Origin of the sequence: Burkholderia sp. NFPP32, from assembly GCF_900119325.1 — a bacterium.
GTDB lineage: Bacteria > Pseudomonadota > Gammaproteobacteria > Burkholderiales > Burkholderiaceae > Burkholderia > Burkholderia pyrrocinia_C.
The window spans coordinates 171434-226977 of sequence record NZ_FPJP01000005.1 but is presented as its reverse complement, the minus strand read 5'-3'; the positions used below and the strand labels follow the sequence as shown (position 1 = coordinate 226977).

The 55544-nt window shown below is 66.9% G+C and carries 58 protein-coding genes and 1 pseudogene (2 of these 59 running past the window's edge); 35 read left to right on the top strand and 24 right to left on the bottom strand.

What is annotated here, in order from left to right:
• From bamA to BT264_RS12725, 8 genes are all read left to right on the top strand, one after another.
• On the top strand, positions 1-480 hold the final stretch of the coding sequence (bamA, locus tag BT264_RS12760; protein WP_083533996.1) for an outer membrane protein assembly factor BamA. 1830 nt of this gene lie to the left of the window's left edge; only the last 480 of its 2310 coding nucleotides appear in the window; its start codon lies beyond the left edge, outside the window; it ends in the stop codon at positions 478-480.
• A 64-nt stretch (positions 481-544) separates the two neighbouring features.
• Positions 545-1042 carry an OmpH/Skp family outer membrane protein gene (locus tag BT264_RS12755; protein ID WP_034184747.1) on the top strand — a complete coding sequence of 166 codons (498 nt, stop codon included), beginning with the start codon at positions 545-547 and terminating at the stop codon, positions 1040-1042.
• A gap of 16 nt (positions 1043-1058) precedes the next feature.
• Entirely contained in the window at positions 1059-2138 is a 1080-nt protein-coding gene (lpxD, locus tag BT264_RS12750; RefSeq protein WP_072437094.1) for a UDP-3-O-(3-hydroxymyristoyl)glucosamine N-acyltransferase, read from the top strand.
• A gap of 129 nt (positions 2139-2267) precedes the next feature.
• Positions 2268-2735, top strand: a complete 468-nt coding sequence (gene fabZ / locus BT264_RS12745) for a 3-hydroxyacyl-ACP dehydratase FabZ (protein WP_006495559.1) — start codon at positions 2268-2270, stop codon at positions 2733-2735.
• Between the two features lie 58 nt (positions 2736-2793).
• The gene (lpxA, locus tag BT264_RS12740) at positions 2794-3582 is read left to right on the top strand and encodes an acyl-ACP--UDP-N-acetylglucosamine O-acyltransferase (protein ID WP_072437095.1); all 789 of its coding nucleotides are present in this window, start codon (positions 2794-2796) and stop codon (positions 3580-3582) included.
• 3 nt (positions 3583-3585) lie between these two features.
• On the top strand, positions 3586-4755 hold the full coding sequence (gene lpxB, locus BT264_RS12735; protein ID WP_072437096.1) for a lipid-A-disaccharide synthase: 1170 nt from the start codon (positions 3586-3588) through the stop codon (positions 4753-4755).
• Positions 4752-5396 carry a ribonuclease HII gene (rnhB, locus tag BT264_RS12730; RefSeq protein WP_072437097.1) on the top strand — a complete coding sequence of 215 codons (645 nt, stop codon included), beginning with the start codon at positions 4752-4754 and terminating at the stop codon, positions 5394-5396. The genes lpxB and rnhB overlap by 4 nt, the downstream gene beginning before the upstream one ends.
• Positions 5393-6175 carry a TrmH family RNA methyltransferase gene (locus tag BT264_RS12725; RefSeq protein WP_072437098.1) on the top strand — a complete coding sequence of 261 codons (783 nt, stop codon included), beginning with the start codon at positions 5393-5395 and terminating at the stop codon, positions 6173-6175. The genes rnhB and BT264_RS12725 overlap by 4 nt, the downstream gene beginning before the upstream one ends.
• Positions 6176-6278: 103 nt before the next feature.
• On the opposite strand, the gene BT264_RS12720 is transcribed toward BT264_RS12725, so the two are convergent.
• Positions 6279-7094 (bottom strand): posphoenolpyruvate synthetase regulatory kinase/phosphorylase PpsR, encoded by an 816-nt coding sequence (locus tag BT264_RS12720; protein ID WP_034181125.1) that lies wholly within the window; start codon positions 7092-7094, stop codon positions 6279-6281.
• 376 nt (positions 7095-7470) lie between these two features.
• Here BT264_RS12720 and ppsA point away from each other — a divergent pair, with 376 nt between their 5' ends.
• The 3 genes from ppsA (at position 7471) to BT264_RS12700 (ending at position 11526) form a co-directional block, all read left to right on the top strand.
• Entirely contained in the window at positions 7471-9870 is a 2400-nt protein-coding gene (ppsA, locus tag BT264_RS12710) for a phosphoenolpyruvate synthase (protein ID WP_072437100.1), read from the top strand.
• Between the two features lie 252 nt (positions 9871-10122).
• Positions 10123-10557, top strand: coding sequence for an NfeD family protein (locus tag BT264_RS12705; protein ID WP_072437101.1), 435 nt, complete (start codon positions 10123-10125; stop codon positions 10555-10557).
• Between the two features lie 33 nt (positions 10558-10590).
• Entirely contained in the window at positions 10591-11526 is a 936-nt protein-coding gene (locus BT264_RS12700) for an SPFH domain-containing protein (protein WP_072437102.1), read from the top strand.
• A gap of 242 nt (positions 11527-11768) precedes the next feature.
• Here BT264_RS12700 and smpB read toward each other — a convergent pair whose 3' ends face one another.
• Positions 11769-12215: an SsrA-binding protein SmpB gene (gene smpB / locus BT264_RS12695; protein WP_006478511.1), complete on the bottom strand. Its 447-nt coding sequence runs from the start codon at positions 12213-12215 to the stop codon at positions 11769-11771.
• Between the two features lie 98 nt (positions 12216-12313).
• Here smpB and BT264_RS12685 point away from each other — a divergent pair, with 98 nt between their 5' ends.
• On the top strand, positions 12314-12751 hold the full coding sequence (locus BT264_RS12685; protein WP_034181130.1) for a type II toxin-antitoxin system RatA family toxin: 438 nt from the start codon (positions 12314-12316) through the stop codon (positions 12749-12751).
• A 4-nt stretch (positions 12752-12755) separates the two neighbouring features.
• Positions 12756-13079, top strand: coding sequence for an RnfH family protein (locus BT264_RS12680; protein WP_034181131.1), 324 nt, complete (start codon positions 12756-12758; stop codon positions 13077-13079).
• A gap of 61 nt (positions 13080-13140) precedes the next feature.
• Here BT264_RS12680 and BT264_RS12675 read toward each other — a convergent pair whose 3' ends face one another.
• The 3 genes from BT264_RS12675 to BT264_RS12665 all read right to left on the bottom strand — a co-directional run bounded on the left by BT264_RS12675 (position 13141) and on the right by BT264_RS12665 (position 16241).
• Entirely contained in the window at positions 13141-14124 is a 984-nt protein-coding gene (locus BT264_RS12675) for a DMT family transporter (protein WP_072437103.1), read from the bottom strand.
• Between the two features lie 178 nt (positions 14125-14302).
• Positions 14303-14989, bottom strand: coding sequence for a Vgb family protein (locus BT264_RS12670; RefSeq protein ID WP_072437258.1), 687 nt, complete (start codon positions 14987-14989; stop codon positions 14303-14305).
• Positions 14990-15020: 31 nt separating this feature from the next.
• Positions 15021-16241, bottom strand: a complete 1221-nt coding sequence (locus BT264_RS12665; protein ID WP_072437104.1) for a helix-turn-helix domain-containing protein — start codon at positions 16239-16241, stop codon at positions 15021-15023.
• Between the two features lie 114 nt (positions 16242-16355).
• Here BT264_RS12665 and BT264_RS12660 point away from each other — a divergent pair, with 114 nt between their 5' ends.
• From BT264_RS12660 to guaA, 5 genes are all read left to right on the top strand, one after another.
• Positions 16356-17120 carry a DUF899 domain-containing protein gene (locus BT264_RS12660; RefSeq protein ID WP_072437105.1) on the top strand — a complete coding sequence of 255 codons (765 nt, stop codon included), beginning with the start codon at positions 16356-16358 and terminating at the stop codon, positions 17118-17120.
• Between the two features lie 31 nt (positions 17121-17151).
• On the top strand, positions 17152-17958 hold the full coding sequence (locus BT264_RS12655) for a DUF2182 domain-containing protein (RefSeq protein WP_072437106.1): 807 nt from the start codon (positions 17152-17154) through the stop codon (positions 17956-17958).
• A 278-nt stretch (positions 17959-18236) separates the two neighbouring features.
• Positions 18237-19697 (top strand): IMP dehydrogenase, encoded by a 1461-nt coding sequence (guaB, locus tag BT264_RS12650; protein ID WP_034181136.1) that lies wholly within the window; start codon positions 18237-18239, stop codon positions 19695-19697.
• A 6-nt stretch (positions 19698-19703) separates the two neighbouring features.
• A complete protein-coding gene (locus BT264_RS12645; protein WP_072437107.1) occupies positions 19704-20300 on the top strand; it encodes a hypothetical protein in 597 nt (198 codons plus the stop codon).
• A gap of 107 nt (positions 20301-20407) precedes the next feature.
• Positions 20408-22027 (top strand): glutamine-hydrolyzing GMP synthase, encoded by a 1620-nt coding sequence (guaA, locus tag BT264_RS12640; RefSeq protein WP_072437108.1) that lies wholly within the window; start codon positions 20408-20410, stop codon positions 22025-22027.
• Between the two features lie 171 nt (positions 22028-22198).
• Here the strand turns inward: guaA and BT264_RS12635 are convergent, their stop codons facing one another.
• Positions 22199-22816: a 3'-5' exonuclease gene (locus tag BT264_RS12635; protein WP_072437109.1), complete on the bottom strand. Its 618-nt coding sequence runs from the start codon at positions 22814-22816 to the stop codon at positions 22199-22201.
• Positions 22817-23158: 342 nt separating this feature from the next.
• Between BT264_RS12635 and BT264_RS12630 the strand changes: the two genes are divergently transcribed.
• A complete protein-coding gene (locus BT264_RS12630) occupies positions 23159-23755 on the top strand; it encodes a 2'-5' RNA ligase family protein (protein WP_072437259.1) in 597 nt (198 codons plus the stop codon).
• Positions 23756-23979: 224 nt separating this feature from the next.
• Here BT264_RS12630 and BT264_RS12625 read toward each other — a convergent pair whose 3' ends face one another.
• The 7 genes and pseudogenes from BT264_RS12625 to BT264_RS12595 all read right to left on the bottom strand — a co-directional run bounded on the left by BT264_RS12625 (position 23980) and on the right by BT264_RS12595 (position 29117).
• Positions 23980-24450, bottom strand: coding sequence for an acetyltransferase (locus tag BT264_RS12625; protein WP_072437110.1), 471 nt, complete (start codon positions 24448-24450; stop codon positions 23980-23982).
• Positions 24451-24515: 65 nt separating this feature from the next.
• Positions 24516-24692: pseudogene (locus BT264_RS39160) on the bottom strand (NAD(P)-binding domain-containing protein); the annotation flags it as partial.
• Between the two features lie 185 nt (positions 24693-24877).
• Complete coding sequence (locus BT264_RS12615; protein WP_072437112.1) at positions 24878-25219, bottom strand: gamma-butyrobetaine hydroxylase-like domain-containing protein; 342 nt, start codon at positions 25217-25219, stop codon at positions 24878-24880.
• Positions 25216-26208, bottom strand: a complete 993-nt coding sequence (locus BT264_RS12610; protein WP_072437113.1) for a HEAT repeat domain-containing protein — start codon at positions 26206-26208, stop codon at positions 25216-25218. The genes BT264_RS12615 and BT264_RS12610 overlap by 4 nt, the downstream gene beginning before the upstream one ends.
• A gap of 145 nt (positions 26209-26353) precedes the next feature.
• Positions 26354-26599, bottom strand: a complete 246-nt coding sequence (locus tag BT264_RS12605; RefSeq protein ID WP_072437114.1) for a 4Fe-4S dicluster domain-containing protein — start codon at positions 26597-26599, stop codon at positions 26354-26356.
• A gap of 11 nt (positions 26600-26610) precedes the next feature.
• A complete protein-coding gene (locus BT264_RS12600; RefSeq protein WP_072437115.1) occupies positions 26611-28350 on the bottom strand; it encodes a fumarate reductase/succinate dehydrogenase flavoprotein subunit in 1740 nt (579 codons plus the stop codon).
• Positions 28347-29117 carry a GntR family transcriptional regulator gene (locus BT264_RS12595; protein WP_072437116.1) on the bottom strand — a complete coding sequence of 257 codons (771 nt, stop codon included), beginning with the start codon at positions 29115-29117 and terminating at the stop codon, positions 28347-28349. Before BT264_RS12595 ends, BT264_RS12600 begins: the two co-directional genes overlap by 4 nt.
• Positions 29118-29471: 354 nt before the next feature.
• Between BT264_RS12595 and BT264_RS12590 the strand changes: the two genes are divergently transcribed.
• From BT264_RS12590 to BT264_RS12540, 11 genes are all read left to right on the top strand, one after another.
• Positions 29472-30683: an MFS transporter gene (locus BT264_RS12590; protein ID WP_072437117.1), complete on the top strand. Its 1212-nt coding sequence runs from the start codon at positions 29472-29474 to the stop codon at positions 30681-30683.
• A 279-nt stretch (positions 30684-30962) separates the two neighbouring features.
• Positions 30963-31364 carry a DnaJ family domain-containing protein gene (locus BT264_RS12585; RefSeq protein ID WP_072437118.1) on the top strand — a complete coding sequence of 134 codons (402 nt, stop codon included), beginning with the start codon at positions 30963-30965 and terminating at the stop codon, positions 31362-31364.
• The gene (tadA, locus tag BT264_RS12580; RefSeq protein ID WP_072437119.1) at positions 31361-31957 is read left to right on the top strand and encodes a tRNA adenosine(34) deaminase TadA; all 597 of its coding nucleotides are present in this window, start codon (positions 31361-31363) and stop codon (positions 31955-31957) included. Before BT264_RS12585 ends, tadA begins: the two co-directional genes overlap by 4 nt.
• A gap of 100 nt (positions 31958-32057) precedes the next feature.
• The gene (ldcA, locus tag BT264_RS12575) at positions 32058-32996 is read left to right on the top strand and encodes a muramoyltetrapeptide carboxypeptidase (protein ID WP_072437120.1); all 939 of its coding nucleotides are present in this window, start codon (positions 32058-32060) and stop codon (positions 32994-32996) included.
• Between the two features lie 306 nt (positions 32997-33302).
• Positions 33303-34007 (top strand): GntR family transcriptional regulator, encoded by a 705-nt coding sequence (locus BT264_RS12570; protein WP_072437121.1) that lies wholly within the window; start codon positions 33303-33305, stop codon positions 34005-34007.
• A gap of 149 nt (positions 34008-34156) precedes the next feature.
• Positions 34157-35641, top strand: coding sequence for an NCS1 family nucleobase:cation symporter-1 (locus BT264_RS12565; protein ID WP_072437122.1), 1485 nt, complete (start codon positions 34157-34159; stop codon positions 35639-35641).
• Positions 35642-35651: 10 nt separating this feature from the next.
• The gene (locus tag BT264_RS12560) at positions 35652-36443 is read left to right on the top strand and encodes an aspartate/glutamate racemase family protein (RefSeq protein ID WP_072437123.1); all 792 of its coding nucleotides are present in this window, start codon (positions 35652-35654) and stop codon (positions 36441-36443) included.
• A gap of 148 nt (positions 36444-36591) precedes the next feature.
• The gene (gene puuE, locus BT264_RS12555; protein ID WP_072437124.1) at positions 36592-37545 is read left to right on the top strand and encodes an allantoinase PuuE; all 954 of its coding nucleotides are present in this window, start codon (positions 36592-36594) and stop codon (positions 37543-37545) included.
• Positions 37542-38063, top strand: coding sequence for a 2-oxo-4-hydroxy-4-carboxy-5-ureidoimidazoline decarboxylase (gene uraD / locus BT264_RS12550; protein ID WP_072437125.1), 522 nt, complete (start codon positions 37542-37544; stop codon positions 38061-38063). Before puuE ends, uraD begins: the two co-directional genes overlap by 4 nt.
• 62 nt (positions 38064-38125) lie before the next feature.
• Positions 38126-39139, top strand: coding sequence for an allantoicase (alc, locus tag BT264_RS12545; RefSeq protein WP_072437126.1), 1014 nt, complete (start codon positions 38126-38128; stop codon positions 39137-39139).
• Positions 39136-39648, top strand: a complete 513-nt coding sequence (locus tag BT264_RS12540) for an ureidoglycolate lyase (RefSeq protein ID WP_072437127.1) — start codon at positions 39136-39138, stop codon at positions 39646-39648. Before alc ends, BT264_RS12540 begins: the two co-directional genes overlap by 4 nt.
• An 81-nt stretch (positions 39649-39729) precedes the next feature.
• On the opposite strand, the gene BT264_RS12535 is transcribed toward BT264_RS12540, so the two are convergent.
• Complete coding sequence (locus BT264_RS12535; RefSeq protein WP_072437128.1) at positions 39730-40695, bottom strand: LysR family transcriptional regulator; 966 nt, start codon at positions 40693-40695, stop codon at positions 39730-39732.
• Between the two features lie 152 nt (positions 40696-40847).
• Here BT264_RS12535 and BT264_RS12530 point away from each other — a divergent pair, with 152 nt between their 5' ends.
• Both BT264_RS12530 and BT264_RS12525 read left to right on the top strand, forming a co-directional pair.
• Positions 40848-41252, top strand: coding sequence for a RidA family protein (locus BT264_RS12530; protein ID WP_072437129.1), 405 nt, complete (start codon positions 40848-40850; stop codon positions 41250-41252).
• 138 nt (positions 41253-41390) lie between these two features.
• Positions 41391-41801 carry an ACT domain-containing protein gene (locus BT264_RS12525; protein ID WP_072437130.1) on the top strand — a complete coding sequence of 137 codons (411 nt, stop codon included), beginning with the start codon at positions 41391-41393 and terminating at the stop codon, positions 41799-41801.
• 90 nt (positions 41802-41891) lie between these two features.
• Here the strand turns inward: BT264_RS12525 and BT264_RS12520 are convergent, their stop codons facing one another.
• Both BT264_RS12520 and uraH read right to left on the bottom strand, forming a co-directional pair.
• Positions 41892-43085 (bottom strand): urate hydroxylase PuuD, encoded by a 1194-nt coding sequence (locus BT264_RS12520; RefSeq protein ID WP_072437131.1) that lies wholly within the window; start codon positions 43083-43085, stop codon positions 41892-41894.
• A gap of 53 nt (positions 43086-43138) precedes the next feature.
• On the bottom strand, positions 43139-43492 hold the full coding sequence (uraH, locus tag BT264_RS12515; RefSeq protein ID WP_011352401.1) for a hydroxyisourate hydrolase: 354 nt from the start codon (positions 43490-43492) through the stop codon (positions 43139-43141).
• A gap of 520 nt (positions 43493-44012) precedes the next feature.
• Between uraH and BT264_RS12505 the strand changes: the two genes are divergently transcribed.
• Complete coding sequence (locus BT264_RS12505) at positions 44013-45425, top strand: 8-oxoguanine deaminase (protein ID WP_072437132.1); 1413 nt, start codon at positions 44013-44015, stop codon at positions 45423-45425.
• A 92-nt stretch (positions 45426-45517) separates the two neighbouring features.
• Here BT264_RS12505 and BT264_RS12500 read toward each other — a convergent pair whose 3' ends face one another.
• Positions 45518-46447 (bottom strand): LysR substrate-binding domain-containing protein, encoded by a 930-nt coding sequence (locus BT264_RS12500; RefSeq protein ID WP_006478550.1) that lies wholly within the window; start codon positions 46445-46447, stop codon positions 45518-45520.
• Positions 46448-46664: 217 nt separating this feature from the next.
• Positions 46665-46874: a dodecin gene (locus BT264_RS12495; RefSeq protein WP_011549586.1), complete on the bottom strand. Its 210-nt coding sequence runs from the start codon at positions 46872-46874 to the stop codon at positions 46665-46667.
• Positions 46875-47009: 135 nt separating this feature from the next.
• On the opposite strand from BT264_RS12495, the gene BT264_RS12490 reads away from it, so the two are divergent.
• A complete protein-coding gene (locus tag BT264_RS12490; RefSeq protein ID WP_072437133.1) occupies positions 47010-47903 on the top strand; it encodes an NAD(P)-dependent oxidoreductase in 894 nt (297 codons plus the stop codon).
• A gap of 66 nt (positions 47904-47969) precedes the next feature.
• On the opposite strand, the gene BT264_RS12485 is transcribed toward BT264_RS12490, so the two are convergent.
• The 4 genes from BT264_RS12485 to BT264_RS12470 form a co-directional block, all read right to left on the bottom strand.
• Positions 47970-48416, bottom strand: a complete 447-nt coding sequence (locus BT264_RS12485) for a hypothetical protein (protein WP_027784713.1) — start codon at positions 48414-48416, stop codon at positions 47970-47972.
• Between the two features lie 333 nt (positions 48417-48749).
• Positions 48750-49181: a large conductance mechanosensitive channel protein MscL gene (gene mscL / locus BT264_RS12480; protein ID WP_034181166.1), complete on the bottom strand. Its 432-nt coding sequence runs from the start codon at positions 49179-49181 to the stop codon at positions 48750-48752.
• Positions 49182-49414: 233 nt separating this feature from the next.
• The gene (locus tag BT264_RS12475) at positions 49415-50575 is read right to left on the bottom strand and encodes a tetratricopeptide repeat protein (RefSeq protein WP_072437134.1); all 1161 of its coding nucleotides are present in this window, start codon (positions 50573-50575) and stop codon (positions 49415-49417) included.
• An 89-nt stretch (positions 50576-50664) separates the two neighbouring features.
• Positions 50665-51345 carry a PspA/IM30 family protein gene (locus BT264_RS12470; RefSeq protein WP_059233905.1) on the bottom strand — a complete coding sequence of 227 codons (681 nt, stop codon included), beginning with the start codon at positions 51343-51345 and terminating at the stop codon, positions 50665-50667.
• A 442-nt stretch (positions 51346-51787) separates the two neighbouring features.
• Here BT264_RS12470 and BT264_RS12465 point away from each other — a divergent pair, with 442 nt between their 5' ends.
• Entirely contained in the window at positions 51788-54310 is a 2523-nt protein-coding gene (locus BT264_RS12465) for a penicillin-binding protein 1A (protein WP_072437135.1), read from the top strand.
• 87 nt (positions 54311-54397) lie between these two features.
• On the opposite strand, the gene BT264_RS12460 is transcribed toward BT264_RS12465, so the two are convergent.
• Positions 54398-54862 carry a DUF3574 domain-containing protein gene (locus BT264_RS12460; protein WP_256260620.1) on the bottom strand — a complete coding sequence of 155 codons (465 nt, stop codon included), beginning with the start codon at positions 54860-54862 and terminating at the stop codon, positions 54398-54400.
• Positions 54863-55007: 145 nt separating this feature from the next.
• Positions 55008-55544: the 3' portion of a threonine/serine dehydratase family protein gene (locus BT264_RS12455; RefSeq protein WP_072437137.1), read on the bottom strand. Its footprint extends 483 nt past the window's final position; 537 of the gene's 1020 nt are visible here — the last part of the coding sequence; its start codon lies beyond the right edge, outside the window; its stop codon occupies positions 55008-55010.

Here is a 55544-nt window from a genome sequence, read left to right as displayed (position 1 = left end):
CTGCAGGCACAGTACTACTATTCGTTCTCGCGCGGCTTCATCCTGGGCCTGAACCTGCAGGGCGGCTACGGTAACGGTATCGGCAACCCGTACCCGATCTTCAAGAACTACTACGCGGGCGGTATCGGCTCCGTGCGTGGCTATGAGCCGAGCTCGCTGGGCCCGCGCGACACGAAGACGAACGACCCGATCGGCGGTTCGAAGATGCTGGTCGGCAACATCGAGCTGACGTTCCCGCTGCCGGGCACCGGCTACGACCGTACGCTGCGCGTGTTCACGTTCCTCGACGGCGGTAACGTGTGGGGCAACGCGCCGGGCGGCACGAGTACGGGCGCCAACGGCCTGCGTTACGGCTATGGTGTGGGTCTCGCGTGGATCTCGCCGATCGGCCCGCTGAAGCTGAGCCTCGGCTTCCCGCTGCAGAAGCACGAAGGCGACCAGTACCAGAAATTCCAGTTCCAGATCGGGACGGCGTTCTGACCGAACGCATGACAACAGCAACGAGAGGGTAATTTTGCTAACCGGTAAGTTTTCGAAACGAGTGATGTGCGCGCTGACCGTTGCGCTGGCCCTGGGCGCGGCGACGGTTCACGCACAGGACGTCGCCCGCATCGCGGCGGTCAATTCGGATCGGATCCTGCGCGAGTCGGCGCCCGCGAAGGCGGCGCAGACGAAGCTCGAAGCCGAGTTCGCGAAGCGCGACAAGGATCTGCAGGATCTGGCGGCGCGCCTGAAGTCGATGTCCGATTCGCTGGACAAGGGCGGCACGTCGCTGTCGGCGGCCGATCGCGCGCAGAAGCAGCGCGATCTCGCCCAGCTCGACACCGATTTCCAGCGCAAGCAGCGCGAGTTCCGCGAAGACCTGAACCAGCGTCGCAACGAGGAACTGGCGGCCGTGCTGGAGCGGGCGAACAAGGTCATCAAGCAGATCGCCGAGCAGCAGAACTACGACCTGATCGTGCAGGAAGCCGTGTACGTCAGCCCGCGCATCGACATCACCGACAAGGTGCTCAAGGCGCTCGCGTCCGGCTCGGCGAACTGAACGGAGCAGACGACGAATGGCATTGACGCTTGAGGAACTCGTAAAGCGGTTCGGCGGCGAGATCGCCGGCGACGCACAGTGCAAGGTGAGCGGGCTCGCGCCGCTCGACCAGGCAGGCCCTCAGCAACTCGCGTTCCTCGCGAATCCGAAGTACCTGTCGCAGGTCGAGTCGACCCGCGCAGGCGCGGTGCTGATCGCACCGAAGGATCTGGAAAAGCTGGGCGCGGCCGCTAACGGTCGCAATTTCATCGTGACGCCGAATCCGTACGCGTACTTCGCGCGCGTCGCGCAGATGTTCATCGACCTGGCCGCGCCGCCGCACGCCGCCGGCGTGCATCCGAGCGCGACGATCGATCCGGCCGCGAAGGTCGCCGCGAGCGCGGTGATCGGCCCGCACGTGACGGTCGAGGCCGGCGCAGTGATCGAGGACGGCGTGCAGCTCGACGCGAACGTATTCGTCGGCCGCGGCACGACGATCGGCGCAGGCTCGCACCTTTATCCCAACGCATCGGTGTACCACGGCTGCAAGGTCGGACCGCGCGCGATCGTCCATGCGGGCGCGGTGATCGGCTCCGACGGCTTCGGCTTCGCGCCGGATTTCGTCGGCGACGGCGACGTCCGCACCGGCAGCTGGGTCAAGATCCCGCAGGTCGGCGGCGTATCGATCGGCCCGGACGTCGAGATCGGCGCGAACACGACGATCGATCGCGGCGCGATGGCGGACACCGTCATCGAGGAATGCGTGAAGATCGACAACCAGGTGCAGATCGGTCACAACTGCCGGATCGGCGCCTATACCGTGATCGCCGGCAGCGCCGGCATCGCGGGCAGCACGACGATCGGCCGCCACTGCATGATCGGCGGCGCGGCCGGGATTGCCGGCCATGTGACGCTCGGCGACTACGTCATCATCACCGCGAAGTCGGGCGTATCGAAGTCGCTGCCGAAAGCCGGCATCTATACCAGCGCGTTCCCGGCCGTCGACCACGGCGAATGGAACAAGAGCGCCGCGCTCGTGCGCAACCTCGACAAGCTGCGCGACCGCATCAAGGCGCTCGAAGCCGCGCTCGCCGCCCAGGGCGGCACGGAAGCCTGAGCGCGCCATGCGAGACCACCAACCGGGCACGGCCAGCGCAACCGGCCCGGTTTGTCAGACTGGGCCGCATGGCGGCCCGCTTCAGCCTTTGCATCACCACCGCGCAGCCTCTGCGTGAGACGAACCATCATGAGCACTGAAAAAATCAATCTCGACATCCACAAGATCCTCACGCTGCTGCCGCATCGCTACCCGATTCTGCTCGTCGATCGCGTGCTCGAACTCGAGCCGCACAAAGGGATCAAAGCGCTGAAGAACGTGTCGATCAACGAGCCGTTCTTCCAGGGGCACTTCCCGAAGCGGCCGGTGATGCCGGGCGTGCTGATCCTCGAGGCGCTCGCGCAGGCCGCGGCGCTGCTGACCTTCGCGGAAGAGCAGCCGAAGGATCCGGAGAACACGCTGTACTACTTCGTCGGGATCGACGGTGCGCGCTTCAAGCGCGTGGTCGAACCGGGCGACCAACTGATTCTGAACGTGACGTTCGAACGCTACATCCGCGGCATCTGGAAGTTCAAGGCGGTGGCGGAAGTGGACGGCAAGGTGGCGGCGGAAGCCGAACTGATGTGCACGGTCAAGACGGCCGACGCGGCGCCCTGAGCGACGCGGCACGCATGGGCAACGCAACGCGACACATCACATCGAGAGGCAACGGCGCATGACCAGGATTCATCCCACCGCGATCGTCGAACCGGGCGCGCAGATCGACGAATCGGTCGAGATCGGCCCGTACGCGATCGTCGGCCCGAACGTCACGATCGGCGCGCGCACGACGATCGGCTCGCACAGTGTGATCGAAGGTCACACGGTGCTCGGCGAGGACAATCGCATCGGCCATTACGCATCGGTCGGCGGCCGTCCGCAGGACATGAAGTACAAGGACGAGCCGACGAAGCTCGTGATCGGCAACCGCAACACGATCCGCGAATTCACGACGATCCACACGGGCACGGTGCAGGACGTCGGCGTAACGACGCTCGGCGACGACAACTGGATCATGGCCTATGTGCACATCGGCCATGACTGCAGCGTCGGCAGCCACGTGATCCTGTCGAGCAACGCGCAGATGGCCGGCCACGTCGAGATCGGCGACTGGGCGATCGTCGGCGGGATGTCGGGCGTTCACCAGTTCGTGCGCATCGGTGCGCACTCGATGCTGGGCGGCGCGTCGGCGCTCGTGCAGGACATTCCGCCGTTCGTGATCGCGGCAGGCAACAAGGCCGAGCCGCACGGGATCAACATCGAAGGGCTGCGCCGGCGCGGTTTCTCGCCCGAAGCGATTTCGGCGCTGCGCAGCGCGTACCGCCTGCTGTACAAGAACGGCCTGTCGCTCGAGGAAGCGAAGGTGCAGCTGCGCGAGCTGGCGGAGGCGGGCGGCGACGGCGATGCGCCGGTGAAGGCGCTCGTCGAGTTCATCGACGCGTCGCAACGCGGCATCATCCGCTAAGCGATGCCGTTTCCGACCAATCAGCTCCGGCTCGCGATGGTGGCAGGCGAGCCATCGGGCGACCTGCTCGCGGCGTCGCTGCTCGGCGGGCTGCGCGAGCGGCTGCCCGAATCGGCCCAGTACTACGGGATCGGCGGGCCGCGGATGATCGCGCAGGGCTTCGATTCGCACTGGCAGATGGACAAGCTGACCGTGCGCGGTTATGTCGAGGCGCTGGGCCAGATTCCCGAGATCCTGCGGATTCGCGGCGAGCTGAAGCGCCAGGTGCTCGCGGAGCGGCCGGCCGCGTTCATCGGCATCGACGCGCCGGATTTCAACTTCAGCGTCGAGCAGGCCGTGCGCGACGCGGGCATCCCGTCGATCCACTTCGTGTGCCCGTCGATCTGGGCATGGCGCGGCGGCCGGATCAAGAAGATCGCGAAGTCCGTCGATCACATGCTGTGCCTGTTCCCGTTCGAGCCGGCGATTCTCGACAAGGCAGGCGTCGCGTCGACCTACGTCGGCCATCCGCTGGCCGACGAGATCCCGCTAGAGCCCGACACGCATGGCGCGCGCATCGCGCTCGGCCTGCCCGCGGACGGTCCCGTGATCGCGGTGCTGCCGGGCAGCCGGCGCTCGGAGATTGCGCTGATCGGCCCGACGTTCTTCGCGGCGATGGCACTGATGCAGCAGCGCGAGCCCGGCGTGCGGTTCGTGATGCCGGCGGCGACGCCCGCGCTGCGCGAGCTGCTGCAGCCGCTCGTCGACGCGCATCCGCAGCTCGCGCTGACGATCACCGATGGCCGCTCGCAGGTCGCGATGACGGCCGCCGACGCGATCCTCGTGAAGAGCGGCACCGTCACGCTGGAAGCCGCGCTGCTGAAGAAGCCGATGGTGATCTCGTACAAGGTGCCCTGGCTGACCGGGCAGATCATGCGCCGGCAGGGCTACCTGCCGTATGTCGGCTTGCCGAACATCCTGGCGGGGCGCTTCGTCGTGCCCGAGCTGCTGCAGCATTTCGCGACGCCCGAGGCGCTCGCCGATGCGACGCTCACGCAGCTGCGCGACGACGCGAACCGCCGCACGCTGACCGACGTGTTTACCGAAATGCATCTTTCGCTGCGGCAGAACACGGCCGCGAAGGCGGCCGAAGCGGTCGTGCGCGTGCTCGAACAACGCAAGGGGCGCGCATGACGGCAGTACGTGCACCGCGCCGCCGCGCGTCGAGCGACGTGCAGGGCGGCTTCGACTTCAGCCGGCCCGACGAGATCGTCTGCGGCGTCGACGAAGCCGGCCGCGGCCCGCTCGCGGGGCCGGTGGTGGCCGCGGCGGTGATTCTCGATCCGGCGCAGCCGATCGACGGGCTCGACGATTCGAAGGCGCTGTCCGCGAAGAAGCGCGACGTGCTGTACGACCTGATCGTCGCGCGTTCGCGCGCGTATTGCGTTGCGTCGGCAAGCGTCGACGAAATCGATACGTTGAACATCCTGCACGCAACGATGCTCGCGATGAAGCGGGCCGTCGAGGGCCTGTCGGTCCTGCCGACGCTCGCGCAGATCGACGGCAACCGCTGCCCGACGCTGACGGTGCGTGCCGAGGCGATCGTCAGCGGCGATGCGCTCGTACCGAGCATCTCGGCCGCGTCGATCCTCGCGAAGGTCACGCGTGACCGCATGCTCGTCGACCTGCACGAACGCTTCCCGGTGTACGGTTTCGACGTGCATGCGGGTTACGGCACCGCGAAACACCTTGCCGCGCTGCGCGAGCACGGCCCGTGCGAAGCGCACCGGCGCTCGTTCGCGCCGGTCCGGGCGGCACTCGACCTGATTCGATGAAAAGCATTACTTCCCGTGACAACCCGCTGTACAAGCGCCTGAAGGCGCTCGCGGGTTCGACGCACCATCAGCGCCGCGGCGGCCAGGCGATGCTCGAAGGATTCCATCTCGCGAGCGCGTACCTCGATACGGGGGCGACGCCCGAGCTGTGCGTGGCGACCGAAGGCGCGCTCGGCCACGCCGAGGCGCAGGCGATCGTCGCGCGCATCGACGCGCAGCGTGTCGTCACGCTGCCCGATGCGCTGTTCGGGCAGTTGTCGAACGTCGTCAACGGCGTCGGGTTCCTGCTGCTCGTCGACCGGCCGGCGCAACCGCTGCCTGAGCGCGTGACGCACACGTCGGTCGTGCTCGACGGCGTGCAGGACGCCGGCAACGTCGGCTCGATCCTGCGCAGCGCCGCGGCGGCCGGTGTGCGCCACGTGTTCTGTGCGCCGGGCACGGCCTATGCGTGGTCGTCGAAGGTGCTGCGCTCGGGCATGGGCGCGCATTTCCTGCTGTCGATCCACGAAGACGTTGACGCCGCGGCGCTCGCCGAACGCCTCGACCTACCGGTCGCGCTGACCGATTCGCATGGCGCGCAGGCGCTCTACGACTGCGACCTGTCGGGGCCCGTCGCATGGGTGTTCGGCAACGAGGGCGCCGGCGTATCGGCGTTCTGGCGCGATGCGGCCACGCATCGCGTGACGATTCCGCAGCCGGGCGGGATGGAGTCGCTGAATGTCGCGGCAGCAGCGGCGATCTGCCTGTTCGAGCAGGTGCGACAGCAGCGGCCTGCGTGACGCCCCACGCAAGCATTCCCCGCACCACGAAAAAGGCCGCCTGCATGTGCAGGCGGCCTTTTTGTTTCCGGCTGCGGCCGAGCGGCCGCAAGCGCGCCGGCGCTCAGTACGACTGCCGGTCGAGGCGGATTTCCTGCAGGATCGTCGTCGCGATTTCCTCGATCGACTTGTGCGTCGACGACAGCCACTTGATCCCTTCGCGACGCATCATCGCTTCGGCCTCGTTGATCTCGAAGCGGCAGTTCTCGGGCGCCGCGTACTTGCTGCCCGGCCGTCGCTCGTTGCGGATCTCGGACAGGCGCTGCGGGTCGATCGACAGCCCGAACAGCTTTTCGCGGTGCGCGGAGAGCGCCGACGGCAGCTTGCCGCGTTCGAAGTCTTCCGGAATCAGCGGATAGTTCGCGGCCTTCACGCCGTACTGCATCGCGAGATACAGGCTCGTCGGCGTCTTGCCGCTGCGCGACACGCCGACGAGGATCACGTCGGCCTCCGACAGGTTGCGGTTCGACTGGCCGTCGTCGTGCGCGAGCGAGAAGTTGATCGCCTCGATCCGCGTCTTGTATTCCTCGGTATCCGCGTTCTGGTGACCGCGGCCCATCGCGTGGCTCGACTTGAGCTCCAGCTCCTGCTCGAGCGGCTCGACGAAGCGCTGGAACATGTCGAGCACGAGCGCGTTGGAGCGCTTGACGATGTCGTTCGACTCGCTGTCGACGAGCGTCGTGAATACGATCGCGCGGCGGCCGTCGTGCACGGCGGCCTCGTTGATCTTCTCGACGGTCGCATAGGCCTTGTCGAGCGAGTCGACGAACGGCACGCGCACGAGACGGAATTTCTGGTCGAACTGGGAGAGGATCGAGTGCGCGAAGGTTTCGGCAGTAATCCCGGTGCCGTCGGAGACGATGAAAACGGTAGGCAGCATGAATCTGGGCGTCGAACGTGAAGGGCGGTTGCACGGGGCGGCTGGAGGTTCGCCTCCAGACACAGTGACAAGGTCGCGCCACATCCGGCAGCCGGCACGGTAGAATAGCGGCAACCTGTTGGATAAGCAATTGCGGGGGCAGGGCGCGAACGGCGCCCGTGGCTTCGCCGCTCGATTCCAAAATTCCCGGCAAGTTTGGCGATTTGTCTGCAAATATCGCCCTTCTGCCGGGATTTTTGCAAATCGGGTCGGAAGATTTTCCGCCCTGCGAGTGTTTATCTAACAGGTTGCGCAAGACGCGCCGCGCCTTTTTGCAAGCGCCCGCGTCCAAGCCCACTTGCGCGATCGAGCATTTTTTTCACACTTAGGGGCTTGTATGACTAACGCAGCAAACGTCGCAAAGGACCAGGCGTATGTAATTCCGTTCGAGCAGTTGCGGATGACCGATGTGGAGATCGTCGGCGGCAAGAATGCGTCGCTCGGCGAGATGATCAGCCAGCTTTCCGAAGCTGGCGTTCGCGTGCCCACCGGTTTCGCCACGACCGCGCTCGCCTTCCGCGATTTCCTCACGCACAACGACCTTACCGACCGCATCGCCAAGCGTCTCGAGTCGCTCGACATCGACGACGTGAAGGCGCTCGCCGAAGCCGGTGCCGAAATCCGCAAGTGGATCGTCGACGCGCCGATGCAGGCGCGCCTCGAGCAGGAAATCCGCGCGCAGTTCGAAGTCCTGAAGAACGGCTCGCCGGGCGAGCTGTCGTTCGCCGTGCGCTCGTCCGCGACCGCGGAAGACCTGCCCGACGCATCGTTCGCCGGCCAGCAGGAGTCGTACCTGAACGTCGTCGGCATCGAAGACGTGCTCGACCGCATGAAGCACGTGTTCGCGTCGCTGTATAACGACCGCGCGATCTCGTACCGCGTGCACAAGGGCTTCACGCACGCCGAGGTCGCTCTGTCGGCCGGCGTGCAGCGCATGGTCCGCTCGGACGTCGGCGCCGCCGGCGTGATGTTCACGATCGACACCGAATCGGGCTTCAAGGACGCCGTGTTCATCACGTCGAGCTACGGCCTGGGCGAAACCGTCGTGCAGGGCGCGGTGAACCCGGACGAGTTCTATGTGTTCAAGACGACGCTCGCACAGGACAAATACCCGATCATCCGCCGCTCGATCGGCTCGAAGCTGATCAAGATGGAATTCACGCAGCCGGGCGAGCCGGGCCGCGTGAAGACGGTCGACGTGTCGCACGAGCAGCGCAACCGCTACTCGATCACCGACGAGGACGTGATCGAGCTGGCGAAGTACGCGGTCATCATCGAGAAGCACTACCAGCGTCCGATGGACATCGAGTGGGGCAAGGACGGCCGCGACGGCAAGATCTTCATCCTGCAGGCGCGTCCGGAAACGGTGAAGAGCCAGGCGAGCGGCAAGGCCGAGCAGCGCTTCAAGCTGAAGAGCCAGTCGCAGGTTCTCGCGACGGGCCGTGCGATCGGCCAGAAGATCGGCGCGGGCCGCGTGCGCGTGATCCAGGATCCGTCGGAAATGGAACGCGTGCAGCCGGGCGACGTGCTGGTTGCCGACATGACCGACCCGAACTGGGAGCCGGTGATGAAGCGTGCAGCCGCGATCGTCACGAACCGTGGCGGCCGGACCTGCCACGCGGCGATCATCGCGCGTGAGCTCGGCGTGCCGGCGGTCGTCGGCTGCGGCGACGCAACCGACGTGCTGAAGGACGGCGCGCTCGTCACCGTGTCGTGCGCGGAAGGCGACGAAGGCAAGATCTACGACGGCCTGCTCGAGACGGAAGTCACGGAAGTGCAGCGCGGCGAACTGCCGGAAATCCCGGTCAAGATCATGATGAACGTCGGCAACCCGCAGCTCGCGTTCGACTTCTCGCAGCTGCCGAACGGCGGCGTGGGCCTCGCGCGTCTCGAGTTCATCATCAACAACAACATCGGCGTTCACCCGAAGGCGATTCTCGAGTACCCGAACATCGACCAGGACTTGAAGAAGGCCGTCGAGAGCGTCGCGCGCGGCCACGCGTCGCCGCGTCAGTTCTATGTCGACAAGCTGACGGAAGGTGTCGCGACGATCGCCGCGGCGTTCTATCCGAAGCCCGTGATCGTGCGCCTGTCCGACTTCAAGTCGAACGAGTACAAGAAGCTGATCGGCGGTTCGCGTTACGAGCCGGACGAGGAAAACCCGATGCTGGGCTTCCGCGGCGCGTCGCGCTACATCGCGGAAGACTTCGCGCCGGCGTTCGAGATGGAGTGCCGTGCACTGAAGCGCGTGCGCGACGAGATGGGCCTGACCAACGTCGAGATCATGGTGCCGTTCGTGCGTACCGTGAAGCAGGCGGAGCGTGTCGTCGGCCTGCTCGAGAAGTTCGGCCTGAAGCGCGGCGAAAACGGCCTGCGCCTCGTGATGATGTGCGAAGTCCCGACCAACGCGATCCTCGCCGAAGACTTCCTGCAGCACTTCGACGGTTTCTCGATCGGCTCGAACGACCTCACGCAGCTCACGCTCGGCCTCGACCGCGACTCGGGCATGGAACTGCTGGCAGTCGACTTCGACGAACGCGATCCGGCCGTCAAGTTCCTGCTGAAGCGTGCGATCGATACCTGCCGCAAGATGGGCAAGTACGTCGGCATCTGCGGCCAGGGCCCGTCCGATCACCCGGACTTCGCCCAATGGCTGGCCGACGAAGGCATCGTGTCGATCTCGCTGAACCCGGACACGATCATCGATACGTGGCAGGCGCTCGCCAACCGGAAGTAACGGCCGGTAACGCACCTTCGGCGAAAGCGCGGGTCCGCCGCGCTTTCGTTGAAGGCAAAATGCAAGGTTCATGCTATAAACACCCCGGTAGACGCCGGGGTGTTTTTGTTTGTCGGGACGCGCCGGGCCGCCCCAAGCGTGCCGACCGCCCCCTCGAGGGGAGGTGAACGTGTCGATCCGGAGTAGCGCTTCAGCGCGTACTCCGGTCCCATGCAACGCAAGTGAGCGTTGGGGCGTTTTCTGGAGACCACAATGATGTCGGGGCATCTGTTCTGGTGGGTTGCGGTGGGTGTGCTGGTCGTGGCCGAGTTGCTGACGGGCACGTTCTATCTGCTGATGATCGCGCTCGGCTTTCTCGCGGGCGGGTTGCTGCAACTGGCGGGTTTCGCGCCGCACGTGCAGTTCGGCGCGGCGGCCGTGGTGGCGATCGTCGCGATGATCGTGCTGCGCCGTTCGGGGCTCGGCCGCAAGCAGAAGCGCGACACGTCGACGAATCCCGACATCAATCTCGATATCGGTGCGACCGTTACGGTCGACGCGTGGCGTGACGGTCGTGCGCGCGTGCAGTATCGCGGCGCCGACTGGGACGTCGAGCTCGCGAACGGCGAGCGCGACGATGCGCACGTGTATCAGGTAAGCGCCGTGCGCGGCAACTGTCTCGTGGTCGTGGCGAAACCCGCGGGCTGATTGTCCGCCGATACAACAAGGAGGGAATAGTTCATGGATTCGCTGATCATCTGGGTTGTCCTGCTCGTCATCGCGATCGTGATCGTGTCGAAGACGGTGAAGATCGTGCCGCAGCAGCATGCGTGGGTGCTCGAGCGCTTCGGTCGCTATCACGCGACGCTGTCGCCGGGGCTGAACATCGTGCTGCCGTTCGTCGATCGCATCGCGTACCGGCACGTGCTGAAGGAAATTCCGCTCGACGTGCCGAGCCAGATCTGCATCACGCGCGACAACACGCAGCTTCAGGTCGACGGCGTGCTGTATTTCCAGGTGATGGACCCGATGAAGGCGTCGTACGGGTCGAGCAACTTCGTGCTCGCGATCACGCAGTTGTCGCAAACGATGCTGCGCTCGGTAATCGGCAAGCTGGAGCTCGACAAGACCTTCGAGGAGCGCGACTTCATCAACCACAGCATCGTGTCGGCGCTCGACGAGGCCGCGGCGAACTGGGGCGTGAAAGTGCTGCGCTACGAGATCAAGGACCTGACGCCGCCGAAGGAGATTCTGCACGCGATGCAGGCACAGATCACCGCCGAGCGCGAGAAGCGCGCGCTGATCGCCGCGTCCGAAGGCCGCAAGCAGGAGCAGATCAACCTCGCGTCGGGCGCGCGCGAGGCGGCGATCCAGAAGTCCGAAGGCGAGCGGCAGGCCGCGATCAACCAGGCGCAGGGCGAGGCGGCCGCGATTCTCGCGGTGGCCGAGGCGAACGCGCAGGCGATCCAGAAGATCGCGAGCGCGATCCAGTCGCAGGGCGGGATGGACGCGGTGAACCTGAAGGTCGCCGAGCAGTATGTCGGCGCGTTCTCGAATCTCGCGAAGCAGGGCAATACGCTGATCGTGCCGTCGAACCTGTCGGATCTCGGCAGTGCGATCGCATCGGCGATGTCGATCGTCAAGAACGCGTCGCCGGTCGCGGGCGGGAAGGGCTGAGCCGGACGCACTATGTGCCGACGGCTGCCGTATGCGATAGGCGTGCGGCGAATCGTCGCGCAGCCGGGCGGGCTCGGATGAGGTCCGTCGGTTGCCGGCTGGCCCGTATCGTCAACCGAACCGGCGCGGCATCCGGAATCCCGCCGCCCGCGTCCGGTCGCCGATATGTGCGAATCACGCTTTACAAAGCAACACGGCCCGCTTCGAGCGGGCCGTATCGTTTGTGATGCGTATCGCGCGCGTCAGGTGCCGGCGCGCATGATGCGCGCTTTCTCGCGTTCCCAGTCGCGCTTCTTCTCGGTTTCGCGCTTGTCGTGCAGTTTCTTGCCTTTCGCGAGCGCGATGTCGCACTTCACGCGGCCGCCCTTGTAGTGGAAGTTCAGCGGCACGAGCGTGTAGCCGCGCTGCTCGACCTTGCCGATCAGTTTCTTGATTTCCTCACGGTGCAGCAGCAGCTTGCGCGTGCGGACCGGGTCGGGCTTGATGTGCGTCGAGGCTTCGGGCAGCGGGCTGATATGGGTGCCGATCAGGAAGATCTCGGCGTTCTTCACCACGACGTAGCCTTCCTTGATCTGGCCTCGCCCGGCACGCAGCGCCTTGACTTCCCAGCCCTCAAGCACGAGCCCCGCTTCGTAGCGTTCCTCGATGTGATAATCGAAGTGCGCTTTCCTGTTGTCGATGATGCTCATGAAAGGATCGGGCCAACTCGTTTAAAATCACGATTTTAGCAAAGCGGGGCGTGAATCGCCCGGCTTGCGTTCCCACCTTGAGCGATGCCGCGCGATTTATGGCAGATGTCCAGAAAACCGTATTGATCCGTCATTCGGCGGAACAGATGTTCGACCTCGTCACCGACGTGGCCGATTACCCCAATTTCCTGCCCTGGTGCGGCGGCGTCGAGATTCGCCGTCAGGACGACAGCGGGATGGAAGCGCGCATCGATATCAACTTCAAGGGCATCAAGCAGCATTTCGCGACGCGCAACACGCAGCAGCGTCCGACGCGGATCGACATGGAGTTCACGGACGGCCCGTTCAAGAAGTTCACGGGCTCGTGGCGCTTCACCGCGCTGCGCGCCGATGCGTGCAAGATCGAATTCGCGCTGCACTACGAGTTTTCGAGCATCCTGCTCGAGAAAATCATCGGGCCGGTGTTCAGCCACATCGCGAACACGTTCGTCGATTCGTTCGTGAAGCGTGCGGACCAGCGCTACGGGAAGGGGTGACGCGATGCTGTCGATCGAAGTCTGCTATGCGCTGCCGGACCGCCAGACGCTGATTCGGGTGTCGCTGCCCGAAGGCGCGACCGTTCGCTCGGCGATCGACGCGAGCGGCGTGCTCGCGCTGCACCCGGAGATCGACCTCGCGCAAGCGAAGACGGGCGTGTACGGCAAGCTCGCGCCGCTCGACGCGCCGCTCGCCGACCACGATCGCGTCGAGATCTACCGCCCGCTGATCGTCGATCCGAAGCTGGCGCGCCAGCGGCGCGTCGACAAGTCCCGCCGCGCCGGCTCGATCGAGGGCCGCAAGTGGATGCACAAGGACGCGCGCTGACGCGCGATTCCGCTTCTTTCGCTCCTTCCGCTCCGATTCGTCTGATCAAGCGCCGCGGCGCTCAGTGGGCCGCGGCGTTCGCGTTGACCGACGCGCTGCCCGGCGTGTCTCCGCCGGCGGGCGTGTCGTCGTGCTGTCGCACCGAGCCGTACACGCCTGCGAGCAGCAGCACGAGCGCGGCGATCTCGAGCGCGTGCGGCATCCGCTGGTCGTAGGCGAACGCGTAAAGCATCGCGAACACGGTTTCGAACACGATCAACTGACCCGACAGCGTGAGCGGCAACCGCTTCGACGCCGCATTCCACAGCCCGTTGCCGAGCCATGACGCGCCGATCGCGAGTACGAGATTCAGCAGCCAGAACAGTTGCCAGCGCGACGCCGGGACGGCCGCCTGCACCGTGCCGGCCGGCAGCGCGAGGATCGCGATCCAGCAGAGCGCGCCGATCAGGCCTGTCACGACACCCCACAGCACCGACCATTCGTTGCCGCCGAAATGATGATGGCGCTGCAGGTAGCGCGTGTTCGCGACCGCGTACCAGGTCCAGCTCGCGAGCGCGCCGGCCGCGCAGGCGATGCCCGCGAGCTTCTGGCCGAGCGTCGTCGCGTGCGCGGCCTCGGACGTGAACAGGTCGACGTTGATGCAAGCGATGCCCGCGATCACCAGTGCGAGCGGGACGGCAAGCCGCCGCAGCGGCACGGCGCCGTGGTCGCCGATGCCCGCGAGCGTGACGGTGACGGGCAATACGCCGACGATCAGCGAGCTGGGCGCGATGCCGATCAGATGCACGGCGCCGGACAGCAGCATGTAGTAAGCGACGTTGCCGACGACCGCGAGCTTCACGAGCGCGACGAGATCTTCGCGGGTCAGCCGCGCGAGCAGCGAGCGGGCGGCCGGCAGCGCGGCCGCGAGCGACACGACGCCATACATCGCGTAGCGGCCGGCGCTCAGCAGCAGCGGCGAGAAGTCGGTCAGCAGCCGCGGAACGAGAAACACCATGCCCCACAGGGCACCTGCCAGAACACCATAGACCACACCGCGCCGCATCGACCGCTCCGAACACATGACTGACGAGCGCGCATCTTAGCGACGCCGGTTCGGCGGCGTCTTGTTCATTCCTGCACTCGGGGCGTGGCGGGGTTTCGATGTGCCGTGCGACGGAGCGGTCGCGATCCGTTCCTGGTTATCGAGGGCTCGAGGGTTCGCGGCCGCGGTACGGTGCGAATCAGCCGTCGGCCGGGTCGGGCGTCGCACCGGCGCCGTCGCCCGACGCCCGCACGCGCGCCGGGCGACGCACGGTGCGCAGCTTGCCGCTGTTGCCGCCGCCGCAGTAGAAAAGATCGCGGCCGTCGGATTCGAGCCCCGACACGCCGACGCCGGGCGGCATGTCGACCTGCTCGAGCACCTGGCCCGTACGCGGATCGACGTGCCGCAAATCGCTCTGGTCGGCTTCCCAGGTGCCGTGCCACAGCTCGCCGTCGACCCACGTCACGCCGGTGACGAAGCGGTTCGATTCGATCGTGCGCAGCACGGCGCCCGATTCCGGATCGATCTGATGAATCTTGCGTTCGCGGTACTGGCCGACCCACAGCGTGCCTTCGGCCCACGCGAGCCCAGAGTCGGCGCCGCCGCCGGGTGCCGGGATCGTCGCCAGCACGCGGCCCGATTCCGGATCGATCTTCTCGATGCGGTCCTCGACGATCTGGAACAGGTGGCGGCCGTCGAACGCCGTGCCCGCATGCGCGGCGACGTCGAGCGAGCGGACGGTCGTGCCGCGCTCCGGATCGAGCGCATTCAGCTTGTCGCCGGACGCGTACCACACGTGCCGCCCGTCGAACGTGACGCCGTGCACGCCGTCGACGCCCGGAAACGGGCCGTATTCGCGAATGATGTCTGCATTGGAGCGTTTCATGTTCGTCACCTCGTCGTTCGGTGAGGCCATCCTAATCTCCCGGCAGCGCGGCAGGGAGTAACAAGGTCGTCGCGAATCCGGGCAGCGGCGGCGTCATCCAGCGGCGCGCGCGGCCGCGGCCGAGCGCCTGCACCTTGGCCGCTTCGGCGAGCGCGTCGAGCGCGCGCTGCACGGTGCGCTGGCTCGCGCCGAGCGCGAGCGCCAGCGCGGAGCTCGACCACGCCTCGCCGTCGGCGAGGAGCGCGAGCACGGCCGCGTGGCGATCGTCGACCGGGCGCGCGAGTACGACGGTCTCGCGCACGCCGAGCGGTTCGAGCGCGAAGCCGCGCGGCGTCGCGGTGACGTTCGCGAGCGGCCGCAGCACCGCTCGGAGCCGGCCGATCTCGACGCGCAGGCGCGCGCGATGCGATTCATCCGCATGTTTCGCGCGGAACGCGGCGGCCACGAGCGCGTTTCTCGACACGTCGGCCGGCCATGCCTCGCCGAGCGCGCGGGCGAGCACGAACAGCACGGGGCGGCGCGCAAGCGACACGGTCGTGCGCGCGTCGCGCACCGTGTGGCGGCACGCGTCGACGACGAGCGTATTCGACGCGAACAGCGTCTCGACTTCGTCGAGCTGAACGAGCCGCGACGTGCCGCGCGCGATGAGTCGCGCGGCCGGCGTATCGAGCACGCGCGCGGCGGTGTCGACTTCGGCCGTCAGCGCGGCGATGCCGGCGTCGCGGGCGGCTGCGCGTGCACGGGCGAGCGCCGCGCGAGCCGCATGCGTGCGGATGCGGCGCATCGCGATGCCGGCCGCGATCAGTTCATGGGCGGCGCGCGACGCGGCCGGCAGCGGCGCGGGATCGAGATGCGCGAGCATCCGTTCGGCATCGTCGATGCGACCGATCAGCAGCAGCCGGCGCACGCCGAGATAACGCGCATGCGCGGCGTTCGCGCGGTCGCCGTGCGCGTCGAGCGTCGCGCACGCGGCATCGAGCGCGCGCGTCGGCCAGCGGAGGTCGCGCGACGCGAGCGCGATCTCGGCTTCCGCGACGACGCAGCGCGCACGCGCCACGGCTTCCTTTGCGCCGAACGCGCGCGCGGCGCCGCGCACGAGTGCCCGCGCACGCTCGAAATCGCCGAGCTGCGCCATCGCGATCCCGCGCAGCGCGAGCGCCGGCGCATCGTCGCGCAGCGCGACTCGGTTCAGTGCGCCGAGCGCATCACCGGCCGCGAGCGCGCGCGCGGCCGCGGTGATCAGCGAATCCATCCGAATCCCGACACACTTGTCACTCCCTCCGGCCCGATGCCGAGCACTAATCTAGCACCACGCACACGGCGCCGTACGCCGTGCCCGGATACCCATCGGAAGGAGGAACCCGCAATGACGACCCATCTCACCGGAACGCGCGACGAATGGCTGGCCGAGCGCAGGGCGCTGCTCGAAGCAGAAAAGGCGCTGACGCGGCAAAGCGACGAACTCGCGCGGCGGCGCCAGGCACTGCCTTGGGTGCGCGTCGACAAGACCTACCGGTTCGACACCGAAGAAGGGCAGGCGACGCTCGACGACCTGTTTCGCGGCCGTTCGCAACTGCTCGTTTATCACTTCATGTTCGGCCCCGACTACAAGGCCGGCTGCCCGTCGTGCTCGGCGCTCGCGGACGGTTTCGACGGTTTTGCCGTGCACCTGGCGAACCACGACGTGACGCTCGCGGCCGTGTCGCGCGCGCCGCTCGCGAAGCTGCTCGCGTACCGGCAGCGGATGGGGTGGACTTTCCCGTGGGCGTCGTCGGTCGGCAGCGATTTCAACTTCGACTTCAATGTGTCGTTCACCGAAACGCAGCGGCGCACGGGCGACGTCGAATACAACTACGCGAGGGCGGGACATGCGATGGACATGGATCCGCCGCCGGCGCCCGTCGTGCAGTTCGCGGCGACGTGCGGCACCGACGCGGCCACGTATTCGCTCGACCGGCCGGGGATGAGCGCGTTCGTGCGCGAGGACGGCGCCGTCTATCACACGTATTCGACTTATGCGCGCGGCCTCGACGGGCTGTGGGGGATGTACCAGTGGCTCGATCGCGCGCCGCGCGGGCGCAACGAGGCGGGCCCGTGGTGGCGCCGGCACGACGAATACGCGCGCGGCTGAGCGCGGGCCGGCGACGGGGCGGGAGCGTGCGATGACACGGCCGGCAACCGGCGACACGGGCCGCGATCGGCGCGCATTCGGCGCGGCGCTCGTCGCCGTGTTCGCCGCCGCGGCGATGGCGACACTGGCGCAGCACGCGTCGATGGACGCGATGGGCGGCGAACCGATGCCCGGCGGCTGGATGCTCTCGTCCGCATGGCTGCGGCCGTGCGGATGGGGCGCCGGACGCGCGTTCGCGGCGTTCGCCGGCATGTGGGGCGCGATGACGGTGACGATGATGCTTCCCGTGCTGGCGCCGACGCTCTGGCGATACCGGCAGCGCGTCGGCCAGCTGGGCGCGGCGCGCTCGACCTGGCTGGTCGTCGTCGCGGGCGCCGGGTATTTCGCGGTATGGATGGCGCTCGGCGCGGTGACGTTTGCGCTCGGCGGCGCGCTGACCGCCGCCGCGGCACGGCTGCCGGCGCTCGCCCGTGCGATGCCGTTCGCGGCCGGCGCGGTCGTGCTCGGCGCGGGCGTGTTGCAGTTCTCGGTGTGGAAGGCGCGCCGGCTGGCGTGCTGCCGGCACGCTGCGGCGGGCCCGCGCCGGTCGCGCCCGGATGCCGGCGCGGCCTGGCGGCACGGTGTGCGAACCGCGACGCGTTGCGGCGCCTGTTGCGGGAACCTGATGGCGATCGCGCTGGCGGCCGGCATGATGGATCTGCGCGTGATGGCCGCCATGACGGTCGCGATTGCCGCCGAGCGGCTGGCGCCGGCCGGCGAGCGCGTTGCGCGGCTGGTCGGCGGTATCGCGATCGGGGGCGGTCTCGCGATGATCGCGCGCGCGGCCGGGCTGGTATGAGACCGGGGAGGCGAGCCGATCCGGCGCGTTGCCGGGCCGCGGGCGACCGGTGCCGCGGCTGCCGTGTGGCCCGGCCGCGACAGGCGCGGTTGCCGCGGCGCAGCCCGTTGCGCGAATGGCTCGATGCGGCGGTGAAACGAAAGGCGATCGAAAACGAACCGAACGGCGATCCGAACGATTCGGCCCCCGGACGCATGAAAACGGCTAAGCCGTTGTTCGTGTTGTGAAAATTCGCAGCGCTTCGCGTATAATTCGCTTTTGCGCCCATAGGATTTGCCATGCGTCTGATCCAAAAAGCACTCACTTTCGATGACGTGCTCCTCGTACCCGCCTTTTCCGACGTTCTCCCGCGCGACACCAGCCTCAAGACCAAGCTGACCCGCAACATCTCCCTGAACATGCCGCTCGTGTCCGCCGCCATGGACACGGTCACCGAAGGTCGTCTCGCGATCGCGATGGCGCAGCAGGGTGGTGTCGGTATCGTCCACAAGAACCTCACGCCGGCCGAACAGGCCCGCGAGGTCGCGAAGGTCAAGCGTTTCGAGTCGGGTGTCGTCCGTGACCCGATCACGGTGCCGCCGCAAATGAAGGTGCGCGATGTAATCGCGCTGTCGCGCCAGCATGGCATCTCGGGGTTCCCGGTCGTCGAAGGCCCGCAGCTCGTCGGCATCGTCACGAACCGCGACCTGCGTTTCGAAACGCGCCTCGACGAGCCGGTCAAGTCGATCATGACGCCGCGCGAGCGCCTCGTCACGGTCAAGGAAGGCACGCCGCTCGCCGAAGCGAAGGCGCTGATGCACAGCCACCGCCTCGAGCGCGTGCTGGTCGTCAACGACGCGTTCGAACTGCGCGGCCTGATGACCGTCAAGGACATCACGAAGCAGACCGAGCACCCGGACGCGTGCAAGGACGAACACGGCAAGCTGCGCGCAGGCGCGGCGGTCGGCGTCGGTCCCGACAACGAAGAACGCGTCGAGCTGCTGGTGCAGGCCGGCGTCGACGTGATCGTCGTCGATACCGCGCACGGTCACAGCAAGGGCGTGCTCGAGCGCGTCCGCTGGGTCAAGCAGAATTTCCCGCACGTCGAGGTGATCGGCGGCAACATCGCGACGGCCGCTGCCGCGAAGGCGCTCGTCGAATACGGCGCGGACGCGGTCAAGGTCGGTATCGGCCCCGGCTCGATCTGCACGACGCGGATCGTCGCGGGCGTCGGCGTGCCGCAGATCAGCGCGATCGCGAACGTCGCGGAAGCGCTGAAGGGCACCGGTGTGCCGTGCATCGCCGACGGCGGCGTGCGTTTCTCGGGCGACGTGTCGAAGGCCCTCGCGGCCGGCGCGAACGCGGTGATGATGGGCAGCATGCTGGCGGGCACCGAAGAGTCGCCGGGCGACGTGTTCCTGTACCAGGGCCGCCAGTACAAGGCGTACCGCGGCATGGGTTCGGTCGGTGCGATGAAGGACGGCGCGGCAGACCGCTACTTCCAGGACAACTCGGCGAACATCGACAAGCTCGTGCCGGAAGGCATCGAAGGCCGCGTCGCGTACAAGGGTTCGGTCAACGCGATCCTGTTCCAGCTGGTCGGCGGCGTGCGAGCCAGCATGGGCTACTGCGGCTGCCGGACGATCGACGAGCTGCACGACAAGGCCGAATTCGTCCAGATCACCGCTGCGGGCATGCGCGAGTCGCACGTGCACGACGTGCAGATCACGAAGGAAGCGCCGAACTACCACGTGGACTGACCGCCGATGAAACCGCTGCTGCGAGCCGTGCTGATCATCGATGCCGTGCTGCTGCTGGCGTTCGGCGTGCTGTTCGTGCTGACGCCCTGGCAGTCGCTCTTCAACGCGCTGCAGCTTGCGAACATCCAGCCGGCGATGCTCGGCCAGGCGTTCGGCATCGCATTGCTCGGGCTCGCGTGGCTCGCGTTTCATGCGGCGTTCAACGGCGATCTCACGGCGCCCGTCGCGCGGTCGGTCGGCCACGTGTACTGGCTGACCGGCGTGCTGACGATCGTCTGGTCGATCGGCACCGGCAGCGGTCCCGCGCTCGCGGCCGCCGGCCGGGTGCTGTCGGCCGTGGCCGGGGTCGCGCTGATCATGCTCGGCCTCGGCGGCGTGCGGCTCGCATCGGCCGTGCGCCGGCGCGAGAAGGCGCAGGCGCTCGACGCGCGTGCACCGGCGCAGCGTCCGGCCGAGCCGGCGATGGCGCCGGCGTCGCCGCCCGCACCGCAGCGCGTCGAACCCGTCGTCAGCCGTCCCGCGGCGCCCGCCGCGCCGTCGTCGGCCGCGTCCAGCCAATCAGGCGGCGTCGCACTCGACGAGCGCCCGCCGATGCAGGATTGAACGGCCATGCGTCGCGCGTGCCGCCTGCCGCCCGACGCCGCTGTCCATGCTATTGACGCAGCGCTTCGTGCGCTGCTTTTCTTATTCTCTTCATCCCGTCCGCAGCCATGCACGACAAAATCCTGATTCTCGACTTCGGTTCGCAAGTCACCCAACTGATTGCGCGACGCGTGCGTGAAGCGCACGTCTACTGCGAAATCCATCCGAACGATGTGTCCGACGACTTCGTCCGCGAGTTCGCGCCGAAGGCGGTGATCCTGTCGGGCAGCCACGCGAGCACGTACGAAGACCACCAGCTGCGCGCGCCGCAGGCCGTGTGGGATCTCGGCGTGCCGGTGCTCGGCATCTGCTACGGCATGCAGACGATGGCCGTGCAACTCGGCGGCAAGGTCGAGTGGAGCGACCATCGCGAATTCGGCTATGCGGAAATGCGCGCGCACGGCCATACGCGCCTGCTCGACGGCATCGAGGATTTCACGACGGCCGAAGGCCACGGGATGCTGAAGGTCTGGATGAGCCATGGCGACAAGGTCGCCGAGCTGCCGCCGGGCTTCGCGCTGATGGCATCGACGCCGAGCTGCCCGATCGCCGGCATGGCCGACGAGGCGCGCGGCTACTACGCGGTGCAGTTCCACCCGGAAGTCACGCATACGGTGAAGGGCCGCCAGATCATCGAGCGCTTCGTGCTGCAGATCGCCGGCGCGAAGCCCGACTGGATCATGCGCAACCACATCGAGGAAGCCGTCGCGAAGATCCGCGAGCAGGTCGGTGACGAGGAAGTGATTCTCGGCCTGTCGGGTGGCGTCGATTCGAGCGTCGCGGCTGCGCTGATCCACCGCGCGATCGGCGACCAGCTCACCTGCGTGTTCGTCGACCACGGCCTGCTGCGCCTGAACGAAGGCAAGATGGTGCTCGACATGTTCGAGGGCCGCCTGCATGCGAAGGTCGTGCACGTCGACGCCTCCGATCAGTTCCTCGGCCACCTGGCCGGCGTGACCGATCCGGAAGCGAAGCGCAAGATCATCGGCCGCGAGTTCGTCGAGGTGTTCCAGGCCGAGGCGAAGAAGCTGTCGAAGGCGAAGTGGCTCGCGCAGGGCACGATCTATCCGGACGTGGTCGAATCCGGCGGCACGAAGACGAAGAAGGCGACGACGATCAAGAGCCACCACAACGTCGGTGGCCTGCCGGAAACGCTCGGCCTGAAACTGCTCGAGCCGCTGCGCGACCTGTTCAAGGACGAAGTGCGTGAGTTGGGCGTCGCGCTCGGCCTGCCGCCGGAGATGGTGTATCGCCATCCGTTCCCGGGCCCGGGCCTCGGCGTGCGGATCCTCGGCGAAGTGAAGCGCGAATACGCCGACCTGCTGCGCCGCGCGGACGCGATCTTCATCGAGGAACTGCGCAACACGACCGCGACCGCGCAGGATGCGGCTGCCGGCCTGTGCGGCGAGGCCGATGTCGGCAAGAGTTGGTACGACCTGACGAGCCAGGCGTTCGCGGTGTTCCTGCCGGTGAAGTCGGTCGGCGTGATGGGCGACGGCCGCACGTACGACTACGTGACGTCGCTGCGCGCAGTGCAGACGACCGACTTCATGACCGCACACTGGGCGCACCTGCCGTACGCGCTGCTCGGCCGCGCGTCGAACCGGATCATCAACGAGGTGCGCGGGATCAACCGTGTGGTGTACGACATCTCGGGGAAGCCGCCGGCGACAATCGAGTGGGAGTAATTGGACGTCCGGCACGGACCGGTACGACCTGGCAGCAAAACACATCCAAGCCCGCGTCACAGCGGGCTTTTTTTGTTTTTGGCCTGGTCAGACAAGAAAACGGCTTGGCAGGTTGCCAAGCCGTTTTTCTTTAAACGATTGCGCAAGTCAGGGCCATCGTGCCTCGGTTCCTCATGCGGGCGAGCCCGCGAGCGAACGCAGGTACGTCGGCACGTTCGCCTTCGCCGTTGCCTGGACACGTGTCATGAGCGCGTGATCGATACGATCCAGTCCATAAGTCCGCGCAATGTCCTGCTGCAGCCGGCACCACAGATGGCCGGCCATCTCGGCATCGACCATCGCCCGGTGCGCACGTCCCGATTTCGGCAATCGCAGCATGTCTGCGAGGCTCGACAGGCGATGGCTCAGCGCGTCCGGGTAGATGCGTCGCGCCACGAGCATCGTGCAAGCAAAGGCATGCTCGGCCGACATGCCGAGAAGCCCGAGTTCTGCCTGCCAGAACCGCTTGTCGAAACCGGCGTTGTGGGCGACGACCGCATGCTTGCCAACGAACGCCGCCGCTTCCTTCATGACTTTTGACGCCGGGGGAGCCGATGCAATCATGTCGTTCGTGATGCCGGTCAGCGCGACGACATCGGACGGTATGCGTTTGCCCGCATTCATCAAGCTCTGGAAACGGTCGACGACTTGTCCGTCGCGTAGAAGGATCACGGCAATTTCGGTGGCACGGTCGCCCAGATTCGGCGAAAGCCCGGTTGTTTCGAAGTCCAGTACCGCGACGGTTTGCATGGTTGAATCCTGTTGCTTCATGCGGTGGCGTTTAGTTTGGCCAAGAGGTTAGCATCATCGGGCCTGTGAGAGACTCGTTCAGTTCGAGAAACGATCGTTCTTGCCATTTCCCCGCTTGCGATCCGGTGCCATGCGGTTGCTGTCGACGTCCAATTCCAAAACGGGTCCTTGATGTCTTGATACCAAGTCCGGCGCTCGGTGCATCGTTGGCAGCTTGCCGCATCGGATGATGCAGGCGCCCGACAGGGATACCTGCCGGGCGTTGTTGTTTGCGCGACGGAAGGGTTGTCTTCCGATCGACGATAATGGAGACGTTGCCATCGGCGTATCTGCAATATGGCCATGACTCAGCTGACGCTACCCGGATTCGATGTGCCGCCACCGGTTCCCGAGCATCGCTTTTTCTTCGCTGCGATGCCCGATCCAGCGGCGGCTGCATGTATTGCCGGAATGACTGAAGGCTTGCAGTCAGGGAAGCCTGGGGAGCGCGGGGTGCTGCACACCGAGCGTCTGCATGTCACGCTGTACTCCCTGGGCGACTTTGCTTATGTGCCGGGCGCCATCATCGCGCGTGCATGTGCCGCGGCGGATCGCATCGATGTGCCGTCTTTCGGCGTCACCTTCGATCGGCTCGTCAGCTTCAATGGGCGGCCGGGCCATCGGCCTCTGGTACTGACTGGGAGCGCAGGGCTGGAAATATTGATCGATTTTCAGCAGCAACTTCGAGATGCCCTTGGAAAGGCAGGTCTGCGTGTTTCAGGTGCGCGTTTCACGCCCCACGTGACGTTGCTGTACGGCGAACGCAGGCCCGATCAGTTCAGGATCGATCCGATTACGTGGACCGTCCGCGAATTCGTCCTGATTCACAGTTGGCTCCGCAGGACGCACTACGATGTAATAGGGCGCTGGCCGCTGACGAACCGCAGTTCGTCGGCGTGATCGTATGTTGGAAGCCTGCTCCGGTCGTCGACCATCCGGATCGAGCCCATGGTTTGCTGTGCGCGCTGCCTGATGCTGAATCCGATCGGATCGCTGTAAATCTCCCGTTTAGCTGCGATGCATGGATTGCATGGGTATCGCGCAATCGAAGGCGAGCGAGTGCTTCGGGGCGTTCGGTGCGTGGTTGGCAAGCGGCGCGGCAGGCGATGCCGCGCAAGTCCAAGTCACGCGTTTTCCTGCGACCGGCCACACGCGATCGCGCCGCGATAGCGAAGGTGGACCAGCGGATACGGCCGCCCCTGTCCGTCGATCGCCGATCGCCCGCAGCGCTCGAATCCGAGCCTTTCATAGAATCCCGCCGCCGATTCGTTCTGCTCGTTGACGTCGGTCGACAGGTCGGGATGGCGCCTGAGCGCTTCTTCCACGAGCAGGCGCCCGATGCCCGCGCCATGGTGAGCGGGATCGATGAACAGCGCTGCCATGTGACTGCCGTCGAGCAGCATGAAGCCGATCGGCCGATCGGCCTCGTCGACGGCCACATCGAGCGGCGCGCCGGGCAGAAACGGCTCGACTTCGGCATCGATCGCGCGTCGGTCGGCGTCGCTCAGGAAGTGATGCGTCGCGTCGACCGCGCTGCGCCAGATATCCAGCACGCGTGAGCCGTCGGCCTGGGTGGATTTGCGGATTCTGATCATGGCTTGATTTGTCGTGGTTCGGATGTCCGTTCGACGGCTCGTCGCGCGACGTCCTGGACCCCCGTGCTCATCAGCAGATCGTCCCGATCGAGTTCCGCGAGATCGAACCAGCCAGCCTCGAGCGCACCATCGCTGCTGTTCGAACGGCTCTGCACGACGAGCGGCGAGCCGGCCCGCGCAAGGTTGAGCGCCATCGGCGTGCCTGTCACGCCGAGGCCGATGAATCCGACTGCCGTTTGCATGTCCTGGCTCCTGTGGAAAAGGGGCGCGCAGCGCGCAGGCGTCAGTATCGCAGCGTTTCAGGAGGCATGACGGCGGCGCGCGAAGGTTTCGGCGGCAACGTCGAGTGCGCCGGGCAGGCGCGGTGCATATCGAGGCATGCTGCGAGCCGGAACGGCGTACCGATGCGAGGCTGGCCCGCCGGTGGTCAGTTCGCGAGATCGCCGAACATGCGCACGCAATGCGTGCCGATGTCCGGATCCGTTGCGCGTTTTCCGAGTTCCGCCAGATACGGCCACGGATAGATGCCGCGGGCATGGCCGTCGCCGAACAGCAGGCGAATGCCGTAACCGGCCGCTTCCACATCGTCCAGCGTCACGTCCGGTCGCGCGTCGACCACGCCTGCGCCGAACCGGATCTTGCGGCAAGCAGCGCACGGGCAACTGCTGCGCAACAGCACGTAATCGATGCGTTGCATGTCGCCGCCCGGCCAGCGCAGCGTCAACACACGAGCAGCGTGGTCGAGCACGATTTCGGTCGGCGGCGTCATCGCGCCTCTCCGATCTGCCGGATTGCGATCCGCACGGCCTTGCGCACTTCGGGATCGCGATCATCGAGTGCGTCGTGCAGTGCCGGAAGCGTGCCGGGGTCGCGCAGTTCGCCGAGCGCGAGCGCGGCTTCCTTGCGCAGATTGCTGATCGTATGCGGGAGCAGCTCGGCGATGGCCGGCGCCGCAGCCGCATCGCGCAACTGTCCGAGCGCGCGAACGGCGCGCAATCGCACTTGCCAGTAGTCGTCGTCGAGCGCGGCGACGAGTTGGTCACGCGCGACCGCGATACGCAGCTTGCCGAGCGTTGCGGCCGATTCTTCGCGTACCTGCCATGCGGCGTCGCGCAATGCTGCGAGCAGTGCGGTGATGACGGTCGTGTCGTCCGATGTCGTGAATCCGAGCGCGCCGACCGCGACGCGCCGCACGTCCGCATCGGCATCGGTCGTCGCGACGCGCGCGAGCGGCGACAACGCGCGTATATCCCTGAGCCAGCCGAGCACGGCGACGGCTTCGGCACGCACGGTGGTGGCGTCGGCGTCGAGCGCGCGCAACGCAGGCGCGAACGCATCGGGATCGCGCAACTCGCGCAGCCCACGCAACACGGCGCTGCGCACGAACGGCTCGGGCCGGTCGGCCCAGCCGCACAGCACGGCGCCCGATGCCGCGTCCTTCAGTTCGGACAGGCTCTGCGCAGCGGTCGCGCGCACGCCGTCGTCCGGATCGAGCAGCGCGCGGCACAGCGCATCGACGACGTCGGGCTGTTCCCACGCGCCGAGCACGCGGGCCGCCTCGCTGCGCACGTCGGCCGACGGGTCGTCGCGCAGCGCCGCGACGAACGCGGGGATGAACCCGGATTCCTCGAGATCGGCGAGTTCGAGCAGCGCGATGCGGCGCACGGATGCGTCGGGCGCAGCGAGGCGGGCGACGAGCACGGCACGATCCGGATCGTGCATGCCGGGCAGCGAGGAGGTGGAAGAGAAATCGGTCATGGGAAAAAGGTCGGTTCGATGAAAGGGCGGCTGCTCACGGAGCGCGGTGCATGGGCGACGCGAACCTGACGAACGCCGGCCCGGCCGTCACGTCGTCGATGCACGGCCCGCGCGGGCAGCACGACGACGATTGGCACGCGCCCGGTCAGCGCAGCAGATAAGGGATCTCGACCTTGACCGCGCCGGTCGGGCAATCGCGCTCGCACGGCATGCAGTACCAGCATTCGTCGAACTGCATATAGGCGTTGCCCTTGGTCACGTCGATCGCGAGCAGGTCGAGCGGGCACACGTCGACGCAGACGGTGCAGCCCTTGTCGGCGATGCACAGTGCCTCGTCGATCGTGACGGGCGCGCTGCTGCGCTGGAAGATGTCGTGCGGGGTATGGGGCATGGTGTGGCTCCTCAAAGGGCGGCCGCGAGCGCGGCCGGTTCGCGGATGCGCAGATGCGCGTAGGCGCCGCGTTCGTCGTCGGCCAGCGGCACGATGTACGGCTCGACCGGCCGCTTCTCGCTGCGCATCGCGCCGTCGGCATCCTTTCGCAGCCATGTGTGGCAGAACCATTCGGCGTCGTCGCGATGCGGAAAGTCGACGCGATGGTGGTACAGCCCCCAGCGGCTTTCGGTGCGGAACAGCGACGCGCGCGCGGCCATTTCCGCGCAGTCGCGAATCGCGCGCACTTCGGCGGCGCGCATCAGTTCGTGAGGATGGCTTGCCTTGATAAATTCGATATCCTCAGTAATCGCGTCAAAACGTTGCAGCCCGATTTCCATCTTGCGCGTCACCTTCGGCGGTTGCAGATAGTCGTTCACCATGCGGCGCAGCTTGTATTCCACCTGCGCCGGCGCCAGGCCGCGCTCGCGCAGCAGCGGGGCGAACACGCGTGTACGTTCCGCGTCGACCTGTTCGTCGTCCACCGGCGCATGGTCGCGGCCGATCACGTAGTCGGCCGCGTTCTGCCCGGCAAACCAGCCGTACGTGAAAGCGCCGAGCATGTAGTTGTGCGGGACGGCGGCCATGTCGCCGGCGGCGTAGAGCCCGGGCACGGTCGTCTCCGCGCGCGCGTTCACGTAGACGCCGGACGCGCTGTGGCCGCTGCAGAAGCCGATCTCGGAGATGTGCATCTCGACCATCTGGCTGCGGTAGTCGGTCCCGCGCCCCGCATGGAAGCGGCCGCGGCTCGGCCGCTCGTTCGTATGCAGGATTTGCTCGATGGTCCGGATCGTTTCTTCCGCGAGATGTTCGAGCTTCAGGAACACGGGGCCGTTGCCGCTTTGCAGTTCCTGATGGAACTCCCACATCATCTGGCCGCTCCAGTAATCGCATTCGATGAAGCGCTCGCCCCGGCCGTTCGCGGTGAAGCCGCCGAGCGGGCCCGTCACGTATGCGCACGCGGGGCCGTTGTAGTCCTTGATCAGCGGATTGATCTGGAAGCATTCGAGATTCGCGAGTGCGGCGCCCGCGTGATAGGCCATCGCGTAGCCGTCGCCCGCGTTGGTCGGATTCTCGTACGTGCCCATCAGGTAGCCCGACGCCGGCAGCCCGAGCCGGCCGGCCGCGCCGCAGCAGAGAATCACGGCCTTCGCGCGGATCACGTGGAACTCCGCGGTGCGGCAGTCGAAGCCGAGCACGCCGCTCGCATGGCCGTGCGCGTCGGTCAGCACGCGCGTCGCGACGATCCGGTTCGTGATCGCGATGCGTGCACGCTTCAGTTGCCGGTACAGCACCTTCTTGATGTCGTGTCCTTCCGGCATCGGCAGCACGTACGAGCCCATGTGATGGACCTTCTTCACCGCATAGTCGCCGGTGCCGTCCTTCTCGAACTTCACGCCCCAGCGGTCGAGCTGTTCGATCGTCGCGAAGCTGTGCGTCGCATACGCGTACACGGCTTCCTGGTCGACGATGCCATCGTTGGCGATCGTGATCTCGCGCGTGTACTGATCGGGCGTCGCATGCCCGGGGATCACCGCGTTGTTCAGCCCGTCCATCCCCATCGAGATCGCGCCGCTGCGCTTCACGTTGGCCTTTTCGAGCAGCAGCACGCGCAGGGACGGGGCGCGTTCCTTCGCCTTGATCGCCGCCATCGGGCCGGCCGTGCCGCCGCCGACCACGACGACGTCGTATTCGTGCACATGGGTATTCATCGCGGGTTCCTTGCAGGTTTGCGGGCCTTCTGCTTGTCGATGCGCAACCGGTACTGGAAGGCGTCGCCGCGGAAGTAGAGGTATTCGTAGTCGATCGGCGCGCCCGATGCGTCGTGCGTGAGGCGTTCGATGCGCAGCACGGGGCTGCTTTCCTCGACGTGCAGCGCGTCGACGATCTCGTCGTCGGCGAGGATTGCGTCGATCGACACGTCGGCATGACCGAGCGGAATGCCGCAGTCGTTCTCGAGGATCAGGAAGATGTCGCGGGTCGCGAGATCGGCACCCGCGAGGCGCTTGCCGAGCGCTTCGGGCACCCAGGTCTGTTCGAGCGACACGGGCTCGCGGTTCAGCAGCCGCACGCGATGGATCTCGACGACCGGCGCGCCTTCCGGCACGTGCAGCTTCGTCGCGAGATGGCGATCGGCCTTCACGGTGCGAACGCTGCGCAACTGGTTGACGATCTCGTAGCCCATCGACGACATCGCCTCGGCGAACCCCTGCAGCGACGTCACGTTCTGGAACGCCTTCGGCTTCGACACGAACGTGCCCTTGCCATGCAGCTTGAACAACAGGCCTTCCTTCTGCAGGTCGCCGAGCGCCTGGCGCACCGTGATGCGGCTGACGTCGAACATTGCGCAGAGTTCGTGCTCGGACGGCATCCGGCTGTGCGGCGCATAGGTGCCGTCGAGAATGCGCGCGCGCATCGTGTCCTTGATCTGCACATAGAGCGGCGGCGCCGACAGCGGCACGACGTTGGTTGGAGGCATCGGTCAACTTGTTATGACAAGATGGTTCGAGTGTAGCCAGCGCGATCGTGCGTCCAAACCAACCATTTCTGATTTCGACTTTCCGAATCCGGAAAAGCAGGGCGGCAGGCCGGACGGGCGCTCCGGCGGCATTCGGTGTTCGAACGATCCGCCCTCGCCAGCCGCGCGGATCGGCCGACAATCAAAAAAATTCGCCGACGTGTGCGCCGCGCATGTCGATTTCCCGATGCGTCGCCCGTCGTATCGATGTCGACCGGGCTCGCGACAGCGTCGATGCGGCAGCCGGACCGGCCGCAGCGCAGCGCGGCGGGAGCCCGGTTCCGAGGGTTGCGGAAACGAGAAAGGAGACGCCAGATGCCGGATTCCCGATACCGCTGGGTGATCGTCGCCGCGGGCGGCCTGATGGGCTGCATCGCGATCGGCGCGATGTTTTCGCTGCCGGTGTTTCTGCGCGCGATTGCGCGCGATACGGGCTGGTCGATGACCGGTATTTCCGGCGCGATGACGCTCGGCTTCATCGCGATGGCCTTCGCGAGCATGGGGTGGGGCAGCCTGTCGGACCGCATCGGTACGCGCGCGGTCGTCATGACGGGCGCCGTGCTGCTGTCGGCGAGCCTCGCGCTGGCGAGCCGAGCGCCGTCGCTGCTCGCGTTCCAGCTGACCTTCGGTCTTGCCGTCGGCAGTGCGGCGGCCGCGGTGTTCGCGCCGATGATGGCGTGCGTGACGGGCTGGTTCGACACGCACCGCAGCCTGGCGGTGTCGCTTGTGTCGGCCGGCATGGGGATGGCGCCGATGACGATGTCGCCGCTGGCCGCATGGCTCGTATCGACGCACGACTGGCGCACGTCGATGCTGCTCGTCGCCGCGCTGGCGGCCGTCGTGATGATTCCGGCGTCGCTGCTGGTGCGCCGCGCGCCCGCGCTCGACCGCGCACAGGCTGTGCCCGCGCCTGCCGGCGCGCCCGCGGCGATGTCGGTCGCGGACGCGCTGCGCTCGCCGCAGTTCATGGTGCTGCTGCTGACCAACTTCTTCTGCTGTGCGACGCACTCGGGCCCGATTTTCCATACGGTCAGCTACGCGGTGACGTGCGGGATCCCGCTGATCGTCGCGGTGTCGATCTACAGCGTCGAAGGGCTCGCGGGCATGGGCGGCCGGATCGTGTTCGGGCTCCTCGGCGACCGTGTCGGCGCGAAGCGCATGCTGGTGGCCGGGCTGCTCGCGCAGGCGCTGGGCGCGCTCGGCTACTACTTCGTGCGCACGCTCGACGGGTTCTACGCGGTCGCGACGCTGTTCGGCTTCATCTATGCGGGCGTGATGCCGCTGTATTCGGTGCTCGCGCGCGAGAACTTCCCGCTGCGGATGATGGGCACCGTGATCGGCGGCTGCGCGATGGCCGGCAGCCTTGGCATGGCTGCGGGGCCCGTTGCCGGCGGCCTGATCGTCGATACGTTCGGCAGTTACGGCTGGCTGTACCTCGGTTCGTTCGCGATCGGTCTCGGCGCGTTCCTGATCGCAGCGATGTTCTGCCCGTTTGCGAAGGCGCGGCCAGAAACGATGGCCGCGTGACCCGATAACGGAAGACGGGCGCCTTCCGTTTCGCCGGATTGGCGACGCCCGGAACGCATCGACGCAGATAAAAAACAGGGCCGGACACCGCCTGCATTTGCAGGTGTCCGGACGGCGCTTCGCCCGCTGCGGCGCAGCAGACCGGCAACTGGCGCCGATCGGCGCGCATGCGTCACGATTCGGCCCCTAAAAGCACAATATCGAGCATGTATTCGAAGGGCCTGTCATACCCGCGTCACCCTGCTAGAATTCGGCCTGCCGCATTGTTCCCATTGACTGATGAGATTGCTTGACGCCCTGGTCGAACAACGTATTGCCGCCGCCGCCGCGCGGGGCGAGTTCGACGATTTGCCGGGTACCGGCGCGCCGCAGGCGCTGGATGACGACCTGCTCGTGCCCGAGGAGGTGCGGGTGGCCAACCGTATCCTGAAGAACGCGGGCTTCGTGCCGCCGGCCGTCGAGCAATTGCGCGCGCTGCGCAACCTGCATGACGAAGTGCAGGCGGTCAGCGACCGCGCCGCGCGCTGCCGGCTGCAGGCGAAGATCCTGGCGCTCGACATGGCGCTCGAATCGCTGCGCGGCGGCCCGATGGTGATGCCGCGCGACTACTGCCGTCGCATCGCGGAACGCCTGTGCGAGCGCGGGCTCGACGATGCGCCCGCCGAAGCGGGGCCGATGTGACGTCCGACGCGCTGCACGACGCAGCCCGATCGGTGGCCGACACGGCCGCTGAACCTGCCGCCCAGTCTCCTGTTCCCGAAACCGCACCCGTATCGGCGCGCGACCTGCATTTCATGCGGCTCGCACAGGCCGCCGCGGAAGAGGCGCGCGCGGCCGGCGAAGTGCCGGTCGGCGCGGTGCTCGTGCGCGGCGACGAAGTGATTGCACGCGGCTTCAACCATCCGATCGGCGGGCACGACCCGTCGGCCCATGCGGAAATGGCGGCGCTGCGCATGGCCGCGCAAAATCTGCAGAATTACCGGATGCCCGGCTGCGAGCTGTACGTGACGCTCGAGCCATGCCTGATGTGCGCGGGTGCGATCATGCATGCGCGCATCGCGCGGGTCGTCTACGGCGCCGCCGATCCGAAGACGGGTGCATGCGGCAGCGTGATCGACGCGTTCGCGAATCCGCAGCTCAACCACCATACCGAAGTGACCGGCGGCGTGCTCGCCGACGAGTGCGGCGCCGCGCTGAAGTCGTTCTTCGCCGAGCGCCGTCGCGCGTTGCGCGAAGCACGGCTGGCGCGCGACGGCGAATCCGGCGCGTCATAGTCGCGCCGGCCGCGCCTGCCGCCCTGGGCGCGCACGGTTCCGCTGAACCGAAGACGGTTCGGACCCTCTAAGCAGGTTTGACGACCCGACACCTTTCGCCATGTCCTTCCAGCCCGCCGCGTCCTACACCATCCGCCTGCTGGCGCCATCCGGTTATCCACACGATCCCGACGCGATCAATCGCGCGCTCGAACGCCTCAGCATCGCGCAGCAGCGCATCGAGAACATCGAGGCGACGCAGCGGCGCTTCCAGCGTTTCGGCGGCACCGACGGCGAGCGGGCAGGCGACCTGAATCGTCTCGCCGATCCCGAGCGGCCGCTGCCGGACATCGCGCTCGCGGTGCGCGGCGGCTACGGTGCCGCGCGGATCCTGCACGGGCTCGACTATCGCGGGCTCGAGCGCAGGCTGCGCGACCGGCCCGTCGCGCTCGTCGGCCACAGCGATTTCACGGCGATCCAGCTCGCGCTGTACGCGAAGGCGCGCATCAAGACGTTCGGCGGCCCGATGCTGTCCGCCGATTTCGGCGCGGAAACGCCGAGCGACTTCACGATGCAGCACTTCTGGCAGACGCTGACGCAGCCGAGCACGACGATCATCGCCGAAGCACCGCAGGTGCAGACCGTGAACGTGACGGGCACGCTGTGGGGCGGCAACCTCGCGATCCTCACGTCGCTCATCGGCACGCCTTACATGCCCGACATCGAGGGCGGCATCCTGTTCATCGAGGATGTCAACGAGCAACCGTTCCGGATCGAGCGGATGATCTATCAACTGCACCTGTCGGGCCTGCTCGCGCGCCAGCAGGCGCTCGTGCTCGGCCAGTTCACGGGCGCGCGGCCGTTCGAGTACGACAACGGCTACGACATGCAGGCGATGATCGACCAGGTGCGCGAGGTGGTCGGCATCCCGGTCGTCACGGGGTTGCAGTTCGGCCACGTGCCCGACCTGCTGACGCTGCCGTTCGGCGCGCAGGCGCAGCTGGTCGCGAACGCACACGGTTTCCGGCTCACGCTGTCGGACTATCCGCACCTCGGCTGATGCGGGCGCGGTCGATCGAAAGGCGGGTTTCCGCCTTTTTCTTTATGCAAGTGTGCAACTAACGGTCAAAAATTTCGACTGCCGCCGACAGGATCGTCACCGGATTTTGCACCATTTTTGTCAACAAAATGGCCGGGAGGGTATACGACAAGAACGGCCTCTGTCATGGCATTCAGGCTTGATATGCATGGATTTCGCGCATCCTGCACCGATTGGGGTCGCGTCCGTGCACGCCGATTGTGCGAAATTCCGGAAAAGAATTGTTGACAATCTTTATGTCCATTCTAGGATGAGGACCATCACACGATGCAGATCATGAACGAGCCCGATTCCCACGCGTCCGGTGCAGCCAGTCCCGAAGCGATCGCCGAGCGGATCCGCACGGCGATTCTCGAGCATCGGCTCGCGCCCGGCGCGAAGCTGACGGAGGCGCAGCTCTGCGACGTGTTCGGCGTGAAGCGCGGGACGATTCGCCAGGCGCTCGCGCAGCTCGCGACCGACAAGCTGGTCGAGCTCGAGCCGAACCGCGGTGCGTTCGTCGCGAGCCCGACGCTGCAGGACGTGCACGAGGTGTTCGAGATGCGCCGGATCATCGAGCTCGCCGTGGTCGAGCGGCTCGCGACCGGGCCCGGCGCGAAGCGGCTGAAGGGCGTCGCCGCGCTGATCGACAAGGAACGCAAGGCGTTCGAGCGGCACGACTTCGCGGCATGGATCCGGCTGTCGGGCGAATTCCACACGGCGCTCGCCACGCTGATGGGCAATGCGACGCTCAGCGAGTGCCTCGAAGGGCTCGTCGCACGTTCGACGCTGATGTCGGCGCTGTACGAATCGCACGGGCGCAGCCCGTGTTCGTGCGACGACCACGACGAGATCCTCGCCGCGCTGGAGGCGGGCGATCCGAAGCGGGCGGTGACGCTGATGGCGCGCCACCTGCAGCATGTCGAACTGAAGATGCTGGACCGGCCCGCGCAAGGGCAGGTCGATTTGCGCGAAGTGTTCGGCGGCGCCTGAGCGGCGACGCGAACCCGGCCGCGCGCCACAGAACGAGAGCAATGCAGGCCTGCGGTGTCCGCCGCGGGCCGCTGGTCCGACTCCGGGCGACGATCCGGAGCGGTAACGATGACGGTGGAGCGGCCACCCGGCCGCGTCAAGGAGAAGTCATGGCTCAGTTCAGTGTGGCGCACGACAGCGCCTATCCGGCGGAAGAAGGCGGCGAGGGCGGCGATCCGACGCTGCCGGGCGGTTACAGCGAACGTCTGTATAACGAAGATTTGGCACCCCTGAAGAATCAGACATGGGGCGCGTACAACATCTTCGCATTCTGGATGTCGGACGTGCACAGCGTCGGCGGCTACGTGTTCGCGGGCAGCCTGTTCGCGCTCGGGCTGACGAGCTGGCAGGTGCTGATCGCGCTGATCGTCGGGATCGGCATCGTGAACCTGCTGTGCAACCTGATCGCGCGGCCGAGCCAGCAGATCGGCGTGCCGTATCCGGTCGCGTGCCGCGCGACGTTCGGCGTGCTCGGCGCGAACGTGCCGGCCGTGATCCGCGGGCTGATCGCGATCGCGTGGTACGGCATCCAGACCTATCTCGCATCGAGCGCGCTGGTGATCGTCGTGCTGAAGTTCTTCCCGCAATGGCTGCCGTATGCGGACGTCCATCGCTACGGCTTCCTCGGGCTGTCCGCGGTCGGCTGGGCCGGGTTCATGCTGCTGTGGGTGCTGCAGGCGTTCGTGTTCTGGAACGGGATGGAGACGATCAAGAAGTTCATCGACTTCGCGGGCCCGGCCGTCTATGTCGTGATGTTCATCCTCGCCGGCTACATGGTATGGCGCGCGGGCTGGCGCAACATCGGCATCAACCTCGGCGGCGTCAAGTATCACGGCGCGCAAGTGATCCCGGTGATGATCACGGCCGTGTCGCTGGTCGTGTCGTACTTCTCCGGGCCGATGCTGAACTTCGGCGATTTCTCGCGCTACTGCCGTTCGTTCGGCGAAGTGAAGCGCGGCAATTTCTGGGGGCTGCCCGTCAACTTCCTCGCGTTCTCGCTCGTCACGGTGATCACGACGGCCGCGACGCTGCCGGTGTTCGGCGAACTCATCACCGATCCCGTGGAGACGGTCGGCCGCATCGATCATCCGACCGCGGTGATCCTCGGCGCGCTGACGTTCACGATCGCGACGATCGGCATCAACATCGTCGCGAACTTCGTGTCGCCCGCGTTCGACTTCTCGAACGTCGCGCCGCGCCTGATCAGCTGGCGCGCGGGCGGGATGCTCGCGGCCGTCGCGTCGATCTTCATCACGCCGTGGAACCTGTTCAACAACCCGGCCGTGATCCACTACACGCTCGACGTGCTCGGCGCGTTCATCGGCCCGCTGTACGGCGTGCTGATCGCCGACTTCTATCTCGTCAAGCGCGGCCGGCTCGTTCGCGACGACCTGTACACGATGTCGGAAAGCGGCACGTACTGGTACACGGGCGGCGTGAACCGTCGTGCGCTCGCCGCGCTGCTGCCGGCAGCGGTGATCGCGGTCGTCTGCGTGATGGTGTCGGGCTGGCAGGGCGTCGCGAACTTCTCGTGGTTCATCGGCGCGGGGCTCGGCTTCGTGTTCTACCGGTTGCTCGTGAGCACGAAGGCGTGAGGAGCATGCGATGAAGATCCGACTGATCAATCCGAATACGACGCAGCGGATGACCGAAGCGATGGGCCGCTGCGCACGCGACGTCGCGGCCGCCGGCACGGAGATCGTCGCGGTGAGCCCGCCGATGGGGCCGCCGTCGATCGAAGGGTATTACGACGAGGCGCTCGCGACGCCCGGGCTGCTCGCCGAGATCGCGCAGGGCGAGCGCGACGGCTGCGACGCGTACGTGATCGCGTGCTTCGGCGATCCCGGCCTCTACGCGGCGCGCGAGCTTGCGCGCGGGCCGGTGATCGGCATCGCCGAGGCCGCGATGCATGCGGCGAGCGTGCTCGCGCCCGGCTTCTCGGTCGTCACGACGCTCGCGCGCACCTGCGGGATGGCGTGGCACCTGGCCGAACGCTACGGAATGAAGCGATTCTGCCGCAACGTGCGCGCGACCGACGTCGCGGTGCTCGAACTCGACCGGCCGGGCTCGGCCGCGCGCCGGATCATCGTCGACGAATGCCGGCGGGCGCTCGACGAGGACGGCGCCGACGCGATCGTGCTCGGCTGTGCGGGGATGGCGGAATTCGCGCACGAGATCGAGCAGCAGATCGGCGCGCCGGTGGTCGAGGGCGTCACGGCGGCCGTCAAGTGGGCCGAGGCGCTCGTTGCGCTGCGCCTCGCGACCGCGAAGCGCGGCGACTACGCGCGGCCGCTGCCGAAGCGCTACGACGGCGCATTCGCCCGCTTCAGCCCGCCGGACGGGGATGCGGCGGAACCCGTCCCGAATTTGCCGCAACCGCACATACACACCGTCTGACATGCACTATCTGCGCCGCTGTATGGGCGCGTATGGACGTTTTCGCTACACTGGGCCGTCATCGCATCGGCTCGCGCGGCCGCCCTGCGGCACCCGCGCGGTCGATGCGAACCCATTACTCCAGCGAACTTTCGCCGCACTTCGAACCATGTCACTCGATCCCAACTATCCTCGCGACCTGATCGGCTACGGCCGCCATCCCGTGCAGGCGAACTGGCCGGGGCGCGCCCGCGTCGCCGTGCAATTCGTGCTGAACTACGAAGAAGGCGGCGAGAACTGCGTGCTGCACGGCGATCCGGGCTCCGAGCAGTTCCTGTCCGAAATCGTCGGCGCGGCCGCGTATCCGGACCGCCACATGAGCATGGAGTCGATCTACGAATACGGTTCGCGGGCCGGCGTGTGGCGCATCCTGCGCGAATTCGAGAAGCGCGGGTTGCCGCTGACGGTATTCGGCGTCGGCATGGCGATCGAGCGTCACCCGGAGCTCGCGCGCGCGTTCGTCGAGCTCGGCCATGAGATCGCGTGCCACGGCTGGCGCTGGATCCATTACCAGAGCATGACGCCCGAACTCGAGGCCGAACACATGCGTCTCGGGATGGAGGCGATCGAGCGCGTGACGGGCGAGCGCCCGCTCGGCTGGTATACCGGCCGCGACAGCCCCAATACGCACCGCCTGGTCGCGGAATACGGCGGCTTCCTGTACGACTCCGACAACTACGGCGACGACCTGCCGTTCTGGATGGACGTCGCCGTGTCGGGCGGCGGCACGTCGCCGCAACTGATCGTCCCGTACACGCTCGACACGAACGACATGCGCTTCGCGACGCCGCAGGGCTTCAACACCGGCGATCACTTCTTCGACTATCTGCGCGACGCGTTCGACGTGCTGTATGCGGAGGGCGACGAGGCGCCGAAGATGCTGTCGATCGGCATGCACTGCCGGCTGCTCGGCCGGCCGGGCCGGTTCCGCGGGCTGCAGCGGTTCCTCGATCACATCGAGAAGCACGATCGCGTATGGGTGACGCGCCGTGTCGATATCGCGCGCCACTGGCGTGAACATCATCCGTATCAGCCCGGTCATCGAAACGAAGGGAAAGCATGAAGGCGATGCGTTACACGTTGAGTCAACTGAACACGATGGTGCCGAGCGCATTCGTCGCGGCGCTGTCGGGGATTTTCGAACATTCGCCGTGGGTGGCCGAGGTTGCCGCGGGCGAACGGCCGTTCGCGAGCATCGACGCGCTGCACAAGACGATGTCGGGCGCGGTGGAAACGGGCGGCGAAGTGCGCCAGCTTGCGCTGATCAACGCTCACCCGGAGCTGGCCGGCAAGGCCGCCGTGCGCGGCGAGCTGACGGCCGAGTCGACGCGCGAGCAGAGCGGCGCGGGCCTCGACCAGTGCACGCAGGAAGAATTCGACAAGCTGCTGACGCTGAACCGCACGTATCGCGAGAAGTTCGGCTTCCCGTTCATCCTCGCGGTGCGCGGCTATGACCGGCACGGCATCATCGCGAACTTCGAGTCGCGCGTGAATCATTCGCGCGCCGAGGAACTGCGCGCGAGCCTCGACCAGATCTACCGGATCGCGCGCTTCCGCCTCGACGACCTGATCGACGCCTGACACCGCAATACGGCCTGCTGCGTCGCGGCGGCCGGATCGCATCACTGAAACAAGGAAACATCATGGCTGTTCCGCTTCTCGATCCCAACGCACCCGAATTCACGCGGCGCTACGTGAATCTTGCCGACCCGCGTCTCGGTGCGCAGGCGCTCGAAGCCAGCGACGATTTCTTCGCGCCGAAGGACCGGATGCTGAACCCCGAGCCGGCCGTGTTCATTCCCGGCAAGTACGACGACCACGGCAAGTGGATGGACGGCTGGGAGACGCGCCGCAAGCGCACGACGGGGTACGACTGGTGCATCGTCAAGCTCGCGCGCCCGGGTGTGATCAAGGGCTTCGACATCGACACGAGCCATTTCACCGGCAACTTCCCGCCGGCCGCGTCGATCGAGGCCGCCTTCGTGGCCGACGGCGCGCCGACGCATGCGACCGAGTGGGTCGAGATCGTGCCGTCGACGACGCTGCAGGGCAACAGCCATCACTACGTCGAAGCGAGCGACGCACGCGCGTTCACGCACCTGCGTGTGAACATCTATCCGGACGGCGGCATTGCGCGCCTGCGCGTGTACGGCCAGCCTCAGCTCGACTGGGCCGGCGCGAGCGCGACCGAGCAGTTCGATCTCGCAGCGATGGAAAACGGCGGTTATGTCGTGGCCGCGAACAACCAGCATTTCGGCGTCGCGTCGAACCTGCTGCTGCCGGGCCGCGGCGTGAACATGGGCGATGGCTGGGAAACCCGCCGCCGCCGCGAGCCGGGCAACGACTGGGCGATCATCGCGCTCGCGCAGCCGGGCGTGATCCGCAAGATCGAAGTCGATACCGCGTTCTTCAAGGGCAACTACCCGGACCGCTGCTCGATCCAGGCTGCCTATGTGTCGGGCGGCACCGACAGCTCGCTGATCACGCAGTCGATGTTCTGGCCGGTGCTGCTCGGCGAACAGAAGCTGCAGATGGACAAGCAGCACTACTTCGAAGCCGACATCGCGTCGCTCGGCCCCGTCACGCACGTGCGACTGAACATCATTCCGGACGGCGGCGTGTCGCGCCTGCGTCTGTGGGGGACGCTCGACAAATGAAGACGCTTGTTATCGAACCGCTGACCAAGGAGGCGTTCGTGCCGTTCGGCGACGTGATCGAGACGGAAGGCGCGAAGCAGATCCCGATCAACCTCGGCACGACGATCCGCTTTCACGATCTCGCGAAAGTCGATGTGACGGATGAAGAGGGCCGCACGCTCGTCAACCTGTTTCGAGGCCAGCCGCGCACGCTGCCGTTCGAAGTGAAGATGCTCGAGCGGCACCCGCTCGGCAGCCAGGCATTCGTGCCGCTGAACGACCAGCCGTATCTCGTCGTTGTGGCGCCAGCAGGCGATCTCGACCCGGCGAAGATCCGCGCGTTCGTGACGAGCGGCTGGCAGGGCGTCAACTATGCGAAGGGCGTGTGGCATCACCCGCTGATCGCACTCGGCGGCGTCAGCGATTTCATCGTCGTCGACCGTGGCGGCGACGGCCTGAACCTCAACGAGCAGGATCTGCAGGAATCGCTGTGGCTCACCGACGAGGCGCTGCATGCGCTGGCGGCCTGAGTCGCCGGCGTTTCCGCGCCAGCTTGTCGAACCCCGCGCAACTTGCGCGGGTTTTTTTATGTGCAGCCGTTTATGCGCGATTCAGGTCGGCACAGCCTTGCCCGTGTCGCGCGAACCGCTGCCGCCGCGACGCCGGTTCGCGACCGGCGCATGCTGCGCCATCAGGTCGGCGATCCAGTCGACGAAGACGCGCAGCTTCGCGCTGACGTGCCGGTTCGGCGGGAACGCGACGTACATCGGCATCGGTTCGAGCTGCCACGCGTCGAACAGCGGCACCAGGTCGCCGCGCGCGCGATGCGCGGCAGCCATGTAGTCGGGCAGCCACAGAATGCCCAGCCCGGCGAGGCCGGCCTCGAGGTACGCATTGCCGTCGTCGACGGCGAGCACGTAGCGCCCGCGCACGTCGACGCGCTCGCCGTCGCATTCCATCGCAAACGGCAGCGCCTTGCCGGTACGCGCCCACAGGAAGCCGACGATCCGATGATGCGTGTCTTCAAGTTCACTTGGATGCGACGGCGTGCCGGCGAGCGCGAGATAGGCCGGCGACGCGTACACGCCGAGCCGCAGGTCGCCGACGTGGCGCGCGATCAGCGACCCGTCGGCCGGTTCACCGCCGCGCACGACGCAGTCGACGTTCTCGCCGATCACGTCCACCACGCGGTCGCTCACGCCCATGTCGAGCTGGATGTCCGGGTAGCGCGCATGGAACGCCGGCAGCGCGGGGATCAGGATCAGGCGCGCGAACGGGCTCGGCACGTCCACGCGCAGCCGCCCCCGGGGCGACGCGGACGCTGCGGACAGGCTCGTTTCGGCATCGTCCATGTCGGCCAGCAGCCGCACCACGCGCTCGTAGTACGCGGCACCGTCGGCGGTGACGACGACCTTGCGCGTCGTGCGGTTGAACAGCTTCACGCGCAGCCGCGCTTCGAGCTGCTGCACCAGTTGCGTGACGGTGGTGCGGCTCATGTGCAGCGTCTCGGCCGCCCTTGTGAAGCTGCCGGCTTCCACTACGCGGGCGAACGCCTGCATTGCGTCGAATCGATCCATCGGGTCAGGGCTCCGCGTCGGTCGGAAATTGTTTGGTGCGCGCAAACAGTGTTGGACAGGGTTGCCGGTTTATCCGCCGGGCGACGGTCCTTAAAGTGCCTTCATCGTTGATGCAGGGGCGGCTTCGCCCCACTGACTGATGGAGGTGTTGGATGGCAAAGCGTAGCGTAGTTTTCCCGCCCGGTCGCCAGGCGCTGTACGAGCGCAACCGCTATTCGCCGGCGCTGCGCTCGAACGGTTTCCTGTTCGTGTCCGGGCAGGTCGGCAGCCGCGACGACGGTTCGCCCGAGCCGGAGCTGGGCGCGCAGGTTCGCCGCGCGTTCGACAACCTGAACGCGGTACTGCGTGCGGCCGGCTGCACGTTCGACGATGTCGTCGACGTGACGGTATTCCTCGTCGACCCCGAAGCGACGTTCGAGCGGGTCTGGGAGATCGTCCCCGAGTACTGGGGCGATGCGCCGCATCCGACGCTGACCGCCGTCGGCGTGACCTGGCTGTACGGCTTCCAGTTCGAGATCAAGGCGATCGCGCGGCTGCCGGAGTCCGTCGACGGATGAGGTGACCGGCAGCGCACCCGCGTTCCGAGGCTGGCTTGCGGACGAAGTCGCGGCGGTGCGTGCATGGCGCCGTCATCGCGCGTGCTATCGTGCCCGCATCGCCACCGCACGACGTCCGGAACCGGACGTGTTCCTCCGATGAGCCAACCTGAAAACGACCTCGCGATCCTGCTGCGCACGATGCAACCCGAACTGCATCCGGGCGCGTTCGCGTTTGTCTCGCTGCCGACCGATGCGGACGTATCGTTATCCGAAACAATCGCCACGTTACGCGAAGCGGAAGGGCTGACGGTCGTCGTCGGCGAGGAGGTGGCCGTGCGTCGCGGCTGGCCCGTGCTGTTCCGCGCCGCGTGGATCACGCTGACCGTGCATTCCGATCTCGCGGCAGTCGGCCTCACCGCGGCGTTCGCGCGGGCGCTCGGCGCGGCCGGGATCAGTTGCAACGTGATGGCGGCTGCGTACCACGATCACATCTTCGTGCCGTTCGACGACGGCCCGCGCGCCCTCGAGGCGCTCGTCGCACTGCAACGCGACGCGATGCACGGCTAGCGCGCGGCGCATTCGGAACACGCAAAAAAACGGGCCCGTCACCGGGCCCGCGAACGGAGAGGATTGCGCCGGCAACCGGCGCACGGCGGCTTACTTGACCGCGCCACCCTCGAACCAGGCGGCGAGCTTCGTCCGCTCGTCGTCGGTCATGTGCGTGACGTTGCCGATCGGCATCGCCTTCAGGCGCACGGCCTGTTCGTAGATGCGCTGCGCGTTCTTCGACACTTCGTCCGGCGTGTCGAACAGTACGCCCGCGGGCGCGCTGCCCATCAGCGTTGGCTTCGACGAGTGGCACTCGACGCAGCGCTGCTGCAGGATCGGCATGATGTCGTTGATCACGATCTTCGGCGCGTTGGCGGCCTGCGCTTCCGGTGCGACCGGCTTCGGCATCGTCCACACCAGCGCGCCCGACAGCAGCGCGACGCCGCCGATCGGCAGGTACCACAGCTGCTTGCCGCGGTGACGCATCACGAAGAACTGGCGGATCAGCGCGCCGGCCAGCATGATCAGCACGAGCACGATCCAGTTGAACTTGTTCGTGTACGTCATCGCATAGTGGTTCGACAGCATCGCGAACACGACGGGCAGCGTGAAGTACGTGTTGTGCACCGAGCGCTGCTTGCCGCGCTTGCCGTAGATCGGGTTCGGCTCTTCGCCCTTGAGCATCTTGTCGACCATCTTGCGCTGGCCGGGGATGATCACGAAAAACACGTTCGCCGACATGATCGTCGCGAGCATCGCGCCGACGATCAGGTACGCGGCCCGGCCCGAGAAGATGTGGCACGCGAGGTACGCTGCGACGACGACATAAAGGCCGACGCAAATGCCGAGCACGCGGTCGTTGGTGCCGAGGATGCGGCACAGCGAGTCGTAGACGATCCAGCCGGCTGCGAGGAAGCCGAGCGCGGATGCGACGGCGACGACCGGGCCCATGTCGAGCACGCTCTTGTCGATCAGGTACGTGTTCGGCGCGAGCAGGTACAGCACGAAGAACAGCGAGAAGCCCGACAGCCAGGTCGTGTACGACGGCCACTTCGACCAGTGCAGGTCATCCGGCATTTCCGGCGGGGCGACCGTGTACTTCTGCATGTTGTAGAAGCCGCCGCCGTGGACGTGCCACAGTTCGCCGAATACCCCGCGCTTGCGCTGGTTCGGGTCGGTCGGCGGTTTCAGGCTGTTGTCGAGCGCGACGAAATAGAACGACTCGCCGATCCACGCGATGGCGACGATGACGTGCAGCCATCGCAGCGCGAGGTTCAGCCAGTCGGTGATGAAGCCTTCCATGAAACTCCTCCAGACTCAGATCGTTTGTCTTTGATGCAGGCGCCGATGCGATGTCAGCTGCCGCGATAGGTGCTGTACGACCACGGCGACACGAGCAGTGGCACGTGGTAGTGCGAACCGGTGTCGGCGATGCCGAAGCGCAGCACGACGCGGTCGACGAAACGGGGTTCGGGCACCTTCACGCCGAGCGACGCGAAGTAGTCGCCGGCATGGAACACGAGTTCGTACTCGCCGGCGGCGAGCGCAGCGCCTTCGAGCAGGGGTTCGTCGCAGCGGCCGTCGCTATTGGTCAGCACGGTCTTGATCGCGCGGCGCGATTCGCCGTCCAGCGCGTAGAGGTCGACCTTGATTGCGGCGCCGGGACGACCGTGTGCCGTATCGAGTACGTGGGTAGTGAGCTTTCCCATTCGTTGTGTCCTTGTGTGAATGCGAGGTTCGGCGGCGACTCGATCCATTGACTGTGCGGCGGATCGAGGCTCCACGTCACGTGGCTACATACCCGTCGGCGAGGTGAAGCGAGCGCCGTGCAGGCATTGTAAAAAGGTTCCCTGCGCAAATACGGGCGCGATATCAAAGATAATGCGCCGCGCATAAGCGGCTGTCGACGGCACGCCGCCAGGGCTTCCGGCGGGCGTTTCGGGCATCCGGCGGCAGGACGGACCAAGCGCGCGCGGCGTACCATATCGGAACCGTGAAGTGCGGTATTCGGGATCGCGCATTGTGCGCCGCGAGCGCTTGGGCGATCCTCCCGCCGTGCGCGTCGGCCTGTGGCCCGCGCGTACCCCGAAGACGGCGAGCACGCCGGGTAACCGGGCCAGGGCGTTCGAACGGACGCAGGCACCGGGGCGTGCCGCGAATCGGCGTTCGAACGGCTTTGTGACCGTCCCCGGGAATCAGCCCCTGGGGGCAGACCGACGCGGAGAACGCATGAACCTCGAGCAGCACGCCGGCGCACGCGCGCCGAACCCATCCCCATCCCGCCCGAAAACCCTGCTGGTCAAGCACGCCGACGTGCTCGTGACCATGGACGACACGCGCCGCGAATTGCGCGACGCGGGGCTCTACATCGAAGACAACCGGATCGTCGCGGTCGGCCCGACCGCCGAGCTGCCCGACGCGGCCGACGAAGTGCTCGACCTGCGCGGCCACCTCGTGATCCCGGGGCTCGTGAACACGCACCACCACATGTACCAGAGCCTCACGCGCGCGGTGCCGGCTGCGCAGAACGCCGAGCTGTTCGGCTGGCTTACGAACCTGTACCGGATCTGGGCGCACCTGACGCCCGAGATGATCGAGGTGTCGACGCTCACCGCGATGGCCGAGCTGCTGCAGTCGGGCTGCACGACGTCGAGCGACCACCTGTACATCTACCCGAACGGCAGCCGGCTCGACGACAGCATCGGCGCCGCGCAGCGAATCGGCATGCGCTTTCACGCGAGCCGCGGCGCGATGAGCGTCGGCCAGCGCGACGGCGGGCTGCCGCCCGATTCGGTCGTCGAGCGCGAACCCGATATCCTGCGCGACACGCAGCGCCTGATCGAGACCTATCACGACGAAGGCCGCTACGCGATGCTGCGCGTGGTGGTTGCGCCATGCTCGCCGTTTTCGGTGAGCCGCGACCTGATGCGCGACGCGGCCGTGCTCGCGCGCGAGTACGGCGTGTCGCTGCACACGCACCTGGCGGAGAACGTCAACGATATCGCGTACAGCCGCGAGAAGTTCGGGATGACACCCGCCGAATATGCGGAAGATCTCGGCTGGGTCGGCCACGACGTATGGCATGCGCACTGCGTGCAGCTCGACGATGCGGGTATCGGCCTGTTCGCGCGCACCGGCACCGGCGTCGCGCACTGTCCGTGCTCGAACATGCGGCTCGCGTCGGGTATCGCGCCGGTGAAGAAGATGCGTCTCGCGGGCGTGCCGGTCGGCCTCGGCGTCGACGGCTCTGCGTCGAACGACGGCGCGCAGATGGTCGCGGAAGTGCGGCAGGCGCTGCTGCTGCAGCGGGTCGGTTTCGGGCCCGATGCGATGACCGCGCGCGAAGCGCTCGAGATCGCGACGCTCGGCGGAGCGAAGGTGCTGAACCGCGACGATATCGGCGCGTTGAAGCCCGGCATGGCCGCGGACTTCGCCGCGTTCGACCTGCGCCAGCCGCTGTTCGCGGGCGCGCTGCACGATCCGGTCGCGGCGCTCGTGTTCTGCGCGCCGTCGCAGACGGCGTACACGGTGGTGAACGGGAAGGTGGTGGTGCGGGAAGGGCGGTTGGCGACGCTCGATCTGCCGCCCGTCATCGAGCGCCATAACGCGCTCGCGCATGCATTGGTCGACGCATCGCGCTGAACGAAGCCTGAAGCGATACGGCGGCCGCCTTGCCGGGCGTGCCGCCAGCTGCTGGCCGTCACCCGCCGCGACGGCGCGGGCGGCGTGTGCCGTTACGCCTCGATCAGCGTGCGGGTGGCTTCGGCAACGAGGCTGCGCAGCCAGCGCACTTCGTCGGAGTAGTGGCAGCGCTCGTGCCACAGCTGGTAGTACTGCATCGGCGGGAAGTCGAGCGGCGCCGGCACGACCGACAGCGGCAGGAACTTCGCGTAGTGATCGGCGAACAGGCGCGTGGTCGTGAAGATCAGGTCGGACTTCACGAGCACGTACGGCGCGAGGTTGAAGTACGGCAGCGTGACGACCACGTGGCGCTTGAGCCGTTCGCGCGCGAGATGCACGTCGATCGCGCCGCGCTGGCCGACCGAGTACGGCGTCGGCGCGAGATGCGGCGCGTTCAGGTACTGGTCGAGCGTGAGCCCGCCGCGCTTCGCGAACGGGTGCGTGTTGCTCATCAGGCAGACGATCTCGTCGACGAACAGGTTCGACAGGTGCAGCTGCTCGGGCGGTTCGGGCCAGTTGCCGACGACGATGTCGAGCTTGCCGTCTTCCAGCGCGAGTTCGTAGTCGAACGCGGGGCCGAGCGAGTGAAACTCGAGCGTTGCGTTCGGCGCGGCCAGGCGGAAGCGCTCGACGACGGTCGGCACGAACAGCACGTTCAGGTAGTCGGGGCAGCCGATCCGGTAGCAGCGGATCGACGTGGCCGGGTCGAAGTTGTGCTGCTGGAACTTGATGCGCTCGATTTCACGCAGCGCATTCTGCACGGGCTCGAGCAGGCGCAGCCCGTATTCGGTCGGCACCATGCCGGATTTGCCGCGCACCAGCAGCGGATCGCCGGTGATGTCGCGCAGGCGCCGCAGCGCGGCGCTGATCGCCGGTTGCGACTGGTTCAGTTTGACGGCCGCGCGTGTGACGCTGCGCTCCATCAACAAGGTGTGCAAGACGCGCAAGAGGTACGTGTCGATCGCCTCGCGTTGCTGACTCATGATTTCTCCGGGTTATATGTCCAGGCTGATCGAGGGGTAATGTGGGTATATCGTTTTTAATATGAACGAAAATCAGCGTCAAGAGATGGATACCCGCAGGCACCCGCCGGCCGGGCCGCGACAAGGGGCCTGAACGGGGAGGCTGGGCGCGCGGCGCCGCGCGGATACGCGTTGCGCGTATTCGGATCGCGGCGCGGCGTGTGATGCGGCGGCTGCGTCAGTCGTCGATGCGCATGCCGACCTTCAGCGTGACCTGCCAGTGAACGACCTGGTCGCCTTCGATGTGGCCGCGCGTTTCGGTCACCTGGAACCAGTGCAGGTTGTGCAGCGTCTTGCCGGCCTTCGAGATCGCGTTGCGGATGGCGTCGTCGCTCGATTGCTGCGACGAACCGGTCAGTTCGATCAGCTTGTACACGTGGTCGCTCATGATGCGCTCCCTGGGATATCGGTCTATATCGCCGGTGCAAGCTGCGGTCCCGAGGCGCCGCCGCGCGTGCCCGGCTTCTTGAGTGATAGGTATGATGGGCGGCAAGTGCAACCCATATCGGAGACGAGGAACATCGTGGAAGTCGGATTTTGCGGACCGGGATTGATGGGCGCGCCGATGATTCGGCATTTGCTGGCGGCCGGGTATCGGGTCAGCGTGTGGAATCGCTCGCGCGACAAGGCCGAGGCGCTCGTGAAGGACGGCGCGCAGGTGGTCGGCACGCCGCGCGAACTGGCGGAACGCGTCGATACGGTATTCGTCTGCGTGCTCGACGGGCGTGCGGTCGGCGACGTCGTGTTCGGCGAGCACGGGCTGCTTTCCGGTGACGCGGCGGCGCGCCGCCTGCGGCGCATCGTCGATCATTCGAGCATTCCGCCTGCCGCGACGCGCGACTACGCGGCGCGCGCGGCCGCGCTCGGCGCCGGCTGGGTCGATGCGCCCGTGTCGGGCGGCGTGCCGGGCGCGCAGGGCGGCACGCTCGCGGTGATGGCCGGCGGCCGCGCGGCCGATCTCGACGCGGTGCGGCCGCTGATCGGCACGTACGCGTCGTGCATCACGCACATGGGCGACGCGGGCGCGGGCCAGACGGCGAAGCTGTGCAACCAGGCGATCGTCACCGCGACGGTGACCGCGATCGCCGAGGCCGTCGGCCTGGCGCAGGCGAGCGGCATCGATGCCGCGCGGCTGGCCGAGGCGCTGGCCGGCGGCTGGGCCGATTCGGTGCTGCTGCAGACGTTCGTGCCGCGCATGACGTCGGGTGGTCACGCGTCGATCGGCGCGCTCAGCACGTTCCAGAAGGACGTCGACGCGATCGCCGACGCGGCGCGCGACACAGGCGCGGTGATGCCCGTGTCGGCGACCGTGCAGCAGGTGCTGCGGCTCGGCGCCGCGCAGGGGCTCGCCGGCGCCGATTTCGCCGCGTTCATCGACATCGTGCGGCCCGGCAACGGGCGTCGGCAGCCCGCGTGACGGGCAAGCGGCGCGCATGAATGGCAGATGGGCCGCCCGGAGGCGGCCCATCGAATGACTGGCGGTTCAGCCGAGGGAGCGAGGTGTCGTGTCGCCGGCGTTCTGGCGACCGAGCCCGCCGCGCAGGCTCGCTTTCGTGCCTGCACCAAACTCGGGCAGGATGCGCGCGCGTGCCCGGCTCGCGAATACCAGGAAGCCGAAGCCGTTCGCTTCGTACCAGTACCCGCCGTTCTCGAGGCCGTCCAGCGGCTGCTCGAGCGCGTTGGCGATCGATTCGATGCAGCGCTTGCGCAGCTCGGCGATGGCCGGATAGGGCGGCTGTGCGCCGCGCACGCTGCACAGGAGCACGTCGAGACCGGGCAGCACATGCGCGTAGAGGACGGGTTCGTCCTGCGCACGGGCGCGGGCAATCTTGGTGTCGAGCTGGGCGAAAGGTTTCGAGTGGCGCAACACCGCAAGGAATGACTCCTGGCCATCCTGTTGGGCACGCCGACGTTTTTTCGGGAAGGACATAAACACTCGCCTCAAAAACAATTGCAAGAAATGCGGCACTTTCATGCGACCCACTCCCGGCTATGTACGCCGCATGTCGATCCTTTATAGCACACGAAAATGCTGCATTCGTGCAGTACGACGATCAATGTCTCCCGTCGACCTGCTCGCCTTGATCGACACAGCCAGCGTCTTGGCGCCCGTACTGTCGTTTAGTCTCCATCATAGACCCGCTTTCCCCGCGCGTGCATTCGTGCGTCACAAAAAAGTGAGACAGGCCGCATGCGGCGGTGCACGGCGCGCGCAATAAAAAGGCCCGCACGGGGCGGGCCTGGCGGGCGGGGCGCTCGGCGATCAGCGCTGCTTGAGCGAATCGCGGATCTCGCGCAGCAGTACGGTGTCTTCCGGCGTCGCGGCCGGCGCGGCTTCTTCCGGCTTGCGCAGCTTGTTGATGAATTTCACCATCAGGAAAATGATGAACGCGAGGATGACGAAATTGATCGCCACGGTGATGAACGAGCCGTAGCCGAACGCGGCAACACCCGCGGTCTGCAGGTCCTTGAACGAATCGGGATTACCCTTGAACGTCGGAGGGATGGTGCCGAGCAGAACGAACTTGTTCGAGAAATCCAGGCCGCCCGTCAGCAAGCCGATGACCGGCATGATGAGGTCTTTCACGATCGAGTCGACGATCTTCGAGAAGGCGCCGCCGATGATCACGCCGACGGCGAGATCCATCACGTTGCCCTTGACGGCGAACTCCTTGAATTCCTTGATGATGCTCATGAGCGGCTTTCTCCTTGTTGGTGCTAGAGGAGGCGTGCCGCGACGCGCAGGCTTGTATTGCGTCGAATGAGGGTCGGTGGCACGCCGATGGCCGCATGATAGCGAACGCTCCCCATTGCCGGTAGTCCATCTTGAAATGATTGACAAATCCGCGCGTCGGCGCGGCCGGTCATGCAGGGGAGCGTGGCGTGTGTTGCGGCGCGTCGACGTGAACGTCGGCGCGCTGCGCAGGGTCAGGTGTTGTCGTCCGTCCAGCCGTCGTCGTTGCTGCCGAGATCGACGTTGCCGCTGCTGCCGTCGCTCCAGTTCGACGCGTCGCCGCGGCCGAGGTCGAAGCCCGGGTCGGTTTCCTGCCGGCGGCGCTCGCCGTCGACGATCACGTCGCGTTCGACCACGCGCTCGCGGCCGCCGGACATCGCCTCGCCGAGCAGCACGCCGGTCAGCAGCCCGCCCATCCCGCCGCCGAAACCGCCGCCGCCTTGCTGGATCACGACAGGCGGCTGCTGTTGCGGGTAGGGCTGCTGCGGATACGGCTGGCCCTGCGCACCCGTCATGCGATCGGCTTCCTGCGCGTATACGGAGCCGCTGCCGTTCGCCGGCGGCGCGGGTTGCGCGGCCGGATCGGGTCGGCCTTCGACGCGTGCCTTCACGCTCGCATGACGCCGTTCGAGTTCGTCGACCTGGTACGGCGGTACCGGATTCTTGCCGTTCGCCAGCGCCTCGACGAGCGTGCGCGCGTCGGTCTCGATCGCTTCGAGTTCGCCTGTCAGCGCCGCGGCGCCGGGCGCCGTCGACAGCTTCGCGTCGAGTTTCAGCGGACGGATGTCGTTCAGTACGTCGGTCGCACGCTTGAGCTGCGTGCGGCGTTCGTCGTCGGCGCGGCTGTTGTCGGCCGTGCGCGCGCGCCGCAGCGTCCAGCGCAGCACCAGCGCGATCACCGCGACGATCAGCCCGAGGCCGATCCACATGCCGGTCGACGGGCCGTGTTTTTCGGCCGGCGCGACGGCGGGCGCGAGCGACGGCTGCAGCGTGCCGGCCTGTGTGGCCGACGGCGCGTTGCCGCTCACGCGTGCGGCGTCGGCGCGAATGCGCGACTCCGTCTGCGCGAAGCGCGACGCGTCGGTGAAGCGCAGTTGCGGATCGAGCGACTTCGCACGCTGCAGCTGCGCGAGCGCGTCGGACGCGCGGCCTTCGCGGTCCAGCACCTGCGCATACAGGTAACGCGCGTGCGCGTTGTTCGGATGGGCGTCGATGACTTGCGACAGCTGCGTGTCGGCTTGTTGCCAGTTGCGCTGCGCGATCGACTGCTCGACCTGCTGCAGCGACGGTACCGCAAACGCGGCGGACGACAGCAGCATCAGCGAGAGGCCGAGTGCGGCGAGGGATTTCTTCATGGTCGAACCGGGCGCACGCGCCCGTCTCCTGACGATCGGTTCGCGCCGCGCGCCCGGGCGGGCCGCGGCGCGGTTGCCCGCGTTTGCCGTTACTGCGCGGGCGTGTCGAGCTGCTTCTTCAGCGCGGCGAGGCGATCCTCGACCGACGGGCCCTTGTTCAGCGCGGCGAGCTTGTCGTCGAGCGCCTTGCCGCTCGACGTGTCGGCCGAATTGAGGCGCGCGTCCGAGCGTGCGTTCTGCAGTGCGACCTTGTCCTCGAGCTTCTGGAAATCCTCGGACAGGTTCTTGCCGCCGATGCCGCCCAACGCGCTTGCCGCGACATCCTTCGCCTGCGCGATTTCCTGCTTGGCCTGCAGGATGTTCGAGCGTGCGTTCAGGTCGTTGCGGCGCTGGCGCATGTCGGCGATCTGCCCCTTCAGCTTGTCGACCGACGGCTCGAGCGTCGTCAACTCGGCCGCGAGCGCGTCGCGCTCGGCTTCCGCGTTCGACTGCGCGGCCAGTGCCTCGCGTGCGAGCGCTTCGTCGCCGGACTGCAGCGCGCGCTTCGCGCCGTCTTCGTACTTCTTCACCTTGTCGTCGGCCGCATCGCGCTTGCTGCGCTGGGTCGCGACCTGTGCCTCGATCTCGATCAGCGAATTCTCGGCACGACCGATGCTGTCGTCGAGCTCCCGCACGATCTGCCGTGCGTCGCGCGACGGATCCTGTACCGAATCGGCCGCATCGTTCAGCAGGCCTTTGATCGTGCGCGAAACAGAGTCGAAAAGCGACATGAAATCCTCCGTGGTTGAAAGGCGCCGCGTGACCGCGGCAATGCCCGCTGCGGGCCGGTTGCGACCCGCGTGAGCCGGCGGATATTACACCACCGGTTCACTTAAATACGGCTTAAACGCGTGAGTTCAAGCGGCTTGCATATCGGGATGACAAACCTTTCGCGATTGAAAGAAAATCGGCCGCGCGTGCCATATTGCGTGTCCATGATAGGCCGAGGATGCCGACAATACGTTCCGCAAATCACGGCGTTGCGGGAATTTTTACAAAAAATCGCGAAGGCACCCGGTCGATTTCATTAAAATGCGCTGTCACGTCGCGGGAACGGATCGCCGCGCGGCGGGGTCTGTCGACGTGACAGTCGCATCTCGATGCACCCGCTCTGATCCATCCGCCTGCATTTCCGCATGCGTCCGAGGGCGCCACGACGCCCGCCATTCCGACATGCCAATTATCAAACGACCGCCTTCTTCTTCCGACAGGAACGAACCCCACTACACGCTGCGCCGTTCGCCGTCCGGAGCCTATTACCCCGATGATGACGATCGCGACCATCGCAACGACGACCGCCGTGCACAGCGCAGCGGCGGCGGAGGCCGTCGCTCGTTCGGCTCGCGCGTCGCGCTGTGGTTCGTCGGCCTGTTCGTCACGCTGGCGATCGTCGGCGCGCTGATCGTCGGCTACGCGCTGGTCGTGATGGCGCCGCAACTGCCGTCGCTCGATGCGCTGACCAACTACCAGCCGAAGGTGCCGCTGCGCGTGTTTACGGCCGATCACGTGCTGATCGGCGAGTTCGGCGAGGAGCGCCGCAGCCTCGTGCGCTTCCAGGACATTCCGGACGTGATGAAGAAGGCCGTGCTCGCGATCGAGGACTACCGCTTCTACGAGCACGGCGGCGTCGATTTCGTCGGCATCCTGCGGGCGGGCGTCGCCGACCTGATGCACGGCGGCGCGCGCCAGGGCGCGAGCACCATCACGATGCAGGTCGCGCGCAACTTCTTCCTGTCGAGCGAGAAGACCTACACGCGCAAGATCTACGAGATGCTGCTCGCGTACAAGATCGAGAAGGCCCTGACGAAGGACCAGATCCTCGAGCTGTACATGAACCAGATCTATCTCGGCCAGCGCTCGTACGGCTTCGCAGCCGCCGCGCGGGTCTATTTCGGCAAGGACCTGAAGGACATCACGCTCGCGGAAGCGGCGATGCTCGCGGGGCTGCCGAAGGCGCCGTCCGCGTATAACCCGGTCGTGAATCCGAAGCGCGCGAAGGTGCGCCAGGAATACATCCTGAAGCGCATGCTCGAGGTCGGCTACATCACGCAGCCGCAGTACGACGCGGCCGTGAAGGAAGAGATCCACGTGCGCACGCCGGGCAACCAGTACGCGGTGCACGGCGAATACGTCGCCGAGATGGTGCGGCAGATGATGTACCAGCAGTACAAGGACGAAACCTACACGCGCGGGCTGACCGTCACGACGACGATCAACTCGGCCGACCAGGAAGCCGCTTACCAGGCCGTGCGTCGCGGCATTCTCGACTACGAGCGCCGCCACGGCTATCGCGGGCCGGAAGCGTCGATCAACCTGCCCGCGGCCGGCGACGACCGCGACGAGGCGATCGACGATGCGCTCGCCGATCACCCGGACAACGGCGACCTGCAGTCGGCGGTCGTGCTGTCGGCCTCGCCGAACGCGGTCGAGGTGCAGTTCGTCGGCGGCGCGACGACGACGATCGGCCCGGCCGGGCTGCGCTTCGTGTCGGCCGCGCTCGGGCCCCGCGCGAACAACGCGCTGCGCATCAAGCCGGGCTCGATCGTGCGCGTGCTGAAGGACGGCAAGACGGGCTGGCAGGTCGTGCAGCTGCCGCAGGTCGAAGGCGCGCTCGTCGCGATCGCGCCGCAGGACGGCGCGATCCGTTCGCTCGTCGGCGGCTTCGACTTCAACAAGAGCAAGTTCAACCACGTGACGCAGGCATGGCGGCAGCCGGGCTCGTCGTTCAAGCCGTTCATCTATTCGGCATCGCTCGACAAGGGCCTCGGGCCGGCGACGATCATCAACGACGCGCCGCTGTACTTCCCGCCGAGCGTGCCGGGCGGCACCGCGTGGGAGCCGAAGGACGACGACCAGCCGGACGGCCCGATGACGATGCGCACCGGCCTGCAGCGCTCGAAGAACCTCGTGTCGATCCGGATCCTCGCATCGATCGGCACGCAGTATGCGCAGCAGTACGTGACGCAGCGCTTCGGCTTCGATCCCGCGAAGACGCCGCCGTACCTGCCGATGGCGCTCGGCGCGGGCCTCGTGACGCCGCTGCAGCTCGCGACCGGCTACGCGGTGTTCGCGAACGGCGGCTACAAGGTCGATCCGTACCTGATCGCCGAAGTCGACGACGCGCGCGGCCAGGCACTGCAGAAGTCGCAGCCGGTGATCGCGGGCAGCACCGCGCCGCGCACGATCGAAGGCCGCAACGCGTACGTGATGAACAGCCTGCTGCACACGGTCGCGACGGCCGGCACGGGTGCGGGCACCAACGCACTGGGCCGCAGCGACCTGCAGGGCAAGACGGGTACGACGAACGACGCGAAGGACGGCTGGTTCGCCGGCTACCAGCAGTCGCTCGTCGCGGTCGCGTGGATGGGCTTCGACCAGCCGAAGAGTCTCGGCAGCCGCGAATTCGGCGCGCAGCTCGCGCTGCCGATCTGGGTGAATTACATGCGCACCGCGCTGAACGGCGTGCCGGAGCAGCAGATGCCGATGCCGGACGGCCTGACCTCGCTCGACGGCGAGCTGTACTACGCCGATCGCACGCCGGGCAACGGCTTCGTCGGGAACGTCGACATCAATCCGGCCGAGAATGCGATCAGCGCGAACGACGCACTCGGCTCGGCCGGCGCGGCAGGGCTCACGCCGCCGCCCGTCACGCCGCAGGAGAAGCAGCAGATCATGGACATGTTCGAGAGCAAGTAAGCGGTACGCCGCTGTTCCGGCATGCGACGGGCGCCTTCGGGCGCCCGTTTTTTTGTGCGCTGCCGGCAGGTAGCGGGAGACGCCGAATCAGAACGACGCGCAGGCCGGCATGAACGTGATACCGACCGACTCCTGACGGAACCGCTCCGCGTACGCGTGCCGGATCGCGGCGAGCCGCGCGTGCGTGTCGGGCGTATCGTCGGCGATGATACGGATCACGAAACTCTGTTCCCGTGTGATGTTGCCGGTCGCGCGATCGCGCCATTGGCCGTGCGTGTCCCAGTACGTGAAGCCGTCGGGGAAGCTCGGCGTGACGGTGTCGGCGAGGAACGTCGCGCGTTCGGCATCGGTGACGGGGCCGCGTCCCGCGATGTCGCGTCCGAACAGCAGGTCGGCCTGCAACATGCGGCTCGCGCCAGGCTGCGTGCAGGCCGGCTGCGCGCCGGCGACGGGCGAGGGTGGTGCCGCGCAACCGGCGAGCAGTGCGATCGCCACGGCGGCGATCAGCGGCCGCGCGCGGCGCCGCCACATTGCAGCCCATAGCGGCCGCATTTGCTCATTTCGCGTCCGACGACCTTCGTGCGCGCAAAACGCTGCGCGCTCAACCACTTGCGTGCTTGTTCGGCGGGTTATCAACAGGGCTGTCAACATAATCTGGGGATAACCCTAGGTCGGTTCGCCGGCGCCCGGCGCGCGGTCAGTGCTGCCGTTTCGCGTGCGCGAGATGCATGCCGAGCGTGCCGGGGTCGGTGTTCGTGCCCGACAGCAGCACGCCGACGCGCTTGCCCTGCAGCGTTTCGCGCAGCGGGCCGAGCAGCGCGGCGAGCGCGGCTGCGCAAGCCGGTTCGACCGACAGCTTCAGGTGCGAGAACAGGAACAGCATCGCGGCGCGCAGCGCGTCGTCGGACACGGTGACGATGCGGTCGACGTGGCGCCGGCACAGCTGGTAGCTGTATTCCTCGGTGTGCGGCGCCATCAGCGAATCGGCGATCGTCTGCATTGCGCTCATCTTGATCGTGTGATTCGCCGCGAAGCTGCGGCTCATCGCGTCGGCGCCTTCCGGCTCGACGCCGTACACGTGCACGCGCGGATTCGCGAGCCGCAGCGCGGTCGCCATGCCGGCCGCGAGCCCGCCGCCGCCGATCGGCACGATCACCGCGTCGAGGTCGGGCGTCTGCGTCGCCCATTCGTAGCCGAGCGTCGCGGTGCCGAGGATCGTGTGATAGCCGTTGAA

Coding starts and splice junctions, on each gene's coding strand:
- BT264_RS12755 (WP_034184747.1), top strand. CDS start 545: ATGTGCGCGCTGACCGTTGCGCTGGCCCTGGGCGCGGCGACGGTTCAC.
- lpxD (WP_072437094.1), top strand. CDS start 1,059: ATGGCATTGACGCTTGAGGAACTCGTAAAGCGGTTCGGCGGCGAGATC.
- fabZ (WP_006495559.1), top strand. CDS start 2,268: ATGAGCACTGAAAAAATCAATCTCGACATCCACAAGATCCTCACGCTG.
- lpxA (WP_072437095.1), top strand. CDS start 2,794: ATGACCAGGATTCATCCCACCGCGATCGTCGAACCGGGCGCGCAGATC.
- lpxB (WP_072437096.1), top strand. CDS start 3,586: ATGCCGTTTCCGACCAATCAGCTCCGGCTCGCGATGGTGGCAGGCGAG.
- rnhB (WP_072437097.1), top strand. CDS start 4,752: ATGACGGCAGTACGTGCACCGCGCCGCCGCGCGTCGAGCGACGTGCAG.
- BT264_RS12725 (WP_072437098.1), top strand. CDS start 5,393: ATGAAAAGCATTACTTCCCGTGACAACCCGCTGTACAAGCGCCTGAAG.
- BT264_RS12720 (WP_034181125.1), bottom strand. CDS start 7,094: ATGCTGCCTACCGTTTTCATCGTCTCCGACGGCACCGGGATTACTGCC.
- ppsA (WP_072437100.1), top strand. CDS start 7,471: ATGACTAACGCAGCAAACGTCGCAAAGGACCAGGCGTATGTAATTCCG.
- BT264_RS12705 (WP_072437101.1), top strand. CDS start 10,123: ATGATGTCGGGGCATCTGTTCTGGTGGGTTGCGGTGGGTGTGCTGGTC.
- BT264_RS12700 (WP_072437102.1), top strand. CDS start 10,591: ATGGATTCGCTGATCATCTGGGTTGTCCTGCTCGTCATCGCGATCGTG.
- smpB (WP_006478511.1), bottom strand. CDS start 12,215: ATGAGCATCATCGACAACAGGAAAGCGCACTTCGATTATCACATCGAG.
- BT264_RS12685 (WP_034181130.1), top strand. CDS start 12,314: ATGGCAGATGTCCAGAAAACCGTATTGATCCGTCATTCGGCGGAACAG.
- BT264_RS12680 (WP_034181131.1), top strand. CDS start 12,756: ATGCTGTCGATCGAAGTCTGCTATGCGCTGCCGGACCGCCAGACGCTG.
- BT264_RS12675 (WP_072437103.1), bottom strand. CDS start 14,124: ATGCGGCGCGGTGTGGTCTATGGTGTTCTGGCAGGTGCCCTGTGGGGC.
- BT264_RS12670 (WP_072437258.1), bottom strand. CDS start 14,989: ATGAAACGCTCCAATGCAGACATCATTCGCGAATACGGCCCGTTTCCG.
- BT264_RS12665 (WP_072437104.1), bottom strand. CDS start 16,241: ATGGATTCGCTGATCACCGCGGCCGCGCGCGCGCTCGCGGCCGGTGAT.
- BT264_RS12660 (WP_072437105.1), top strand. CDS start 16,356: ATGACGACCCATCTCACCGGAACGCGCGACGAATGGCTGGCCGAGCGC.
- BT264_RS12655 (WP_072437106.1), top strand. CDS start 17,152: ATGACACGGCCGGCAACCGGCGACACGGGCCGCGATCGGCGCGCATTC.
- guaB (WP_034181136.1), top strand. CDS start 18,237: ATGCGTCTGATCCAAAAAGCACTCACTTTCGATGACGTGCTCCTCGTA.
- BT264_RS12645 (WP_072437107.1), top strand. CDS start 19,704: ATGAAACCGCTGCTGCGAGCCGTGCTGATCATCGATGCCGTGCTGCTG.
- guaA (WP_072437108.1), top strand. CDS start 20,408: ATGCACGACAAAATCCTGATTCTCGACTTCGGTTCGCAAGTCACCCAA.
- BT264_RS12635 (WP_072437109.1), bottom strand. CDS start 22,816: ATGCAAACCGTCGCGGTACTGGACTTCGAAACAACCGGGCTTTCGCCG.
- BT264_RS12630 (WP_072437259.1), top strand. CDS start 23,159: ATGACTCAGCTGACGCTACCCGGATTCGATGTGCCGCCACCGGTTCCC.
- BT264_RS12625 (WP_072437110.1), bottom strand. CDS start 24,450: ATGATCAGAATCCGCAAATCCACCCAGGCCGACGGCTCACGCGTGCTG.
- BT264_RS12615 (WP_072437112.1), bottom strand. CDS start 25,219: ATGACGCCGCCGACCGAAATCGTGCTCGACCACGCTGCTCGTGTGTTG.
- BT264_RS12610 (WP_072437113.1), bottom strand. CDS start 26,208: ATGACCGATTTCTCTTCCACCTCCTCGCTGCCCGGCATGCACGATCCG.
- BT264_RS12605 (WP_072437114.1), bottom strand. CDS start 26,599: ATGCCCCATACCCCGCACGACATCTTCCAGCGCAGCAGCGCGCCCGTC.
- BT264_RS12600 (WP_072437115.1), bottom strand. CDS start 28,350: ATGAATACCCATGTGCACGAATACGACGTCGTCGTGGTCGGCGGCGGC.
- BT264_RS12595 (WP_072437116.1), bottom strand. CDS start 29,117: ATGCCTCCAACCAACGTCGTGCCGCTGTCGGCGCCGCCGCTCTATGTG.
- BT264_RS12590 (WP_072437117.1), top strand. CDS start 29,472: ATGCCGGATTCCCGATACCGCTGGGTGATCGTCGCCGCGGGCGGCCTG.
- BT264_RS12585 (WP_072437118.1), top strand. CDS start 30,963: ATGAGATTGCTTGACGCCCTGGTCGAACAACGTATTGCCGCCGCCGCC.
- ldcA (WP_072437120.1), top strand. CDS start 32,058: ATGTCCTTCCAGCCCGCCGCGTCCTACACCATCCGCCTGCTGGCGCCA.
- BT264_RS12570 (WP_072437121.1), top strand. CDS start 33,303: ATGCAGATCATGAACGAGCCCGATTCCCACGCGTCCGGTGCAGCCAGT.
- BT264_RS12565 (WP_072437122.1), top strand. CDS start 34,157: ATGGCTCAGTTCAGTGTGGCGCACGACAGCGCCTATCCGGCGGAAGAA.
- BT264_RS12560 (WP_072437123.1), top strand. CDS start 35,652: ATGAAGATCCGACTGATCAATCCGAATACGACGCAGCGGATGACCGAA.
- puuE (WP_072437124.1), top strand. CDS start 36,592: ATGTCACTCGATCCCAACTATCCTCGCGACCTGATCGGCTACGGCCGC.
- uraD (WP_072437125.1), top strand. CDS start 37,542: ATGAAGGCGATGCGTTACACGTTGAGTCAACTGAACACGATGGTGCCG.
- alc (WP_072437126.1), top strand. CDS start 38,126: ATGGCTGTTCCGCTTCTCGATCCCAACGCACCCGAATTCACGCGGCGC.
- BT264_RS12540 (WP_072437127.1), top strand. CDS start 39,136: ATGAAGACGCTTGTTATCGAACCGCTGACCAAGGAGGCGTTCGTGCCG.
- BT264_RS12535 (WP_072437128.1), bottom strand. CDS start 40,695: ATGGATCGATTCGACGCAATGCAGGCGTTCGCCCGCGTAGTGGAAGCC.
- BT264_RS12530 (WP_072437129.1), top strand. CDS start 40,848: ATGGCAAAGCGTAGCGTAGTTTTCCCGCCCGGTCGCCAGGCGCTGTAC.
- BT264_RS12525 (WP_072437130.1), top strand. CDS start 41,391: ATGAGCCAACCTGAAAACGACCTCGCGATCCTGCTGCGCACGATGCAA.
- BT264_RS12520 (WP_072437131.1), bottom strand. CDS start 43,085: ATGGAAGGCTTCATCACCGACTGGCTGAACCTCGCGCTGCGATGGCTG.
- uraH (WP_011352401.1), bottom strand. CDS start 43,492: ATGGGAAAGCTCACTACCCACGTACTCGATACGGCACACGGTCGTCCC.
- BT264_RS12505 (WP_072437132.1), top strand. CDS start 44,013: ATGAACCTCGAGCAGCACGCCGGCGCACGCGCGCCGAACCCATCCCCA.
- BT264_RS12500 (WP_006478550.1), bottom strand. CDS start 46,447: ATGAGTCAGCAACGCGAGGCGATCGACACGTACCTCTTGCGCGTCTTG.
- BT264_RS12495 (WP_011549586.1), bottom strand. CDS start 46,874: ATGAGCGACCACGTGTACAAGCTGATCGAACTGACCGGTTCGTCGCAG.
- BT264_RS12485 (WP_027784713.1), bottom strand. CDS start 48,416: ATGTCCTTCCCGAAAAAACGTCGGCGTGCCCAACAGGATGGCCAGGAG.
- mscL (WP_034181166.1), bottom strand. CDS start 49,181: ATGAGCATCATCAAGGAATTCAAGGAGTTCGCCGTCAAGGGCAACGTG.
- BT264_RS12475 (WP_072437134.1), bottom strand. CDS start 50,575: ATGAAGAAATCCCTCGCCGCACTCGGCCTCTCGCTGATGCTGCTGTCG.
- BT264_RS12470 (WP_059233905.1), bottom strand. CDS start 51,345: ATGTCGCTTTTCGACTCTGTTTCGCGCACGATCAAAGGCCTGCTGAAC.
- BT264_RS12465 (WP_072437135.1), top strand. CDS start 51,788: ATGCCAATTATCAAACGACCGCCTTCTTCTTCCGACAGGAACGAACCC.
- BT264_RS12460 (WP_256260620.1), bottom strand. CDS start 54,862: ATGCGGCCGCTATGGGCTGCAATGTGGCGGCGCCGCGCGCGGCCGCTG.